51 protein-coding genes and 1 pseudogene (2 of these 52 cut by a window edge) are annotated in these 57,671 nt (G+C 39.1%); 25 read left to right on the top strand and 27 right to left on the bottom strand.

Annotation, left to right across the window (positions count from 1 at the left end):
• Nucleotides 1-261, bottom strand: partial view of a DMT family transporter gene (locus tag C0W29_RS10115; RefSeq protein ID WP_052671542.1) — the 5' portion only. Its footprint begins 651 nt before the window's first position; 261 of the gene's 912 nt are visible here — the first part of the coding sequence; the start codon lies at nt 259-261; its stop codon lies off the left edge, out of view.
• A 108-nt stretch (nt 262-369) separates the two neighbouring features.
• Between C0W29_RS10115 and C0W29_RS10110 the strand changes: the two genes are divergently transcribed.
• Together C0W29_RS10110 and pyrC are read left to right on the top strand one after the other, a co-directional pair.
• Entirely contained in the window at nt 370-1,311 is a 942-nt protein-coding gene (locus tag C0W29_RS10110; RefSeq protein ID WP_045044378.1) for a LysR family transcriptional regulator, read from the top strand.
• A 419-nt stretch (nt 1,312-1,730) separates the two neighbouring features.
• A complete protein-coding gene (gene pyrC / locus C0W29_RS10105; RefSeq protein ID WP_045044377.1) occupies nt 1,731-2,762 on the top strand; it encodes a dihydroorotase in 1,032 nt (343 codons plus the stop codon).
• An 85-nt stretch (nt 2,763-2,847) separates the two neighbouring features.
• Here pyrC and C0W29_RS10100 read toward each other — a convergent pair whose 3' ends face one another.
• Nucleotides 2,848-4,362 carry a fumarate hydratase gene (locus C0W29_RS10100; RefSeq protein ID WP_045044376.1) on the bottom strand — a complete coding sequence of 505 codons (1,515 nt, stop codon included), beginning with the start codon at nt 4,360-4,362 and terminating at the stop codon, nt 2,848-2,850.
• 176 nt (nt 4,363-4,538) lie between these two features.
• On the opposite strand from C0W29_RS10100, the gene pabB reads away from it, so the two are divergent.
• The 5 genes from pabB (at nt 4,539) to C0W29_RS10075 (ending at nt 10,873) form a co-directional block, all read left to right on the top strand.
• On the top strand, nt 4,539-5,936 hold the full coding sequence (gene pabB, locus C0W29_RS10095; protein WP_045044375.1) for an aminodeoxychorismate synthase component 1: 1,398 nt from the start codon (nt 4,539-4,541) through the stop codon (nt 5,934-5,936).
• 40 nt (nt 5,937-5,976) lie between these two features.
• Nucleotides 5,977-6,585: a CoA pyrophosphatase gene (locus C0W29_RS10090; RefSeq protein WP_045044374.1), complete on the top strand. Its 609-nt coding sequence runs from the start codon at nt 5,977-5,979 to the stop codon at nt 6,583-6,585.
• A 180-nt stretch (nt 6,586-6,765) separates the two neighbouring features.
• Complete coding sequence (locus C0W29_RS10085) at nt 6,766-8,025, top strand: aromatic amino acid transport family protein (protein WP_045044373.1); 1,260 nt, start codon at nt 6,766-6,768, stop codon at nt 8,023-8,025.
• A gap of 240 nt (nt 8,026-8,265) precedes the next feature.
• Nucleotides 8,266-9,627, top strand: coding sequence for an L-serine ammonia-lyase (locus C0W29_RS10080; protein ID WP_036795258.1), 1,362 nt, complete (start codon nt 8,266-8,268; stop codon nt 9,625-9,627).
• Between the two features lie 361 nt (nt 9,628-9,988).
• Nucleotides 9,989-10,873: a helix-turn-helix transcriptional regulator gene (locus C0W29_RS10075; protein ID WP_045044372.1), complete on the top strand. Its 885-nt coding sequence runs from the start codon at nt 9,989-9,991 to the stop codon at nt 10,871-10,873.
• A gap of 117 nt (nt 10,874-10,990) precedes the next feature.
• Here C0W29_RS10075 and C0W29_RS10070 read toward each other — a convergent pair whose 3' ends face one another.
• Together C0W29_RS10070 and C0W29_RS10065 are read right to left on the bottom strand one after the other, a co-directional pair.
• Nucleotides 10,991-11,581, bottom strand: coding sequence for an acetate uptake transporter (locus C0W29_RS10070; RefSeq protein WP_036795262.1), 591 nt, complete (start codon nt 11,579-11,581; stop codon nt 10,991-10,993).
• Nucleotides 11,582-12,083: 502 nt separating this feature from the next.
• Nucleotides 12,084-13,256, bottom strand: a complete 1,173-nt coding sequence (locus tag C0W29_RS10065) for an iron-containing alcohol dehydrogenase (protein ID WP_045041578.1) — start codon at nt 13,254-13,256, stop codon at nt 12,084-12,086.
• A 314-nt stretch (nt 13,257-13,570) separates the two neighbouring features.
• On the opposite strand from C0W29_RS10065, the pseudogene C0W29_RS10060 reads away from it, so the two are divergent.
• The 5 genes and pseudogenes from C0W29_RS10060 to C0W29_RS10040 all read left to right on the top strand — a co-directional run bounded on the left by C0W29_RS10060 (nt 13,571) and on the right by C0W29_RS10040 (nt 19,150).
• A pseudogene (locus C0W29_RS10060) lies at nt 13,571-14,477 on the top strand (porin).
• A 177-nt stretch (nt 14,478-14,654) separates the two neighbouring features.
• A complete protein-coding gene (locus tag C0W29_RS10055) occupies nt 14,655-14,918 on the top strand; it encodes a GrxA family glutaredoxin (RefSeq protein ID WP_036795265.1) in 264 nt (87 codons plus the stop codon).
• 258 nt (nt 14,919-15,176) lie between these two features.
• On the top strand, nt 15,177-16,859 hold the full coding sequence (locus C0W29_RS10050) for an aspartate:alanine antiporter (RefSeq protein ID WP_045044371.1): 1,683 nt from the start codon (nt 15,177-15,179) through the stop codon (nt 16,857-16,859).
• 276 nt (nt 16,860-17,135) lie between these two features.
• Nucleotides 17,136-17,810: a response regulator gene (locus C0W29_RS10045; protein ID WP_036795267.1), complete on the top strand. Its 675-nt coding sequence runs from the start codon at nt 17,136-17,138 to the stop codon at nt 17,808-17,810.
• Nucleotides 17,807-19,150: an ATP-binding protein gene (locus C0W29_RS10040; protein WP_036795268.1), complete on the top strand. Its 1,344-nt coding sequence runs from the start codon at nt 17,807-17,809 to the stop codon at nt 19,148-19,150. The genes C0W29_RS10045 and C0W29_RS10040 overlap by 4 nt, the downstream gene beginning before the upstream one ends.
• 47 nt (nt 19,151-19,197) lie before the next feature.
• On the opposite strand, the gene C0W29_RS10035 is transcribed toward C0W29_RS10040, so the two are convergent.
• The 5 genes from C0W29_RS10035 to C0W29_RS10015 all read right to left on the bottom strand — a co-directional run bounded on the left by C0W29_RS10035 (nt 19,198) and on the right by C0W29_RS10015 (nt 25,746).
• A complete protein-coding gene (locus tag C0W29_RS10035; RefSeq protein WP_045041580.1) occupies nt 19,198-19,608 on the bottom strand; it encodes a PACE efflux transporter in 411 nt (136 codons plus the stop codon).
• A 163-nt stretch (nt 19,609-19,771) separates the two neighbouring features.
• Entirely contained in the window at nt 19,772-20,974 is a 1,203-nt protein-coding gene (gene fabV, locus C0W29_RS10030) for an enoyl-ACP reductase FabV (RefSeq protein WP_045044370.1), read from the bottom strand.
• Between the two features lie 189 nt (nt 20,975-21,163).
• A complete protein-coding gene (locus C0W29_RS10025; protein WP_045044369.1) occupies nt 21,164-23,440 on the bottom strand; it encodes an acyl-CoA dehydrogenase in 2,277 nt (758 codons plus the stop codon).
• 63 nt (nt 23,441-23,503) lie between these two features.
• Nucleotides 23,504-24,148, bottom strand: a complete 645-nt coding sequence (locus C0W29_RS10020; RefSeq protein WP_045044368.1) for a TetR family transcriptional repressor PsrA — start codon at nt 24,146-24,148, stop codon at nt 23,504-23,506.
• Nucleotides 24,149-24,921: 773 nt separating this feature from the next.
• Nucleotides 24,922-25,746, bottom strand: coding sequence for an SDR family oxidoreductase (locus tag C0W29_RS10015; RefSeq protein ID WP_045044367.1), 825 nt, complete (start codon nt 25,744-25,746; stop codon nt 24,922-24,924).
• A gap of 342 nt (nt 25,747-26,088) precedes the next feature.
• Here C0W29_RS10015 and C0W29_RS10010 point away from each other — a divergent pair, with 342 nt between their 5' ends.
• Together C0W29_RS10010 and pyk are read left to right on the top strand one after the other, a co-directional pair.
• Complete coding sequence (locus tag C0W29_RS10010) at nt 26,089-26,946, top strand: MurR/RpiR family transcriptional regulator (protein WP_036795278.1); 858 nt, start codon at nt 26,089-26,091, stop codon at nt 26,944-26,946.
• Nucleotides 26,947-27,132: 186 nt separating this feature from the next.
• Complete coding sequence (pyk, locus tag C0W29_RS10005) at nt 27,133-28,578, top strand: pyruvate kinase (protein ID WP_045041585.1); 1,446 nt, start codon at nt 27,133-27,135, stop codon at nt 28,576-28,578.
• Nucleotides 28,579-28,653: 75 nt separating this feature from the next.
• On the opposite strand, the gene rimJ is transcribed toward pyk, so the two are convergent.
• A complete protein-coding gene (gene rimJ / locus C0W29_RS10000) occupies nt 28,654-29,238 on the bottom strand; it encodes a ribosomal protein S5-alanine N-acetyltransferase (protein WP_036795280.1) in 585 nt (194 codons plus the stop codon).
• 163 nt (nt 29,239-29,401) lie between these two features.
• Here rimJ and C0W29_RS09995 point away from each other — a divergent pair, with 163 nt between their 5' ends.
• Nucleotides 29,402-29,896 carry a methylated-DNA--[protein]-cysteine S-methyltransferase gene (locus tag C0W29_RS09995; RefSeq protein WP_036795281.1) on the top strand — a complete coding sequence of 165 codons (495 nt, stop codon included), beginning with the start codon at nt 29,402-29,404 and terminating at the stop codon, nt 29,894-29,896.
• Between the two features lie 76 nt (nt 29,897-29,972).
• On the opposite strand, the gene tyrR is transcribed toward C0W29_RS09995, so the two are convergent.
• From tyrR to pspA, 6 genes are all read right to left on the bottom strand, one after another.
• The gene (gene tyrR, locus C0W29_RS09990) at nt 29,973-31,511 is read right to left on the bottom strand and encodes a transcriptional regulator TyrR (RefSeq protein ID WP_045041586.1); all 1,539 of its coding nucleotides are present in this window, start codon (nt 31,509-31,511) and stop codon (nt 29,973-29,975) included.
• A 306-nt stretch (nt 31,512-31,817) separates the two neighbouring features.
• Nucleotides 31,818-32,852 carry a YcjF family protein gene (locus tag C0W29_RS09985; RefSeq protein WP_045044366.1) on the bottom strand — a complete coding sequence of 345 codons (1,035 nt, stop codon included), beginning with the start codon at nt 32,850-32,852 and terminating at the stop codon, nt 31,818-31,820.
• The gene (locus C0W29_RS09980; protein ID WP_045041588.1) at nt 32,849-34,246 is read right to left on the bottom strand and encodes a YcjX family GTP-binding protein; all 1,398 of its coding nucleotides are present in this window, start codon (nt 34,244-34,246) and stop codon (nt 32,849-32,851) included. The genes C0W29_RS09985 and C0W29_RS09980 overlap by 4 nt, the downstream gene beginning before the upstream one ends.
• A 139-nt stretch (nt 34,247-34,385) precedes the next feature.
• Nucleotides 34,386-34,772, bottom strand: coding sequence for an envelope stress response membrane protein PspC (pspC, locus tag C0W29_RS09975; RefSeq protein WP_045041589.1), 387 nt, complete (start codon nt 34,770-34,772; stop codon nt 34,386-34,388).
• A complete protein-coding gene (gene pspB / locus C0W29_RS09970; RefSeq protein WP_036795289.1) occupies nt 34,772-34,999 on the bottom strand; it encodes an envelope stress response membrane protein PspB in 228 nt (75 codons plus the stop codon). Before pspB ends, pspC begins: the two co-directional genes overlap by 1 nt.
• Nucleotides 35,000-35,075: 76 nt before the next feature.
• On the bottom strand, nt 35,076-35,744 hold the full coding sequence (gene pspA / locus C0W29_RS09965; protein WP_036795291.1) for a phage shock protein PspA: 669 nt from the start codon (nt 35,742-35,744) through the stop codon (nt 35,076-35,078).
• 218 nt (nt 35,745-35,962) lie between these two features.
• Here pspA and pspF point away from each other — a divergent pair, with 218 nt between their 5' ends.
• The 6 genes from pspF to C0W29_RS09935 all read left to right on the top strand — a co-directional run bounded on the left by pspF (nt 35,963) and on the right by C0W29_RS09935 (nt 42,402).
• Nucleotides 35,963-36,985, top strand: a complete 1,023-nt coding sequence (pspF, locus tag C0W29_RS09960; RefSeq protein ID WP_045044365.1) for a phage shock protein operon transcriptional activator — start codon at nt 35,963-35,965, stop codon at nt 36,983-36,985.
• A gap of 136 nt (nt 36,986-37,121) precedes the next feature.
• Nucleotides 37,122-38,741, top strand: coding sequence for an ABC transporter substrate-binding protein SapA (sapA, locus tag C0W29_RS09955; RefSeq protein WP_045044364.1), 1,620 nt, complete (start codon nt 37,122-37,124; stop codon nt 38,739-38,741).
• A gap of 3 nt (nt 38,742-38,744) precedes the next feature.
• Nucleotides 38,745-39,707 (top strand): ABC transporter permease, encoded by a 963-nt coding sequence (locus C0W29_RS09950; protein WP_045044363.1) that lies wholly within the window; start codon nt 38,745-38,747, stop codon nt 39,705-39,707.
• The gene (gene sapC, locus C0W29_RS09945; RefSeq protein WP_045041592.1) at nt 39,694-40,581 is read left to right on the top strand and encodes a putrescine export ABC transporter permease SapC; all 888 of its coding nucleotides are present in this window, start codon (nt 39,694-39,696) and stop codon (nt 40,579-40,581) included. Before C0W29_RS09950 ends, sapC begins: the two co-directional genes overlap by 14 nt.
• A gap of 1 nt (nt 40,582) precedes the next feature.
• Nucleotides 40,583-41,581, top strand: a complete 999-nt coding sequence (locus tag C0W29_RS09940) for a peptide ABC transporter ATP-binding protein (protein WP_036795296.1) — start codon at nt 40,583-40,585, stop codon at nt 41,579-41,581.
• A complete protein-coding gene (locus C0W29_RS09935; RefSeq protein WP_045044362.1) occupies nt 41,578-42,402 on the top strand; it encodes a peptide ABC transporter ATP-binding protein in 825 nt (274 codons plus the stop codon). Before C0W29_RS09940 ends, C0W29_RS09935 begins: the two co-directional genes overlap by 4 nt.
• Nucleotides 42,403-42,477: 75 nt before the next feature.
• Here C0W29_RS09935 and pyrF read toward each other — a convergent pair whose 3' ends face one another.
• From pyrF to aroA, 7 genes are all read right to left on the bottom strand, one after another.
• Nucleotides 42,478-43,188 (bottom strand): orotidine-5'-phosphate decarboxylase, encoded by a 711-nt coding sequence (gene pyrF, locus C0W29_RS09930; protein ID WP_045044361.1) that lies wholly within the window; start codon nt 43,186-43,188, stop codon nt 42,478-42,480.
• A 149-nt stretch (nt 43,189-43,337) separates the two neighbouring features.
• Nucleotides 43,338-44,507, bottom strand: coding sequence for a lipopolysaccharide assembly protein LapB (gene lapB / locus C0W29_RS09925; protein WP_036795299.1), 1,170 nt, complete (start codon nt 44,505-44,507; stop codon nt 43,338-43,340).
• A gap of 6 nt (nt 44,508-44,513) precedes the next feature.
• Entirely contained in the window at nt 44,514-44,798 is a 285-nt protein-coding gene (locus tag C0W29_RS09920; protein WP_036795300.1) for a LapA family protein, read from the bottom strand.
• Nucleotides 44,799-44,926: 128 nt separating this feature from the next.
• On the bottom strand, nt 44,927-45,217 hold the full coding sequence (gene ihfB, locus C0W29_RS09915) for an integration host factor subunit beta (protein ID WP_036795301.1): 291 nt from the start codon (nt 45,215-45,217) through the stop codon (nt 44,927-44,929).
• A gap of 80 nt (nt 45,218-45,297) precedes the next feature.
• Entirely contained in the window at nt 45,298-46,968 is a 1,671-nt protein-coding gene (gene rpsA, locus C0W29_RS09910; RefSeq protein ID WP_036795303.1) for a 30S ribosomal protein S1, read from the bottom strand.
• Nucleotides 46,969-47,092: 124 nt separating this feature from the next.
• Nucleotides 47,093-47,770: a (d)CMP kinase gene (gene cmk, locus C0W29_RS09905; RefSeq protein WP_036795304.1), complete on the bottom strand. Its 678-nt coding sequence runs from the start codon at nt 47,768-47,770 to the stop codon at nt 47,093-47,095.
• A 213-nt stretch (nt 47,771-47,983) separates the two neighbouring features.
• Nucleotides 47,984-49,264 (bottom strand): 3-phosphoshikimate 1-carboxyvinyltransferase, encoded by a 1,281-nt coding sequence (aroA, locus tag C0W29_RS09900; protein WP_045044360.1) that lies wholly within the window; start codon nt 49,262-49,264, stop codon nt 47,984-47,986.
• Nucleotides 49,265-49,437: 173 nt separating this feature from the next.
• Here aroA and C0W29_RS09895 point away from each other — a divergent pair, with 173 nt between their 5' ends.
• Nucleotides 49,438-49,866, top strand: coding sequence for a nucleotide triphosphate diphosphatase NUDT15 (locus C0W29_RS09895; protein ID WP_045041594.1), 429 nt, complete (start codon nt 49,438-49,440; stop codon nt 49,864-49,866).
• Between the two features lie 81 nt (nt 49,867-49,947).
• Here C0W29_RS09895 and C0W29_RS09890 read toward each other — a convergent pair whose 3' ends face one another.
• Nucleotides 49,948-51,087, bottom strand: a complete 1,140-nt coding sequence (locus C0W29_RS09890) for a DUF5666 domain-containing protein (RefSeq protein WP_045044359.1) — start codon at nt 51,085-51,087, stop codon at nt 49,948-49,950.
• Between the two features lie 100 nt (nt 51,088-51,187).
• Between C0W29_RS09890 and C0W29_RS09885 the strand changes: the two genes are divergently transcribed.
• The 3 genes from C0W29_RS09885 to C0W29_RS09875 are packed head-to-tail and all read left to right on the top strand — an operon-like array spanning nt 51,188 to nt 53,618.
• On the top strand, nt 51,188-51,859 hold the full coding sequence (locus C0W29_RS09885; protein WP_036795309.1) for a response regulator transcription factor: 672 nt from the start codon (nt 51,188-51,190) through the stop codon (nt 51,857-51,859).
• Entirely contained in the window at nt 51,828-53,078 is a 1,251-nt protein-coding gene (locus C0W29_RS09880) for a sensor histidine kinase (RefSeq protein WP_045044358.1), read from the top strand. The genes C0W29_RS09885 and C0W29_RS09880 overlap by 32 nt, the downstream gene beginning before the upstream one ends.
• A gap of 15 nt (nt 53,079-53,093) precedes the next feature.
• Entirely contained in the window at nt 53,094-53,618 is a 525-nt protein-coding gene (locus C0W29_RS09875) for a lipocalin family protein (protein ID WP_045044357.1), read from the top strand.
• A 52-nt stretch (nt 53,619-53,670) separates the two neighbouring features.
• Here C0W29_RS09875 and C0W29_RS09870 read toward each other — a convergent pair whose 3' ends face one another.
• The 3 genes from C0W29_RS09870 to serC all read right to left on the bottom strand — a co-directional run.
• Complete coding sequence (locus C0W29_RS09870; protein WP_036795313.1) at nt 53,671-54,396, bottom strand: sulfite exporter TauE/SafE family protein; 726 nt, start codon at nt 54,394-54,396, stop codon at nt 53,671-53,673.
• A gap of 86 nt (nt 54,397-54,482) precedes the next feature.
• The gene (locus C0W29_RS09865; protein WP_045044356.1) at nt 54,483-56,534 is read right to left on the bottom strand and encodes an EAL domain-containing protein; all 2,052 of its coding nucleotides are present in this window, start codon (nt 56,532-56,534) and stop codon (nt 54,483-54,485) included.
• A 155-nt stretch (nt 56,535-56,689) separates the two neighbouring features.
• A protein-coding gene (gene serC, locus C0W29_RS09860; RefSeq protein ID WP_045044355.1) for a 3-phosphoserine/phosphohydroxythreonine transaminase crosses the window boundary here: on the bottom strand, nt 56,690-57,671 show its 3' portion. 101 nt of this gene lie beyond the right edge of the window; the window shows 982 of its 1,083 coding nt (coding positions 102-1,083); its start codon lies beyond the right edge, outside the window; it ends in the stop codon at nt 56,690-56,692.

Raw genomic sequence — 57,671 nt, 5'->3', positions numbered from 1 at the left:
ATAAATAACACTTAAAACCCCTCCTGTAGGCGCTAATTGTCGCCAAACTTGTCTATTTAGCTTTTTGACAACGAAGGGAAATATCACTAAAAGTGTACAACAAAAACGAATAACCAAAAACATCAATACGCCAGTATAGAGCATAGATTCTTTGGCAACACCAAAACTTGTCCCCCAAAATACAGCGGCAGCCAATACGCCTGTTGTTGCTATTAACGATGTATTTAAAAATACGCTTTTATTCTGCTCAACTTGTTCCATTTACACATCCTTTCTTACACTGATTTAGTCACTTTTCTTGTAAGAATGAATGGTATATGTTTGACTTGATATTGATAATACCCCCAAGAAGCAAAGGATTTGTGACTCATGGACAAGAATAAAATTATTCAATTACTGCCTGATATCGCAGCATTTGTTACTATTGTAGAGTCAAAAACTTTCAGTTCAGCCGCTAAAAATTTAGGGGTGACTCCATCCGGTATTAGCCGTCAGCTCAGTCGATTAGAAAAAGAGTTAAACGTGCAGTTAATTAAACGTAGCACTCGTAATCAAACGATTACTGCGGCAGGTCTTGAAGTCTACCAATATGGCAAGAATATTCTGCATAATGCTCAAGAGGTAATTAACCTTTCAGGGCAGCAAGCTCAACGCGTTGATGGGCAATTAACAATCTCGGCACCAAAAGCATTTTGTCGTCAAGTTCTGCAACCGATGCTATTAGCGTTTGTGGATAAATACCCTAAGATTAAACTAAAAATCCAAGTCACAGATAAACCTATTGATCCTATTTATCACGATGTTGATATTGTGTTTACTCTGACCAATAACCCACAAAATAACTTAGTGGCAAAAAAGTTAGCGACAAACCAAATGGTATTATGCGCAACACCGCACTATTTATCGGCTAAAGGGACTCCGACTCACCCACAGCAATTACTATCACACGACTGTATTTATTTGGGTGAAACCATAACGGATAACCAGTGGCGATTTAAATCTAATAATGAACAAGTAACAGTAACGGTAAATGGTCGTTATGTTGCAAATCATACGGAAATGCGTTTAGAAGCTGCTTTGCAAAATTTAGGGATTGCGGTATTACCTGTTTTTGTCGCCAAGAAATCCTTACAATCTGGTATCTTAACGTCCGTGCTTTCTGACTGGAATATTCTTGATAACTATCAGGGAGAAGTCTTTATGCAATACCTGCCTAATCTCAATATGCCCTATCGCCAACGAATCTTTCTTGACTTTATTAGCGAGCAGTTTATCCACTTATCATGTATGACTATAGATACGGTCAATTAATTACTTGTAAGCAATTCTATTCTCACGTAAGTTAAATTTAGACATTAAAAGCAGGTTAATTATTTATTTTTAAACGACTTTTATTTGGCTCCTCAATGTGCTGCTGCCACTCGGCCGGTAGTGTTTTACTATCTGGCTGTGAGTAATGCTCAGCCAGTAATATATCGCATTTCTCGCAGCTTTTTTCTAACTTCAAGCGAGAATATCAATGACACAATCTTCCAATAATCATACTACTAGTAATAACAGTGCAACATCCCACCCCGATATCAATAAAGGGATTATTTTGCCCTTATTAATACTCTTTTGGCAAACGATTGCCTTTTAATTAAACAATCAAGCCAATTGTTTAATTAATGACCTTTACTTAGCTCACTGATACTTTTAGAATCGGACAAATTTTTTGGTAGGGAAACAAAATGACAACGTTAACGATTACTCGTCCTGATGATTGGCACACACATTTACGTGATGGCGATGTATTAAAAGATACGGTTAGAGATATTAGCCGTTACATGGGCCGTGCGATTATCATGCCTAATTTGATCCCTCCTGTTATCGATACTAAATCAGCTATTTCTTACCGAGATCGTATTTTAGCGGCGCAGCCTGCTTCTACTTTCACACCACTCATGGTTATCTACCTGACAGATAACACATCTGCTGAAGAGATTAAGAAAGCCAAAGCAACTGGTCATGTTTACGCCGCGAAGCTTTACCCTGCAGGGGCGACCACTAATTCTGATTCAGGCGTCACTTCAATTGATAATATTCGCCCAGCATTAGAAGCCATGCAACAAGTCGGTATGCCATTACTTATTCACGGTGAAGTAACACATAATGATGTTGATATTTTCGATCGTGAAAAAGCCTTTTTAGAGACCGTATTAGTACCAATTGTTGCTGAATTTACGACACTGAAAATCGTACTAGAGCATATCACTACCGCTGATGCAGTTGAGTTTGTTACTAATGCAGGTCCAAATGTTGGTGCAACCATTACCGCTCATCATTTAATGTTCAATCGTAATCATATGTTAGTGGGTGGTATTCGCCCTCATTTTTATTGCTTACCGATTTTAAAACGTAACACCCACCAGCAAGCCTTAATCACCGCAGCAACCAGTGGTAATGCGAAGTTCTTCTTAGGAACAGACAGCGCACCACATGCAAAAGGCCGTAAAGAAGCAGCTTGTGGTTGTGCTGGATCTTACACTGCTCATGCAGCAATTGAATTATATGCTGAAGTATTTGAGCAAGCAGGCGCATTAGATAAATTAGAAGCCTTTGCGAGTTTTAATGGTGCAGACTTTTATGGCCTGCCACGTAATGCAGATACGATTACACTGACTAAAGATGCGTGGAAAGTCGCTGACGAAATGCAATTTGGCAGTGATAGCGTTGTGCCAATTAAAGCAGGTGAAATGATGACTTGGAAAGTAACCGCTTAAGAGACTAACTCACTAACGCCTTTTCATTAAAAAGGCTTCCATATCGTATGATTGGAAGCCTTTTTTATACTAACAAGTTAACAAGTTATTGGGTCATTTCAGCAATATTAACTCGCCATGTATCTGGGCCAGTTTGATGGGCATTTACTCCCTCCGCATCAACCGCAACAGTCACGGGCATATCTTCAACTTCGAACTCATAAATTGCTTCCATACCTAAATCAGCAAAAGCAACTACACGTGCTTTTTTAATGGCTTTCGCAACCAGATATGCTGCACCACCAACCGCCATTAAATAAACGGCTTTGTGTTGCTTAATTGATTCAATGGTTGCCGGTCCACGTTCAGCCTTGCCGATCATGCCTGTAAGACCCGCTTCACCTAGCATCATTTCAGTAAATTTATCCATCCGGGTTGATGTCGTCGGCCCAGCAGGCCCAACAACTTCATCACGTACAGCATCAACGGGGCCAACGTAATAAATAAAGCGATTAGTGAAATCAACCCCTTCAGGAAGACCTTCACCATTACTTAGCATTTCTTGAATGCGTTTATGTGCCGCATCACGGCCCGTTAAGATCTTACCTGACAATAATACGGTTTCGCCTGAACGCCACTCTTGCACATCAGCTTTAGTAATATTATCAAGATTAACCCGACGCACATTATCACCTACTTCCCATGTTACTTGCGGCCAATCGCTTAGTTTCGGCGGAGTTAACTCAGCAGGGCCATTGCCATCAAGAGTAAAGTGAACATGACGTGTTGCTGCGCAATTAGGGATCATACATACAGGCTTAGACGCCGCATGCGTTGGCGCACTTTTAATTTTCACATCAAGCACAGTGGTTAAACCACCTAAACCTTGTGCACCAATGCCTAATTTATTGACACGATCATAAATATCTAATCGTAATGCTTCTTCTGTTGTTTTAGCACCACGTTGTTGTAATTCATGGATATCAACGGCTTCCATCAATGACTCTTTAGCAAGTACTGCTGCTTTTTCAGCGGTACCACCAATGCCTATGCCTAACATACCAGGAGGACACCAACCCGCCCCCATTAATGGCACTGTTTTTTCTACCCACTCGGCAACATCATCAGAAGGATTAAGCATTACCATTTTAGTTTTATTCTCAGAACCGCCACCTTTAGCTGCGATTTGAATTTCAACTTTATTTCCCGTAACCATCTCTACATGCACAACGGCAGGAGCATTGTCTTTTGTATTCTTACGCGTCCCAGCAGGATCAGCAACAACAGATGCACGCAATGGATTATCAGCGTTGGTGTATGCTTGACGCACCCCCTCATCAATCATTTGTTGCACTGTTAAATCACTATCCCACTGCACATTCATGCCAATTTTAACAAAGCATGTAACAATGCCCGTATCTTGACATATCGGTCGACGACCTTCAGCTGACATACGAGAATTAATTAAAATTTGGGCAATAGCATCTTTCGCAGCTTGACTCTGTTCTTTGTTATAAGCTTTTTCTAATGCTTGAATAAAGTCCAAAGGATGGTAATAAGAAATATATTGTAAAGCATCGGCGACACTACTAATTACATCTTCTTTACGGATGATGGTCATAATTACCCTCGTTAAGTATTATCATTCCATGGCGCCCGATTTAAATCTTCCAAATTGTAGGGGTCTTAAACAGCCAAATAACGCTGTTCAATCTTGGGCGTCTTTCTCTGAATATGATACTCTTGCCTATAACATTGCGCTATGCGCCAATTAAACCTCTTGTCACAAAAAAGAAAATGATTTGTAAATCACATCCAGAATTAAGCATTACCTCATTACCCTACTCAAAAGATGCCGCTCTTTCATGGTTTACACCATTATCGGGGTTGCCATGGGCAATGATATTACGTTCGGCAGCAACAACGCACCCAGATAATCGTTATGATATTTTAGTTGCCGATCCTTTAGCCACTATTGAGACACAAAATGATACAACTTATATTAAGTTTTCAAATGGTGACCAACGTACCACTACCGATGATCCTTTTAAGGTCATTAATACCCTACAAAGTGAGTTATTACCACCACTTAGCACACTCATAGATTTGCCATTTATTGGCGGAACGCTAGGGTATTTTAGCTATGATTTAGGCCGTCGAGTAGAAAAAATAGCCACCACAGCGACTCATGATATTCCATTACCTGAAATGGCTGTTGGTCTTTATGATTGGGCGTTGATTGTCGATCATCAATTACAACAATCATGGCTGATTGAACCTAAAAATAGTCACCGTCTAGCGTGGTTAACACAACAACAATCCCAAACTAAATCATCATCAACATCACAAAAAAGTAACTATAATACGACATTCCAATTAACATCTTCATGGTCATCAAATATGACTAAAGAGGATTATTGCAACAAATTTAACACTATACAGTCGTATCTATTGTCGGGAGATTGCTATCAAATCAATCTTGCACAACGATTCAGTGCCCACTATCAAGGTGATGAATGGCAAGCTTATTGCCGTTTAGAAACAGCAAATGGCGCGCCTTTTTCCAGTTTTATTCGCACCGATAACGGCGCCATACTCTCAGTATCACCAGAGCGTTTTTTACAATTAAATCAATCTGATATTGAAACAAAGCCAATCAAAGGCACTCGTCCTCGTAGTTCTGATACCATTGAAGATGCAGCGAATGCACTGGCGCTTCAGCAAGCCCCCAAAGATCGGGCTGAGAATGTGATGATTGTAGATCTACTGCGCAATGATATTGGCCGAGTAGCCGTACCTGGGAGCGTTCGTGTACCGGCACTATTTGCCATTGAAAGCTTTCCAGCAGTACACCACTTAGTCAGCACTGTTACTGGTCAACTAGCCAGTAATTATTCAGCCACGGATTTAATACGTGCTTGCTTCCCTGGCGGTTCGATTACCGGAGCGCCTAAAGTTAGAGCAATGGAAATTATAGAAGAACTAGAACCTAATCGACGCAGTATCTATTGCGGTAGTATTGGCTATATCAGTCGTTGTGGCACCATGGATACTAATATTGCAATTCGCACATTGGTCGCCTATCAGCATCGTTTATACGCATGGGCAGGCGGTGGAATTGTCGCTGATAGCAATGCCGAGAGTGAATATCAAGAAACTCTCGACAAATTGAGTAAAATTCTGCCAACCTTATAATAACGCTAAATTTAGTGAAAAAGTTGTAAATGGAGGCTTTATGGGTGAACAGCAGCAAATTCTAACTCGGTTTCTTATGGCACCAAGTCAACAGTACGACGCGAGCCATAGGCGAAGAATTGATCATCACTTTAGCGATGATATTCATTTCAAACCCGCTGCCGTTCTCATTCCACTCGTTCCTCGAGAACAAGGCTTTAATGTCGTATTAACCCGCCGTGCTGAACATCTAAAACACCATCCGGGGCAAATAGCATTCCCCGGTGGTCGTTTTGAAACATCTGATAACGATCTGATCACAACAGCATTGCGTGAAACTTATGAAGAAACAGGGATTGTTTGCCAACGTAATAATGTTATCGGTCAATTAACACCACTAGCAACGACCAGTGGCTATATTGTTACTCCCTTTATCTCAACCATTGACAGTAACTATAGTGCTAAACCTGACCCTGGCGAGGTTGATGCTATCTTTGAAGTGCCACTCAATTACCTACTTGATCCTAAAAATATTAAGTCTCATCAGTTCCACCTTCGAGGCGAATTCCACCGTGTTTATGCAATACCTTATAATAATTATTCCATATGGGGCGCAACAGCACAGATGATTAAACTATTATCCAACCAAATTTGGCAAGATAAAAAATAACCAGTTAGACGCTTTACTTTAATCTTACAAGCCAATTTATGTGATGCAGGTCTTGTTTATTTGTATCACAAAATCTTCGTATTACAGAACGAGATCTTTATCCTTGTGTTCCCCCAATAAATAGCGACAATGCGCCCGTTCCTATATTCCGTTCCGTTCCCTTTTATTGGATATCACAGCATGCAAAATACATCGACAGCATCAGCGTCAGCAACCGGTGCGACAAAAACCAGATGGACCTATAAAGATTTCACATGGGCTCTTTCTCTGTTTGGTACTGCAGTAGGTGCCGGTGTTCTATTCTTACCAATTAAAGCGGGTGCGGGCGGTTTCTGGCCGCTAGTTATTCTTGCTCTTATCGCGGCACCAATGACTTGGTTCGCACATAAAAGTTTGGCGCGTTTTGTATTATCATCAAAAAATCCAAATGCTGATATTACAGATACTGTAGAAGAGCATTACGGTAAAACAGGCGCAAACCTAATTACCTTTGCTTACTTCTTTGCTATCTACCCTATCGTATTAATTTATGGTGTCGGTATCACAAACACTGTCGACTCATTCATGGTTAACCAACTAGGTATGGAGTCAATCCCTCGCTGGTTACTATCAGGTGTATTGATTGCACTTATGACTGCAGGTGTAGTGTTTGGTAAAGAATTAATGCTGAAAGCAACATCAGCAATGGTTTACCCACTAGTAATTATTCTATTGATTCTTTCTGTATACCTTATCCCTGACTGGAACATGTCAATGATACAGACAGAAGCTGATTGGTCTGCAATGCCTAAAATTATTTGGCTAGCAATTCCAATTATTGTGTTCTCGTTTAACCACAGCCCAGTTATTAGCCAGTTTGCTAAAGAACAACGTCGTATCTACGGTGATGAAGCGGTTAAGAAAACCGACATGATCACTGGCGGTGCAGCAATGATGCTAATGGGCTTTGTTATGTTCTTTGTTTTCTCAGTAGTGCTTTCAATGACACCTGAGCAACTAAACATGGCAAAAGAGCAAAATATTTCAGTACTTTCATACTTAGCTAACGTTAAAGATTCACCAGCGATTTCTTACTTAGGTCCACTGGTTGCATTTGCTGCCATTACTTCAAGCTACTTTGGTCACTTCCTTGGTGCACATGAAGGTCTAGTTGGTCTAGCAAAATCTCGCTCTAAGATGCCAATTGCTAACATTGAAAAAATCTCACTTGCTTTCATTGTTATCACAACGTGGATTGTCGCTATCATCAACCCAAGCATCCTAGGTATGATTGAAACAATGGGCGCACCAATGATTGCTGGTATTTTGTTCTTACTACCCGTTATCGCAATGCAAACAGTACCAGCAATGGCTAAATACAAAACATCAGTATTTGCTCGTGTCTTCACTGTTTTATGTGGTATCGCAGCAATCACTTCTGTCATTTACGGTGCTTTTTAATATAACTATTAAAAATGTACCAAATGCGAATAATTAATCGCATCAAAGCAAAAATTTGTGCTAGTACTCATGGTGTTTACTAGCACAAATGACGTAAAATATACGATACTTAAGAGTAAAGGCGCTTCGAGCATCATTACTCTTTTAGTTTAAGTGCGCTCGCCAAGGAAGGAGCGAGGATATCAATGAATAACAGTCTTGCCGTAGGCAGAATCGCCTCCCCTTGACTTAGGTAATAACATGATCAGTATTTTCGATATTTTCAAAATTGGTGTAGGTCCTTCAAGTTCACACACTGTTGGCCCAATGAAAGCAGGTAAAGAGTTTATCGATGACTTGCGTGCATTAGGCAAATTACGTGACGTTACTAAAATTACTGTAGATGTTTATGGTTCTTTATCTCTAACGGGCAAGGGACACCACACTGATATCGCTATCATTATGGGTCTTGCAGGTAACTCACCTGAACATGTTGATATTGATAGTATTCCTGGATTTATTTCTCGCGTAGAAGAAACCGAACGTCTTCCTGTTGGCATGCACTGCCACACTGTTGATTTTCCACGCGATGGCGGTATGAACTTCCATACAACTAACCTATCTCTGCATGAAAATGGCATGTCAATTCACGCATGGATTGGTGACGAGGTTATTTTCTCTAAAACTTACTACTCTATTGGTGGTGGTTTTATTGTTGATGAAGAAAACTTTGGTAAAGAACAAACAAATACTGTTGAAGTTCCTTACCCATTCTCTTACGCATCTGAATTGTTAGATCAATGTAATGAACACGGTCTATCTGTGAGTGCACTTGTTATGGCTAACGAGCGTGCAATGAATGCAGAAGATGAAATTAGTACATACTTCGCTAATATTTGGAAAACCATGCGTGAATGTATGGAGCGAGGCATGAATGAAGAAGGTATTTTACCTGGACCACTACGTGTTCCTCGTCGTGCTGCGGCATTACGTCAACAACTGATCACCACTGAAAAGCTAAATAATGACCCAATGACAGTAGTTGACTGGGTTAATATGTATGCTTTTGCCGTTAATGAAGAAAACGCGGCTGGTGGCCGAGTTGTAACGGCTCCAACAAATGGTGCATGTGGCATTATTCCAGCAGTATTAGCTTACTACGACAAATTTGTGCAATCTGTTGGACCAAAAGAATACACTCGATACTTTGCTGCTTCAGGTGCTGTTGGCGGTTTATATAAGCGTAATGCGTCTATTTCTGGTGCTGAAGTCGGTTGCCAAGGCGAAGTTGGTGTTGCTTGTTCAATGGCAGCTGCTGGTTTAGCTGAGCTAATGGGTGGAAGTCCAGAACAAGTATGTATGGCTGCTGAAATTGCAATGGAACATAATCTTGGTTTAACTTGTGACCCCGTTGCAGGACAAGTACAAGTTCCTTGTATTGAACGTAATGGTATTGCAGCAGTAAAAGCAATTAATGCTACTCGTATGGCACTTCGTCGTTCATCTGCACCACGAGTATCACTGGATAAAGTGATTGAAACAATGCTTGAAACCGGTAAAGACATGAATGCAAAATACCGTGAAACATCACAAGGTGGCCTAGCCATTAAAGTAATTTGCTAAACTAAAACACATTGTTTAGTTATAACTAAAAAACTATCTTCGGATAGTTTTTTTGTTTTACGCTCAAAATATCCTTTTAAAAGCCAAATTTATATACAACATGATTCATTTATAATTACCTAGCAATACAATAGCATTAAGATATATGACTATATTATATCAATATAACTATTACTCCCCTCCTATGCTCTTTATATAACCAATTGTGTCTATTCTTTCGTTTATTTTAGTCCTATACTCACTTAAAGATACTCATTGTCCTTAATGTAGTATTAGCATGGATGCGTATATCGCCCTTTACATCATTGATGTACGATATGTAATGAAGGATTTATTCCCTTTATAGAGAAGCAATACTGCTATGAAATATAAGCGTATCCTCTCGCAGAGCCATGTTGTTCTGAAAGAGTTTTATGTCGATCATCATTTAATTGTGAAGTTATCTAATGTAGAAGGTAATATTCACATTAATGGTCACACTATAGATATAAAAAATAATAGTATTTTAGCTATACCTAAATTCAGTCATATTTCTTGTGCTATTAATCAATTAAACAGTCAAGAGAATATTGAACTGCAAATCTTAATGATTGATGAAGATGCCATAACTGAAGCTTTCAAATATATAAGTGCTCTAAAACAACCAATGTTAGCAACCTCAAATTGCTCACCTGTCTACCTCATTGATTCATCAGAAATTGTTGAGCAAAATTTCGCATTATTTAATCAACTATTGCCAAGCATTAGTGGATCAACAATGGAGCAAACTTTGCTGAGCCAGTGCTTAGTATTCATTTTAATTGCACTTAATAATACTGGTATTGATGTTTTCAATGTTTATCGTTTTAATTATGACGAACCCAAAGAGCGTACTATTGCACGTTTAATAACCCAAGATCCTCAGCGTAAATGGAGCGTTGATGATATGGCAAAAGCATTGTTTACTACCCAATCAACATTACGTCGCCACTTAGCAAAAGAAGGTGTATCGTTTAGCCAGCTATTGCTAGATGTTCGAATGGGACTTGCGCTTAACTTTTTAACTTTTTCCAATTACTCAATATCACAAATAGGTAATCGTTCTGGTTTTGGCAGCGCAGCTTATTTTTGCGACGCATTCAAACGCAAATATAATGTAACGCCATCACAATTTAGAATCAGCTCTAGAAAAGAAAATGATATGGATACTGATGGGTGCTTTACTCGTAAAGAACATACTGAACATTTACCAGAAATGTGTCATTAAAAAATAGAACATCAATATTAAAACCTCGCAATGCGAGGTTTTTTTATAGGTCAAAAACAATAGATATAAAAAAGCCCCGCCAAAACAAGCAGGGCTAGATCAAGTTACAGATTAAAATTATGCTTCAACTTGCTGTAATTCACGATCTTTAGGTGCGATACCAACAGGTAAAATCACACGGCCATATTCTGCATTTAACACTTGTGCCATTGCAAAATAGATAGCACTTAAACCACAGAAAATACCTTCAATACCAGCAATAAAACCAATCGTTGTACTACCCGTGAAATCTCGAGCCGCAAGTAAGAAGAATAGAATCGTTAAAGAACCAAAAATAACTTGCTTGGCTGGCGGGTAACGTAAAGAGCCAATAAACATAAAGGCTGTAAATACACCCCATAGTAATAAATACCACGCCATAAACGGGGCTGGGCTCGCTGCAAACCCAAACTTAGGTAGCACGATTAAGCCAACTAAGGTTAACCAAAATAAACCATAAGATGTAAACGCTGTTGTACCAAAAGTATCACCACGTTTAAAACACATCATGCCGACAAGGACTTGTCCTACACCACCATAGAAAATACCCATCGCTAGAATCATAGAGTCTAGAGGAAAAAATCCAGCATTATGGATATTTAATAAAACGGTAGTCATACCGAAGCCCATTAGACCTAATGGTGCTGGATTAGCAAGTTTCGTAGACATCTTTTTCCCCTACAGGATTTTCAACAAAAGTGATAAATTTTCAAAATGTTTTCGCATATTTATGTGCGGCGAATTTTAATGTAACCAGCGAAACAGATCAATGCCTATATCACAAAAAACAGCATCTAAATCAAAAAACACTATTAAAGTATAAAATATGTAAAGAACCTTTATGATACTAAAGGCGTAAAATTGTTAGTAATTATTAAAAAAACAAAACCCTGTTACATCATCATTAATTACTCACAAAAAAACACGCAAACCACTGATATAAAATACATTTAATTCCGTTAATATTCGCGATTTAATTTGAAATAATATTAAATATATATAATTATTTTATAACTTAAAACAGCGAATTTAAAAATGTCGTGAAAATATCGATTTTTTCCGAATGTAGAGATAAAAAAAAAGCAACCTAAGTCACCTTTTTATGTAAAACCAGTAAAACTCAACATAAACATAAACCACATCTATTCTAATAACTCTATCTATTAGCAAACTATAACACTTGATAATGACAATTCAGGCCGCACACTTGCTGTAAGATCGTGATTAACCGCTGTTGGTTTAATGGTAATGGGTTGCCCTTAATCGCACTAGTACGTAAGGCATCTTCGGCAACCTCTTCAAACATGGTATTACACAAACCATAAACAGATAATGATGGCAGCTGTAATTTTATTAGTATGTTTTCTACCCATCGCACACTGTCGTCAATATTCGCATCCTTATTCATTGTTAATATTACCGCTAATTTTTGATAACGAGCCAAAACATCACTTCTTCCTAACTCTATCGCTACTGAAATATTTTCTGTCATCACATAGGGAGATAATTGTGCCGTTATAAGCCCATGAGGAATATTCAAACGCCCACTTAATGCTGATGCTAATCCATGAGCGGCACCTAATTTAGCGTTTGAACGCGCCATCCCCCCAAGCATTGCAGCAAAAGCAATATTACTTCGAGAAGGATAATGATCATCTCGACAAGCTGGGAGTATGGACATTGCAATACGCTTTAACCCTTCTTCACAGATCATATCCGTCAATGGATTCGGTTCACTACAAACATAAGATTCCATCAGGTGAGTAAACGCATCCATAGCGCAGTATCCTGATAACACAGCATCCATACCATAAGTTAAGGTTGGATCAATAATTGCCAAATCAGGAAAAAGTTCAGCATTGCTTAAGTTAACTTTCACTTGTTCTTGTGCCGATTGTAAGACCGCACTTTTGCTCACTTCCGCCCCAGTACCTGCAGTTGTTGGAATAGCAATAAATGGCAATGATTTAACTTGTAATGGCACATTACGCCCAACAACATCAACATAATCATAGACACTACCTTGATTAGGAATTAATGCTGCCAATGATTTCGCAGCATCAAGCACACTCCCGCCACCAATACCGATAACCATATCAGGACAAAAAGTACGCCCCATTGCCGCTGACTCTTCGATCATCGCAATTAATGGTTCGCCTTTAATGACTAATCGTTGATAGCGCATATTCTGCTGTTTAAAATATTGCTCAAGCTGCTGTGAACGCTGCTGATCTTGACCTGTGACTAATAATGCACTGTAACCAAATTGATTCAGTAACGATAAAGAATCATGCAAAGCACCTTCACCAAAAATAATCCGTGTTGAAGTCATAAACTGAAACATAGGCTATTTACCTCACCCTAAATCACGTCAATTAAATAAAAGTATCAACGCTGACTATTGCCGTTATTGTTAATTGTACGTAACTAGATTCAATCAGATAAGTTAACCTAACATTGATTACAAACAATTTTTTGCTTGTTTCAATAACTACACCGTTAAGATCAATCCTCACTCGCAACAGTAGTAATAAGTCACTAACAAACAGATATCATAAAAGTGACTTTTCACTGCAATAGAAGCGCAATAACGCATTGATAGGCTGCATAGAGTTCAACGGCAATGAAGCCATATAATGATTTAACGAGGAATGAACCATGAAACAAGCAGCAGTGGTAGCCGCTATCTTTACTAGCTTATCAACAACTGCAACCGCGGCAACGGTGTATGATAATAACGACATTGTGATTGAAGTGGGTGGTAGAGCAGAAGCACGTTTTAATATCTCAAAACAAAATAAAGGTATTAATAACGACAGTAATGAATTTAAAGATAAAAGCCGTGCTCGCCTCGCTTTAAAAGGAAAGTCTGCAATTAATCAACAACTCACCGCTTTTGGTAAATATGAAGCTGAAATTTCAGATAATAAAGATAGCACTGTCACCACCCGTTACCTTTATGCCGGATTAGACTCACAATTTGGTGCCTTTTCATATGGTAAACAAGATTCTGCTCAAGTGATGATCACTGATGGTTGATGGTAATAAAGACAAGCGCGAAAATAATTTTTTATATATCGGTGAGTTTAATAATCTTGCCATTGCTACAAACTATATTGCAGAAAATAACAGTGGCACGAAAGACAGTAACAGCATTGGTTTTGCCGCCCAATATAGCTTTCCTTTTGGATTAAATTTAGGTGCAGGCTATGTTAATGGTAATGACGGAGCCGATATAGATACCAACCAATTTAACCTCGCAATAAGTTATGAACTCGATAATATCTATGCCGGTGCAACATACGCTAATGGCAAACATGGCGATGCTGACTTAAATGGTTATGAGCTGGCAGCAGCATATACATTTAATCAATTTACCGCACGAGGCGTTTACAATTTTCAGCAATCAGAAACTAACAATGCCACTACAGACGAAGTTGACTATTTTGCTTTAGAAGGCCTCTATAAATTCAACAAAAGTCTACGTACTTACATCGGTTATAAATTCCAACAGCTTGACGCAAAAGATGATGAATTACAGGCGGGTATTCGTTACGATTTTTAAATACGTTCATTAAGCATTATCACTAAGCCAGATAAAATATCTGGCTTTTAGTTTTTTGGACACAATCAATGCTTACATAAACGATATCGCTTTTATCTATTGGTTTAACAGAAAAAACCCTCTTCCGCTATTGCTACAGTCACGCTATAGTAGCTATAAATTATGCAGGAGAAATTTATGTTCGTTGTTATTTTTGGTCGTCCAGGTTGCCCTTTTTGTGTTCGCGCAAAAGAACTAGCAGAAAAAATTAAAGAAGAGCGCGACGATTTTAACTTCCGCTACGTTGATATCCATGCCGAAGGTATCAGTAAAGCTGATTTAGAAAAGACTGTAGGTAAGCCAGTTGAAACTGTGCCTCAAATTTTTGTTGATCAAGACCATATTGGCGGTTGCACTGAATTTGAAGCTTATGCAAAAGAACATAACCTTCTTTTTAAGTAAGCATGAATACTGATTAACAAAAAGGCTGACATTGTCAGCCTTTTTTATGTACAAGCATTATTGTTCATGATTAAAACACTATTTTTTAACGTATACTCCCCCTTTAAAATCCTCATCCTTACAAAAGCATAAATTATCTTAACGACTTCGTTTATAAAATACATTTTCTCTATTTATTTATAATATAAACTATAACCTCCCATCAAAATCAGCTAGAATTTATCCCACTTTATCTTTCCATTATTTCGGAAACCCGTTGTGAACATTGATGTAGCCGCTCTTCTACACCAAAATGATATTTTATTGCTATTTGTAGTCCTTGCTGTTGGTTTAAGTCTCGGTAAAATTCGCTTTGCCAAGATGACACTAGGTAACTCTATTGGCGTTCTACTGACTGCTTTATTATTTGGTAATGCTGGTTTTACGTTTGACACTGATGCACTAAATATTGGTTTTATGCTATTTATTTTTTGTGTAGGCATAGAAGCAGGACCAAACTTTTTTGGTATATTCTTCCGCGATGGTAAGCACTACTTACTATTAGCATTAGTCGTCTTACTATCATCAATTGCTATAACCATGACCATGGCGCGTTATTTGCACATGGATATAGGTTTAGCGACCGGCTTGATGGCAGGTTCACTAACTGCAACCCCGGTACTTGTGGGTGCGAAAGATGCATTGAATAATGGTCTTGCTGGTATTACCGATCCCGCGATGATTAAGCAATTAAGCGAAAGCTTAAGTGTTGGCTATGCCATGTCTTATCTTGTTGGCTTAGTTAGCTTAATTTTCCTAGCAAAACTAATGCCTAAATTGCAAAAACAAAACCTTGCTGAGTCATCACAACAAATTGCTCGTGAGCGTGGTATCGGTGAAGTTTCACAACGCAAAGTTTATTTACCTATTATTCGTGCCTACCGTGCAGGTCCAGAGCTGATCAACTGGATTGATGGACGTAACCTACGCGAACTGGGTATTTATCGTCAAACAGGCTGTTATATCGAACGTGTACGCCGTAATGGAATTTTAGCTAACCCTGATGGAGATGCTATTTTACAAGAAGGTGATGAAATAGCATTAGTTGGCTACCCTGATAGCCATGCTCGTCTTGATCCTAGTTTCCGTAATGGTAAAGAAGTATTTGATCGCGACTTACTCGATCTACGTATTGTAGAAGAAGAAATCGTGGTTAAAAACGATGGTATAGCTGGCAAACGTTTATCAGAATTAAATTTATCTGAATATGGCTGTTTCCTTAACCGCGTAGTACGTGCACAAATTGAAATGCCAATGGATCATAATATTCTGTTGAATAAAGGTGATATCCTTCAAGTCAGTGGTGAAAAAAGTCGTGTTTTAGGGCTTGCTGAACGAATTGGTTTTATCTCGATTCATAGTCAAATTGCCGATCTTCTTGCTTTTTGCTGTTTCTTTATTATTGGCCTATTAATGGGCTTAGTCACAATGAAGTTCGGTCATGTTGCCTTTGGTTTAGGTAGCGCTGCAGGATTATTGATTGCTGGTATTACCTTAGGTTTCTTACGAGCCAACCACCCAACATTTGGTTATGTGCCTCAAGGCGCACTTAACATGGCTAAAGATTTAGGCCTAATGGTATTTATGGTCGGTATAGGTTTAAGCGCCGGTTCTAATTTATTCGCTTCTATCGCACATATTGGTCTAACGGTATTTGTTACCAGCTTAATGGTGAGTGTTATCCCCGTTGTATTGGCCTACCTCTTTGGTGCTTATGTTCTGAAGATGAACAGAGCGTTATTATTTGGTGCCATCATTGGTGCACGAACATGTGCTCCTGCAATGGATATGATCAATGAGCATGCTCGTAGTACTATTCCAGCACTAGGCTATGCAGGAACTTATGCGATTGCTAACGTATTACTGACCATTGCCGGTACACTGATCTTTATTTTCCAATAACTGCGATCAATCTAGCACTTTACCTACCTTTATAGAGGGCTGACTCATAGTTTACTAATGAGTCAGCCCCTATTCAGTCTAATTCTCTACACTGACGATTAGCGTTTAAGTGTAACTAGCAAAAAAACGTTGATCTTTTATTATTCAATTTCCCGCTTTCCCGCTAGTTTGCATGTCCTATCATGAGATTATGGTAACAATAACTAATGCGCTTTATTATTAGATACCTTACCATAGCTTATTAATACCATTCGTTATCTCTCTGGTGCCCAATCTATGCGAATTCTTATTGTCGAAGACGATGCCATCCTTAGCCATCACCTTAAATCGCAACTCAGCGAATTAGGAAATCAAGTTCAATGTGCCAATAATGCCGAAGAAGGGCTGTTTTTTGCGCAAAATTACCCTAACGATATTGCAATTGTCGATATTGGTTTACCTGATAGAGATGGCATCAGCTTAATTAAAGACATGCGTAAAAAAGGCTTACGTCTACCGATAATGATCTTAACTGCGCGTTCAAATTGGCAAGATAAAGTCACAGGTCTTGAAGCTGGCGCTGATGATTATTTAGTCAAGCCGTTTCAAAAAGAAGAAATGGTGGCTCGCTTAAGTGCATTGGTTCGTCGTAGCGCTGGCTTTGTAAAACCAGAAATGACGGCTGGCGATATTCGAGTCGATTTATTAGCTAAGCAAGTTTATATTTGTGAAGAATTACTCGAATTAACGGCTTTCGAGTATGATTTATTAGAATACCTAATGCGCCATAGTCGTCAAGTTGTCTCCAAGCAACGCTTACTTGATGTCCTTTATGAAGATCAAGAAGGCGATCCTAATACTATTGAAGTAATGATCAGCCGCTTACGCAAGAAATTTACTAAAACAGGACAAAATAATCCTATCTCAACCATTCGTGGTCAGGGATATATTTTTGAACTCAATGCCCAATGAATCGATTTTTCCAACCACGATTAAGACAACGCGTATTGATCACCTCTGTGGCAATTATTGCATTAGTGACTTCAGCGCTTGCTGCGGTCATTAATAAGCTTTATTCCCAAAGTTACATGGCATCATATTCATCTGAACTTGTCGCTCAAATGCCAATGGTTGTGGCACAACTTAATCGGGCTGGATTAATTAAAGATGTCGATAAATGGATTGATTCTCTTGATCCATCCGATACTGATTATATTGCCGTTGTCTGTGATCAAAGTGACAAAACAACATGGGTTTCAGATAAATCCTCCGCTGCAAAATTACGTGATGTTTGCCGTTATTTACCAGAGAATATATCGACACCCACGCTAATTACGATGAAAAACCATCAAGGCTACATAGCCTATAACCTTAGTCGAAATAAAGAAAATGGCACTATTTATCAATTAGTTGTGCTGCGTTCAGCTGATGCTTATGAACATTCACTGGCACAATTACATAAACGAACGGCTTTCTATTTAGGCCTCTTTGTGTTGATTGCGGTCGCTTTTCTTATTGCAGCCTTTCATTGGGGTTTCCAACCATTACGAAAATTAGCTTCTCAGCTTGATCAAATGGCTGAAGCTAAACGAGATAAACTCGATGATGACTATCCAATGGAACTGCAGGAAGTCACCATGGCTGTTAACCGTTTAAGTCATATAAGTAATGATCAACAAGGTCGTTATCGACATGCTATGGATGATCTTGCCCACAGTTTAAAAACTCGCTTAGCAGCCACTAATGCTTTGCTTGATGACTCAAGTTTAGATCGTCGCGAGCTAAATCAACGTATCATGGAACAAATCAGCCAAATGGATGATTTGGTCCAATACCAGCTCAAGCGTGCGATGGTAGGTCAGCAAGGATTGCAGAAAAGCAATGTCGAGCTAAAACCTATCATCACCAGTTTGGATCGAATGTTAAGTAAGATTTACGCCGATAAACATGCGATATTGCATTACCATTTTGATGACAAGCTAAAATTACCGATAAATAAAGATGACTTAATGGAACTGTTTGGCAATATGCTTGAAAATAGTTTCCGTTTTTGCATTAGCCAAGTGAAACTGTCCGTTATTGAAAGCAATGATTATTTTACCATTGCAATTGAAGACGATGGCCCAGGGGTTAAACCTGAATTACGTGAAGCTATTTTTCAACGTGGCGTACGAGCGGACCAACTCAACCCAGGTCAAGGTATTGGTTTATCTGTTTGTAACGAAATTGTTGATAGTTATCAAGGCAAAATTCATGTGGAAAATTCGGCACTTGAAGGCGCTGCGTTTATTATTAAACTGCCTAAGAGCTAAGCGTTGACAATCAAATAAATCAGCCAGCGTGTATCGCTGGCTGATTTTTATCCGCTAATAGGATAGATACGATCATAAATAAGATTGTAGCCATAGGCATAGAATAAATAAAATACAACCATGCCAATATCTAATACAAATGCATGCCATAAGCTAACATTAAGCACCCATGCTAATACTGGAATAGTAAAGACAAGTAATCCAGCCTCAAATCCTAAACTATGCAGTAACCGTATTCTGACTGTCTTCTGCGTTGTACTATATTTTTGCTGCATAAAATTATCAAACCATTGGTTATAAACATAATTCCACAACGTCGCCACAATAGAAAAGAACACACCGACAGCACCTACATGGCCAAGTTCAAACCCAAATTGACTCAATATACCGACCATCAATAGCAAACCAATAACTTCAAAACCAATTGCATGACGAATACGATCAAATGTTGTTCTCATTTTGATATCTCTTTCACAATTACCGATAAAATATACGCTTAATATATCTATAAATAACTAGGAACAAAGTCACATACCATCCGATTTAAAGATAGATTGAAAATAGAGATATAAAAAAACCGCCATGATGGCGGTTTTGTAAAACATTAATATTTCAATACGATTAGATATCTTCTACATCAAAATCAACAACAGGATTCACATCAACATCGTAATCAATACCATCAATGCCAAAGCCAAATAGCTTTAAGAATTCATCTTTGTATTGTTGGTAATCAGCAACATCATACAAGTTGTCATTAGTTACTTTTGACCATAGATCACGACAATGCTGCTGAATATCTTCGCGCAATTCCCAGTCATCTAAACGTAAACGGTTTTCAGCGTCAACCTCAGCGACTGTGCCATCTTGTTTATAAAGACGTTGGCTGAACATGCGTAGGATCTGCTCCATGCAGCCTTCGTGTACGCCTTCTTCACGCATTTTCTTAAACACCATCGCAATGTACAATGGCATAACAGGAATTGCAGAACTTGCTTGAGTAACAACACTCTTCAATACTGCTACATTTGCAGAACCACCTGTTACACTTAGCTTAGTGTTTAGCTCTTTCGCTGCGCGATCTAAGTCCATTTTGGCTTGACCTAATGCGCCATGCCAATAAATAGGCCATGTTAGCTCAGTACCAATGTAACTATAAGCAACAGTCTTACAACCATCTGCAAGTACACCAGCGTCTGCTAACGCATCAATCCATAGTTCCCAGTCTTCGCCACCCATAACGGTAACAGTATCGGCAATTTCTTGCTCTGTTGCTGGTTCAATACTCGTTTCGATTAATACGTTTTTATTGGTATCAACAGCTGTTGTGGTATACGTTTCGCCCATCGGTTTTAGACATGAACGAACAACTTCACCAGTCTGTGGCAATTTACGCACAGGTGATGCTAATGAGTAAATAACCATATCAATTTGACCAAGGTCTTGCTTAATCAAATCAATTGTTTTTTGTTTGGCTTCGTTAGAGAAAGCGTCACCATTTAAACTTTTTGAGTAAAGACCTTCTGCTTTAGCAAACTTGTCAAATGCCGCTGAGTTATACCAACCTGCTGTACCTGGCTTTTTCTCTGTACCGGGTTTTTCAAAGAAAACACCAATTGTTGCCGCGCCACCACCGAATGCTGCTGCAATACGTGATGACAGGCCATAACCACTAGAAGAGCCGACTACCAATACACGTTTTGGTGCATTTGCAATTGGACCTTGTGCTTTAGTGTAAGCAATTTGCTGCTTTACGTTATCTTCACAACCAACAGGGTGCGTTGTTGTACAAATAAATCCACGAGTTTTAGGTTTGATGATCATTTTCAACTTCCCTTACATAATTGTGAATAGGATAAAAGGTTAAAGGCAGATACGCATTAAATTTATGCCATAAATGAACAAAAATCACAGTGGTTGGAGGTGTTACCCTAAATTTTGGTCAAAAAAAGTGCCACGTATTTACGTGGCACACGGGAGATTCCAGGTTTATATTTCACTGGCTAAGTAACCCTAAGCTGCCTTCCCTGGTTGCATGCTTACTTGTTTAAAATGGTCAGCACAAAAATGATCCACTTGAATCGCTTTTTGTCTTAGCTTCTCTGCATTTTCTATCTTTTTATATTCATCTTCTGTGATCACCCCCGCATCCAACGCTAACTGCAATTTATCTATCAATAAAGCTTTGCGCGGGATCTCACCATTACGTGTCGCTTGTAGCAATTTACGCTCTAAAGGTTTGATCTCATGCAGTGCGACAAAAGCACGCTCCACTATCGCAATCGGATCATCGGCTTGAGAACCGACATAACATAAATGAGTCCATCGATCACGATGTACACTCGGTGCCATTAACAACGTAGCGATACGAATACTTGTTTCATCTTTGGGCGCTGAATAATGTATTCCCAATGGGAAAGTGAGTAAACGTAATATCCGTCCTACACCTTGACGTGGAAAATTACTAAAGACTCCCTCAAACGCCACACCACATTGATATAAACAATACTGCAATGCGTAATGTACCAATGGTAAATCTTGCTGCTGGCAGCCATCATCCTCAAACCGTTTTAATGTTGCTGACGCTAAATATAAATGGCTTAACACATCACCTAATCGCGCAGATAACAATTCTCGCCGTTTTAGCTCACCGCCTAAACTCAGCATTGAAACATCGGCACAAACAGCAAGTGCTTTTGACATTCGCGATAAATGACGATAGTAATCGCTGAGCTCACTACCTACAGGCGTACGATTAAAACATGACCTACTAACAGCATTTAACAGTGATTTAGTTATATTCCCAGCAGTAAAACCAATATGTTTGATTAATAAACGATCAAAATCTTTCGCTGCTTGGTCTTCATCAGGGTTAGCTGCGGCAGTCATTTCGTCGAGCACATAAGGATGACAACGGGTAGCACCCTGACCAAAGATCATTAGGTTTCGAGTAAGGATATTAGCCCCTTCAACGGTTATCGCAACAGGGACACCAAAATAATGGTGACCTAAATAATTCATTGGTCCAAGTTGAATACCGCGGCCAGCATGAATGTCCATAGCATCATTAAGTACGGTACGAGACATCTCCGTCATATGATATTTAGCAATAGCCGTCACAATACCTGGAGTCTGACCCATATCTAACGCGGTTGTCGTCAATGTTCTTGTTGCTTCTAACATATAGGTAAAACCACCAATACGCCCTAGCGCTTGTGCAACGCCTTCAAAGTTACCAATAGGCATACCGAATTGTTTACGAACAACAGCATAAGCACCCGTTGTTTTTGCTGCCAAATGCCCTATCGCAGCACCTAATGCAGGCAATGAAATGCCTCGACCTGCCGATAAACATTCCACCAGCATACGCCAACCTTTGCCGGCATAATCTTGACCACCAATAATCCAATCAAGTGGGATAAAGACATCCTTACCTCGCGTTGGCCCATTCATAAATGCCATATTCAATGGATCATGACGCTCACCAATTTCAACGCCAACATGATCGGCAGGAATCAACGCACAAGTAATACCTAGATCTATTTTGTCCCCAAGTAACCCTTGTGGATCTTTCATTTTAAATGCCAAGCCAAGTACAGTTGCTACTGGAGCAAGCGTAATATAACGCTTATTCCAAGTAAGATTTAAACCTAAAACTTGCTCACCTTCATGTTCGCCATAACATACAATGCCTTCATCGGGTATTCCACCCGCATCCGATCCCGCTTCTGGTCCGGTTAATGCAAAGCACGGAATATCATCGCCATTTGCTAATCGTGGTAACCAATAGTCTTTTTGTTGTTGGGTTCCATAATGAGTCAGCAATTCACCAGGACCTAACGAGTTAGGCACCATCACACATACAGCCGCACTTAAGCTACGCGTTGCTATTTGAGCAACAATGGTCGAATTCGCATGTGCTGAAAAATCAAGTCCGCCATATTGTTTACTGATAATTAAAGCAAAAAACTTTTCACGACGTAAGTATTGCCATACCTCAGGTGGTAAATCCTTTTGTTGCTGAACAATTTGATAATCATTTAACATTGATAATAATGTTTGTAACTTGGTATCAATAAATCGTTGTTCTTCATCACTCAAACTTGGTTTAGGGTAATCAAGCAACGTTTGCCAATGCGGAGTACCACTGAATAACTCGCCATCCCACCACACACTACCTGCCTCCATGGCTTCTTTTTCAGTGTTTGATAATGGTGGTAATACTTTCTTGAACAATTTAAAAGCAGGATCACTCAAATAACGTTTACGCATGGTTAAGAACGAATTCATAATGCATATCCTTTTGTGATTCAATGACGAGTATCGGTAATGTATAAGGTGAGTTGTTCGCGACTAAACCCTTCTTAGCTCTATCGGTGCCGTAACACCTGCCGCAAGATAAGGCACTAAGCGATTAATTAAATCTTCGGTCTGGACACGGTTTGAAAAGTTGCTGTCTGCAATATCGCAAAGTACTGTACTTGAAGTCATCGTAAACACAGATGCACCAAGGGTAAAATGCAGTCGCCAAAATAATGTCTCAGGATCTAAACAAGGATAAGCACGCCGGACGGCACCAATGAACAATTGAATAACATCATCATAATGTGTCGTGATAAACCACCGCAAATGCCCTTGAACATCGGTATAACCATGGCTAATTAATGACATGAAAATTGTAGTGCCATTATTTTTAAAGCTATTTAATCGAAGTAATGGTCGTTTGGTACATAAAAACACATCATTCATGTCAAACTCATCACGTTGATGTAAGGCCAGCAATTCCATTTTAAATGCAGGAATAAATAGCTCAAGATAGCGACTCAATACTGCACGAATCAGCCCTTTCTTATCGCCATAATGATAGTTTACTGATGCCAGATTAGCACTGGCAGCAGTAGTAATCGTACGTAAAGACGTTTCTTTGAAACCATGCTCAGCAAACAGCAACTCAGCAGCATCCAGTATTCGATTTTTAGTGGCTCCTTGTTCTGCCATAATATCCACCCAATTTAAACACCCGTTTAAATGTTACACAATTGCATTAAACTTAACAATTGAACTACATCACGAATTACTATTTAAAATAAGATCCTGAAAAAATTAACGACTTGAAAATTAATAATAAAAATATTGAGAGTTATATACGAAATGATAGGGAACCAATAATGTGAATTAATGTCTTATAGATACCACTGCTTTTTTAGAAGTTTTTGCTTCAATACCCATTAACATATTTTTGTTGATGGGTTTCTTTATCTATTCTGCCCCTAATCCAATTACAAAATAATATTTTCAAATAAAATCATTTTTTTTGAACTTTCTGTGAAATCACCACTCTTACTTATGTATTCAATTTGATAAATCGTTATTCTGCTCTGCAGTGATGCCCTTTTATTAATGTTTAATTCACTACTGCTTTAAATCCTAATTGTATTTTTTTGGATAATCTCCTTCCCGTTGATATTTTCAGCGGGATTTTTTTATCTCTAAAATTTACCTATTGTGAAGCTCATCTCCCTAACCTCAGCATAAAAACCATCAACGAAAATAAATACCTCTTTTTTTGCATTAAACTGAACTTTCTCATTCAGGCGCAGTCTGACTTTATAAGAATTAAAATTATAGGTAGGTATTTTGTTTTTCTGGCCGTCAAACAGACCTGTAATTTAAATTGCTACTACTACTGCTTTAACTCCTAATTGTATTTTTTGTTTGCGCTGAAATAGTTATTTCAGCGCTTTTTTTTACCTATTTGCTTATCAATATGACTATATTTGTGGATCATCTCGTAATAAATCATCATGCTTCATAATCACACCAAGTGATTTAAGCGTTTGATTTGAATTTATTTTTTTACCATTAACCCCATCATTATCATCATTAAAATAAGGTGGTGGTAACTGTGATTTAAGCGCCATTGCAGTGTAATACTGCTCTCGACTAGGATGAGTACTCGCTGCAAGATGCATAATCAACATCGACGTTTCCTGCTGAATAATAGCGGAGATAACTTGAATACAATCATCTAAATGAACGAGATTAACCGGTTGTTTACCTGCACTAAGCTGTTGACGACCAGATAAAAATGTTACTGGATGCCGTAATGGTCCAAATAAACCCGAGAGTCGTAATACAGTTAAATTATGCTGCCACTGCTGACGTAACTGCTGTTCTAATTGATAATGTAACTGTCCAGATGCCGAACTTGGACAGACAGGCGTTGTTTCAAACACTTCACCTTGTAATGGGTCATACACTGAAGTCGTACTGATAAAAATAACCCGTTTACATCCCGCTTTCTGTGCTGCAGCAGATAATGACATCACATTTTTAATATGTGCTTGTGAATTAAGATTCTTACGACCAGGTGGGATTGCTATAACCAACACATCAGTTGCTAAAAATTGCTCAACTTGCGTATTGATATTTTCCATCAGCGGTAATGTTAATAAACAACCATGAATCCCCTGCTGTTGTAATATATTTACACCAGCCAATGTTGTTTTTGACCCCCAGACCTCAATCGCTTGAGATTTTAGTGATAATGCTAACGGTAACCCGAGCCATCCGCAGCCACAAATACTGACTTTCATCGACATTCCTTTCCATTTATCTATATCAATCTTGATTAAATATATAAATCATTTGAAAATTATAAAATAAAGATTTATTTCATAGCTTAAAATAAGTCTTTATTTAAGAAACAAATACTCAGATTTAGAAAGATAAAACAATAAATAGCAACATTCTTTGTTTTATAAGTTTCAATTCTGAAAATAAAAAGTCGATCCCGATCAAAATCTAACAAAAACCCCTAAAAAAGGCCGTGAATCACTAGAATATGTTAAGAGTTAAGTAGTATAGTTTCATTATATGGGCAACTTGTTGACAAGAATGCTACAAATGAAATTCAATAACGAAGTGCATAAATACCTATGAATACCATAGAAAAAATACAAAATAACTTAGAACACTTCAGCAAATCTGAACGTAAAGTAGCGGAAGTTATTATCGCCTCGCCACAGACAGCTATTCACTCAAGTATTGCAACATTGGCAAAAATGGCCGATGTGAGTGAGCCGACTGTTAACCGTTTTTGTCGTCGACTTGATACCAAGGGTTTTCCCGACTTTAAATTACATTTAGCACAAAGTCTGGCAAACGGTACACCTTATGTAAATCGTAATGTCGAAGAAAATGATGGACCAGATGCCTATACAGCTAAGATATTTGAATCAACAATGGCTTGTTTAGATGTTGCGAAAAACAGCATTGATCCCATGCAAATTAACCGTGCAGTTGATTTACTTACCCAGGCGAAAAAAATATCCTTCTTTGGTTTAGGCGCTTCAGCATCTGTTGCACATGATGCACAAAATAAGTTCTTTCGATTTAATATTCCTATTGTTTGCTTTGACGATATTGTTATGCAACGTATGAGTGTTATCAATTGCAGTGATGGTGATGTCGTTGTTGTGATCTCACACACGGGACGTACCAAAAGTTTGGTTGAAATCGCACAAATGGCGCGGGAAAATGGTGCAACAGTCATCGGTATTACAGCTAAATACTCACCATTAGAGCGCGAATGTTCATTATCGATTTGCCTTGATGTTCCTGAAGATACAGATATCTATATGCCAATGGCGAGCCGAGTGGTGCAAATGACGGTTATTGATGTACTAGCAACGGGCTTTACTCTACGCCGAGGATCAAGTTTTCGTGATAATTTAAAACGCGTAAAAGATTCACTCAAAGATTCACGCTTTTCTAAAGATGGTTATTCTTTATAACTCTCGACGCCAAGCGAAGTTTCGGCTTCGCTATCACAGCGAATGATGCACTCAGACTCATCCCCTCTTATTGCTTTCAAACTTACTGAGTAGCACTCATTCTTAAGGTCTTATTCTCTAATATCATACTGTTATGCTTTGATTGATATTCGTTAATCGACCTGCTTATTTCACATGGAGCTTACAATGTCTGAACGACTAAGACGTACAAAAATTGTTACGACCCTCGGCCCTGCAACTGATCGTGACAATAATCTAGAAAAAATCATTGCCGCTGGTGCTAATGTTGTTCGTATGAACTTTTCACATGGAAGTCCTGAAGATCATATCCTTCGTACCCAACAAGTACGTGAGATTGCAACTCGCTTGGGTAAACATGTTGCAATTTTAGGTGATCTACAAGGGCCTAAAATTCGCGTATCTACCTTCAAAGACGGTAAGATCCAACTAAATATCGGCGATAAATTTACTCTTGATAGTGATTTACCTAAAGGCGAAGGCCATCAAGATGCAGTTGGACTTGACTATAAAGAACTACCTAACGATGTTATTACAGGTGATGTTTTATTACTTGATGATGGTCGAGTGCAACTCCAAGTTACCGAAGTAATAGGCAATAAAGTACACACTATCGTCACTGTGGCTGGCCCATTATCAAATAATAAAGGCATCAATAAAAAAGGTGGTGGGTTATCTGCTGCTGCCTTAACAGAAAAAGATAAAGCTGACATTATTACAGCAGCGGCAATGGGCGTTGATTATCTAGCGGTTTCTTTTCCACGTAATGGCGAAGACATGCACTACGCACGTCGACTTGCAACAGAAGCAGGGTTAACAGCACAATTAGTCGCTAAAGTAGAGCGGGCAGAAACCGTTGCAACCACCGAAGCAATGGATGATATTATTCTAGCTTCTGATGTAGTAATGGTTGCTCGTGGTGATTTAGGGGTTGAAATTGGCGATCCTGAACTAGTTGGTGTTCAGAAAAAATTAATTCGCCGCGCACGAAGCTTAGATCGAACCGTAATTACAGCAACTCAAATGATGGAATCAATGATCACCAGCCCAATGCCAACCCGTGCAGAGGTAATGGACGTTGCTAATGCGGTCTTAGATGGTACTGATGCGGTAATGCTATCAGCTGAAACAGCAGCGGGTGACTTTCCAGTCGAAACAGTAACTATTATGGCTAGTGTTTGTCTGGGTGCGGAAAAAGAACCAAGTATAAATGTCTCTAATCATCGCTTAGATCGTAAATTTTCCAATCCTGAAGAAACCATTGCAATGGCAACCATGTACGCCGCCAACCATATGATTGGCATTAAAGCTATTGTGGTAATGACAGAATCAGGCCGAACACCACGCCTGATGTCACGAATATCATCTGGTTTACCTATTTTTGCGCTTTCACGTAATAAAACGACCCTCAATCGTACTGCTTTATTTCGTGGCGTAACACCGGTATTTTTTGATCGTGACAGTGACGCAGGATTAGATGCCGCAAAACATGCGCTTGATGTTCTAAAAAGTGCAGGTTATGTACAGACGGGAGATTTAACCATTATTACCCAAGGTGATAAAATGGATACCGTTGGCTCAACTAACAATATGCGTATTTTAATGGTTGATTAAATGGCATAAATACCCCAAAAGTTACCTATTACAAAGGCTAAGACCCTCTCAGCCTTTGTAATTCCAGCAAGCATATTAACTTATTGGTAGTGACCAGTTAGGATTAACCAATGATGTTAGGATATGATCTTGCCATTGGCCATTGATCAATAAATAATCTTTTGCTAACCCTTCTTGCTCAAAACCGACAGCCGTTAACACACTGCCGCTTTTGTTATTATGGGGCATATATGCCGCCATAATACGATGAAAGTGTTTATCGATAAATATCCACTCAGTCACCGCAGTTAATGCTCGCCGCATCACCGCTTGTCCCTGATGATATTGATCTAAAGAATAGCCGACATGACAAGCATAAAACGGTGACTTAACTAAGTTACTAAAATTAATCACTCCAATAATATCGCCGGTTACACGGTGTTCAATAACAAAATAAAAAGCCATTTCATGACGATGTAAAGTCGCAATTTGTTCTAGACGCTGTTGCCAACCCGCTAAACTAAAAAAAGCCTCATGCCGTAATGGCTCCCAAGGCGCAAGAAAATGACGATTACGCTGATAATATGCGGTAATTTGTTCCGCATCTTGCGCTTCAATCAAGCGAACTTTTATATCGTCAAGTACAATAGTTGATGAGCGATGTATAATTGAATGAAACAAGTACTACCTCGACACGACAATGTTAATTGATATAACGCACATTTTGTGAGTTTACATGATAATGAATACAAGCCACATTCAATATTCGATATATTAGCGTGCGGTTGTCTGTTACTCTTTGTCAGTCAATGTTATTAATTATTACGCCTTTAGTGAGTTATTGATGTATTACGATTGTATTGAAACAGAACTGGGGAATATTATGTTGCTGGCCGATCATCAAGGTCTTCGACAATTATCGATTACAAGTCCCAGCTATAGCCCGAATGAAATATGGCAACATAACCCTGAGTTTATGGCCCCTTTCATTAAACAACTCAAAGAATACCTCACCGGCTCTCGGAAAAAATTCACCTTCCCCCTCGCACCTCAAGGCACCATCTTCCAGCAGCAAATTTGGCATGCTATCGCAGATATTCCTTATGGTGAAACTGTCACCTACGAGCAAATAGCCGCAAATATTGGAAATACCAAAGCAACCCAAGCAATCGGTATGGCAAAAAATGTTAATCCAATTCCGATTGTGATCCCTTGTCACCGAGTATTAAATAGTCATAACTCATTATGTGGTTATCGTTATGGTGAAGATATCGTTGCGCTATTATTAGCGTTAGAATCTGGTGATACCATCTTGCTTGAAGCACATCAAAACGACTAATTCTAATCAATCAGCATTGCTGTTTATTATTGAAAGAGATAGCTATTTGCTATCTCTTTCTTTATGACACCTGAGATTAATTACGTTTGCTAAGCCCATATTCACGCAATTTATTCGCCACCGCAGTATGAGAAACTCCTAATCGTTTAGCTAATTTACGGGTTGATGGATAGCTCTGATACAGATTAGATAAAATGCCAGACTCATAACGCTTCATAATCTCATCCAATGATCCAGTTAACGTCTCTTCGCTAATCACTGTACTCGATTCATTTTCAGGTAACTGTACATCCGCAGAGGTCATTTCAACGCCTTCCACCTGAGTCATAGCACGAAACAATACGTTGCGTAATTGGCGAATATTACCCGGCCATGCGTATTGCTTAAGCGCTAATGCTAATTCTTCAGAAAGCGACGGTTTCGGCTGATGTAACTCTTGTGCAAATTGGGCTAAGAATAATTCAGCTAATGGCACAATATCAGCGGCACGCTCACGTAATGGCGGAACGACTAAAGCAAGCACATTAAGTCGATAATAAAGATCCTCTCGAAACTCTCCATCAGCAACTAACTCTGGTAATTTTTTCTGCGTAGAGCAAATCACTCGCACAGATACTTTTATTTCAGCTTCTTCACCCACTCGGCGAAAAGTACCATCTTGAAGAAAGCGTAATAATTTAATCTGTAGATGTTTCGACATTTCGCCAATTTCATACAGAAAAACAGTGCCACCAGCCGCTTGCTCAAAAATACCTTTTTTAGCCGGTTCATTAGCACTCGCAACACAACCAAATAACTCAGTTTCTGCTGCATTATCAGGCATTGAAATGCAGTTAACCACCAAAAATGGTTTATCTCGATGCACAGAACGCTGATGACAAGCACGCGCTAACATTTCTTTGCCAGTTCCCGTTTCACCTTGTATCAGCAAAGGAGCGTCTAATAATGCTAACTTCTTTGCTTGACCTAATAGATGCTTAAACCGAGATGACTGCCCAATCAAATGTTCAAACCCACTGTCACCATTGATCGTGCGCATAACAACAGGCATTTTAGCTTCAGAAAGTGATTTTAATAAAATTAAAGCACTTGCAAGCACAGGCTCTGGTGCTTCATCACTCACAAAAACAGGCATGATATCCATTTGGTAATCTAGCCCAGAAATAACCACAATTTCGCTGTGCTTTTGTGCCTGATTTTTATCTAGCCACCGAGTAAAATTAAATCCAAGTAAAGTTTGAATATTTTCACTGAATAAATCCTCACTACGGTGCCCTATTAATTGTTCTGCTGCTTGATTAGCAAAATCTACTTTACCGTTTAGATTAATAGTAAAGAAAGGATCGGGTAAGGTCTGTAATAAAGCAGATAATTCAGTGTGTTCACGCTCACTTGGCATAAACTGAATTTTACGTACGTCAGTAACACCATCTAACTGACGAATCTGCGACATTAATTGGCTAAACTGTTCAAATTCAACTTCAGGGCAATTTAAATAGATGATACCAATACGATCAATTTCAATGCCACGAAGATCAATTTCTTGACTGGTTAAAATATCCAATAATTCGCGGGTCATCCCCACTCTATCTTCGCAAAAGACCTGTAATCTCATGGTTTACACCTTCTTATTATTCATCTTATGTGCATTTAATTACAGTTATCCATTCGGGATAATTTCTAAAAATACGATTAATAATCACAGTGTTAAGCTTTAACTTTGAGAGGCTTAATCCACATAATTAAAAAAGTTTATAACTCTATACTGTCAACTATTCCTGACAGTGATATCAGTGTGCGACTAACCCTTTAACGAGTCAAGCCACGAGATCGCATCTGCATCGATTAAATACAAAAATAGCAATTTTCAGTAAAAAAAAGAGAACCGAGGCTCTCTTTTTAGCTATCTAAAATGACTCAACTATTCGTGTTTATTTTTATTCCCTAATTGGCTTAATAAATCACGTCGAATTTCACTTAATTTCGGCTGCTCGCCTTCCATCCAAGGTAATGGACGCATAAGATTAATCGCTTTAAGGCCTAATCGACCAGTGAGTAAACCGACACCAACCCCTTGCGCAACTCGGGTGGACATTCTTCCAGCAAGATCCATTGACAGCATGTCCATTCCTAAATCAGCAACCACTTCAGACGCACCAGCAAATGCCATATTAGCGAGAACTAATTTCACTAATTTAATCCGTGACCAATAACTAAGTTCAATACCATAGATTGTAGAAACTTGCTCAATAAGGCGGAAATTACGCCAAGCGACTAACAACATATCCGCGGCAGCTAATGGGCTCAAAGCCACCATCAATGCAGCTTCACTCGAATATTTAGCAACCAACTGGCGTGCTAATTTATCTTGCTGACTCACGACCATTTGATCGTAAAGTGCCAGTACCTCTCGATCATTATGTGTCGCAGCTAAGGCATGTAACCAACGATCATAACCATGATTATCCGTTGGGATTTGGCTCAATTTAGCTAATTTAATACAAAATGCCTTACCAGATCCTATACCGTCAGCAGCTAATAATTCATGCGCTTGTTCGCGTTCAGTTTGGCGTTGTTTTAAACGGCGTAAATTAATAAACTCACGTCCTAGTGCACCAATACCTGCAACTGCAATACCCGCAACAATGGCACTCCATCCCAGTGATAACCAATTGCCCGTTTGATAAGCAGTCGTCACATGATCCACGGTTTGCCATCCGACCATAGCCGCACCAGCCACTAATAGTCCTTTAAACCAACGATAACGACGTTTAGGTTTAGCTGCTAAAATTTGCCCTAATGTTTGCTCACTTTCCATTTCAGCAATTTCAACAGTATCTGGTAAAAACTCACTTTGTTGTTCAAAGTTCATTTTTACGGTCAAATCAGGCTGCTGTTGATTTAATGGCTGCTGTGCCTCATCAAACACCATTTTGGCCTTTAATGGCTCTGTCATTGCAATTTATCTCCCAATAAATATTCCAATGCTTTATCCATTCGAATATGCGGTAAAGGTTCATCCATCTGCTGTGGCAATGGACGTAAATTAATAAAATCAAATCCATTTTCATCCCAAAATTCTTGGTTAGGTAACCGCCGTGGAACCTCACCAGGAAAAAAGGTTTGTGCATTACCAGCCATATCGATGCCGCGCAATGCTGGGACTTGTTGGCCTTGATAATTCACAAACCCTGGCTCACTAGCTTGAATCGATGCCAAGCTCACACAATCCATGCTAATTCCTTCAAACGACGCGGTTTGCCATGCTTCATTAACGAGTTGTTGTAATAGTCCGACTAAATTAGGATGTTGCTCTGGTGTAATATGATCGGCTTTTGTGGCCGCAAATAGCACTTTATCAATTCGTGGTGAAAATAATCGACGTAACATAGAGCTACGGCCATATTTAAAACTTTGCATCAATTGATCTAAAGCTTGGCGCATATCATTAAATGATTCATGTCCAGCATTCAACGGTTGCAGGCAATCAACCAATACAATTTGGCGATCAAATTTGGAAAAATGATCATTATAAAAAGCCTTCACAACATGCTGTTGATAATACTTATAACGTTTCTTTAGCATGCCATAGTTACTGTCATCAGCCGCGGCGGCTAATTGTTGTTCGGTATACTTATTAGTCCATATCATCGGAAAAAATTGTAATACTGGTGCTCCCGCTAATTCTCCCGGTAATACAAATCGCCCTGGTTGCACCCAATGTAAACCACCTTCGGCTTTACATTGGTGTAGATAATCAGTAAAAGCCGCAGCTATCGTTTCAATTAAAGCTTCATCAGCTGGTGCAAAAGGATCAAATTGCTCCCCCATTGCCAACCATGATTGTGCTAATGCTAATCGCTGACCTTTTAATGCTTGTGCCTGTTGCTTAGACCAACTAATAAAATCCAGATCAAGCAAGGGTAAATCTAATAACCACTCACCAGGATAGTCAATAATATCGAGATACAACGTTGCGGTATCTTGAAATAATTTTAGCGCCCCTTTTTGTGGTTTAAAGCGCAATGCCAATCGAGTTTGGCTCACATCACTTGTCGGCTGAGGCCATGTTGGTGGCGTTGATAACAACGCATTCATCCCATCATCATATCCAAATTTGGGAACATGCATATCCAACTGCGGTACTCTTTTAGAACCGAGTAAATAACCTTCTCTAACCGCTGAAAACATTGGTAATCGAGGATTAGTACTGACGTGTAACAGTTGATTAATCAGTGACGTAATAAAGGCCGTTTTTCCCGCACGTGATAAACCTGTTACCGCAAGACGCACATGGCGATCAAGGCTACGGTTAACCCATTTATTCACTTCATTGCTAATTCGATTCATTACGCTTTCCTATTCATCTATATAGTCTTACAACTGACCATAAAAAAAGCAGGCCTGACCTCATCAGTACCTGCTTCATATTGATATTATTTATAGACATAATCTACACAAATAACATCAAGCACTTTAGATTTCTGCACTAAAGTTTATTAAATTCACGATCAACTTTAAAGGCAGATGACGTTACATAAGCTTCCATTTTTTGAATACTCACTTCACTACGCGCAAGTTCAGTTTCTACATTATCCAAAATCTGTTGCGGTGACTGCCCCGTTTGCCATGGTTTTTGTTTAACATTATGTTCAGTATATTGATGCTGCTGTTCTTTTCGTTGTGGTGGCATTTTATCTAAAATTAACCAAGCCGCGATATAGGCAACCGTTGCAAAAAAACCGACCCCTAATAAAAAAGCAGTAACGGCTAAAATACGCATTAGCCAAATTTCAACGCCAAAATATTCAGCCAAACCGGCACACACACCACCCAATTTACCGTTGTTAGGATCGCGATATAATGTTTTGCGCATTATTTTTGCCTCCATTGTGGTGCTTCAGCATCTAAAATTCGCTCTAGCGTAACAATCCGCTCTTGCATCACCTCTGCGCGTGCCACTAAGGTTTCTAACTTTTTATGATCCTCACCAGATAATCCCTCACCTGATTTACGCTTACTGCGGTAATGAAGAATTAACCACAATGGTGCAACAACAACCATAAACACCACTAATGGAACACTAATAAAACCCATCGACATTTGTTGTTCTCCTTTCACGCAGGGGTAATAGCAATATTATTCTTTTTATATAATGTAAAAGACAATTGTCCTGCGATTACTGTTGTTTATCATTCATGCTTGCTTTTAGACGCTCAAGCTCTTTTTCAATATCATCTTGTGCTTGAAGATCAGCAAACTCTGACTCTAAGCTTTTTCCTCGACCAAAACTATAGCTATCCGCTTCTGCTTCCATTTCATCAATACGACGCTCATATTGTTCAAACTTCGACATTGCCTCATCGACTTTACTGGTATCAAGTTGGCGACGGACATCACGACGTGTTCCAGCCGCTTTATGACGAGTAACTAACGCTTGCTGGCGAGCACGTGTCTCTTGCAATTTACGTTCAAGTTCAGCAACTTCTAACGATAATTTTTCAATCGTTTCATCTACTAATTTATATTCTTCATTTAACGTTAACGCAACATCAACTAGCTTTTGTTTTTCAATCAATGCGGCACGTGCTAGATCTTCACGGCCTTTTTGAATCGCTAAACTTGCTTTTTGTTGCCAATCTGTCGATTGCGTTTCAATCGCAGTAATACGACGGCGCAATTCTTTTTTATCTGCTAGCGCACGCGCTGATGAAGTACGCACTTCAACTAATGTATCTTCCATTTCTTGAATAATAAGACGGATCAATTTTTGCGGATCTTCTGCTTTGTCCAATAATGAATTGACGTTAGCATTTACGATGTCAGCAAAACGAGAAAAAATACCCATAATAAAACTCCTTGGTCAACCGCATTGAATCACGTTCAATTAACGGTTTATATCATCAGACTAACGTTATGTTGTCATGTGAGGTGTAATTCTTTTATATACATATCAACTTGCGTGCCAACTTTTAAGTAATTGTTTTAATTAAACTAAATAAATAACATGCGCTTTTAATAAATAATGATATAGTGAATATAACTAAATTGTAGTGAGATTTACCAATGAGAAAGACCGAAAATTTAATCGGTGAGTCAGATGCTTTTTTAGCAGTACTTGATCATGCATCACGGCTTGCAACACTTAACCGGCCGGTACTTATTTTAGGTGAACGCGGTACAGGTAAAGAACTAATAGCACAACGAATCCATTATCTATCGACACGATGGGATCAACCATTAATCAGCTTAAATTGTGCCGCATTAGCTGACGGTGTGATTGATTCGGAACTGTTTGGTCATGAAGCAGGAGCATTTACAGGAGCAAAAGGCCGTCATCAAGGGCGATTTGAACGCGCCGAAAATGGGACTCTGTTTTTAGATGAACTCGCCACAGCGCCAATGGGTGTCCAAGAAAAACTATTACGTGTGATTGAATATGGTGAATATGAACGTGTAGGCGGTAATAAAAGCTGCCAAGCCAATGTACGATTAATTTGTGCTACCAATCAAAACCTGCCACAACTCGCTGCTGACGGAAAGTTTCGCGCCGATTTACTCGATAGATTAGCCTTTGAGGTGATCCATTTACCGCCCCTAAGAGCACGGCTTGATGATATTTTACCCCTCGCTGAACACTATGCTGTAAGAATGTGTCGTGAAATGAATTTTAGCTACTTTGCTGGTTTTAGTTATCAGGCCCAACAACAGTTATTAAACTATTCATGGCCTGGTAATATTCGTGAATTAAAAAATGTGGTTGAACGTTCGGTATTTCGCCACGCAATAGAAGATGAAATTATCGATACTATTATTATTGATCCCTTTATGACCTCATGGGATAAAGTCATAACCGAGAAAGATTCTCAACCAATAACAGTTAAATCACCTGCAAATCAAGATGCTAATGCGCTGACATTTCCAATAGATCTACGTCAACAACTGCAACAACAAGAAATCATATGGATTGAACAAGCTTTGGCACTCGCTAAATTTAATCAAACAAAAGCTGCCGAGTTATTAAGTCTTAGCTACCATCAACTAAGAGGCTTAATTCGTAAATATGACCTCAATGTTAATGGTGATTAATCAACCAAATTAAGGGGAAAACTCAACATAATTGACGCTTTTTCGCTAATTTAATTCAAAACAGGCTGGATAACTTGGTGAGCGAGATGGAAAATGTTAAATTTAAAAACTTAATTTCAAATAACGCCTATTACATATGAGCGCTTACTATCGTCTTTTTATCGCTAGTTTGGTTTTATTGACCCTTAGTGGGTGTAAGCAACCAGCAAAAGATTCAATTATTCAACATCGGGGTTTTGTCTATTGTGGCCAAGATACACCGACAACACTTAATCCCCAATTAACAGACGGTGGGCTAACAGCAGAAACCCTTTCGGCACAAATTTTTGACCGTCTGCTATTACTTGATCCCGTCAGCCATAAGCCATTACCTGATCTTGCTAAAAGCTGGACAGTTAGTGACGACGGATTAGTGTATACATTTACCCTTCGCCAAGGTGTAAAGTTTCAAACCACAACCTGGTTCACACCAACGCGTACCATGAATGCTGATGATGTTGTATTTAGCTTTGAACGCGTAATAAACCCCGATAATCCTTTCCACCATATTTCAGGTGGCCGTTATCCGTGGTTTGAAAGTCTCGGCTTTGCTGATGATATTGAAAGTATTAAAGCGCTGAATCCACACACAGTACAATTTACTCTACGACGTCCTGATAACTCTTTCTTATCAAATTTAGCGACTAGCTATGCGGTTGTATATTCAGCCGAATATGGCAAACAACTGCTAAAATCAGGTCAAATAGGTAAATTGGATAGCCGTCCTATTGGTACTGGGCCATTTTATGTTGATCAGTTTATTCCTAACGATCTAATTCGTTTAAAGCACCATATTGGTTATTGGCAAGGTGCCGCACCAATGGAGCAAATTGTGTTTGATATTTCTTCACGTGGCATGGGCAATTTAACTAAATTATTAAGCGCGGAATGTGATGTATTAGCGTCCCCCGTTGCCAGTCAGTTACCGGTGATCACCGACAATGATAACTATGAATTATTGGCACAAGCAGGCATGAACGTGTCATTTTTAGCCTTAAATACCAGTATTGCTCCTTTAAATAATCTCAAAGTGCGTGAAGCTATTAGCTATGCCATTAACAAAAACACCTTATTAAATTCAGTCTATTATGGTACGGCAACCAAAGCAAAAAGCTTATTACCGCCAACATCTTGGGCTTATAACAATGACAGTAAAGCGGTTAATTATAATCCTAAAAAAGCCAAACAATTACTTAAACAAGCAGGTTATAACAGCAATCAAGTATTAACCATGTGGGTACCTTTAGAGTCTCGACCTTACAACCCAAGCCCACAAAAAACGGCAGAACTTATTCAAGCCAACCTCAAAGCAATTGGAATTAATGTTATTATTTATCATCAAGATAACGTTGGTCGTCTTGGCGTTAATGATATGAATAACTACGATATGATGCTAGCTGGTTGGATTGCAGATAATGGTGATCCTGATAATTTCTTACGCCCATTACTCTCTTGTAATGCTAAACATGCAGGGCTAAATGTTGCGAATTGGTGCAATGTTCAATTTGATAATTTACTTGAACTAGCATCACGCACGAATAAAACCCAGCAACGAGTTAACTATTATCAACATGCACAAGATATCCTCGATCAGCAAGTGCCGATCATCCCTCTTGCTCATGGCGTGCATTTTCAAGCGCATAATAAAACACTCGGCGGACTACAAATGAGTCCTTTCGGCTCGCGTTCATTTTCCAGTGTCTATCGGACTGAGTAAAGTATGTTTATCTACACTATACGTCGCTTAAATCTGTTTATTATTACGTTACTCATTCTAACTATCGTTAGTTTTAGCATTTTAAGACTTGATACCCAATTACAATGGGCCTATGAACCATTTTGGCAGGGTTGGGTCATTTATCTACAAAACTTATTCGCTGGTAACTTAGGTATTAGCCCATCAGGTATACCTATGAGTGCTGAAATACTCAAAGTTTTTCCAGCAACATTAGAGCTATGCTTTTTTGCTTTTATTTTATCTTTAGTCATTGGTATTCCTTTAGGTACCATTGCTGGCGTCCGTCGCGGCCGCCCTATTGATACAGTAATAAGTTCAATTACATTATTGGGCTACTCTATTCCGTTATTTTGGCTAGCAATGTTACTTATCTTACTGTTTTCACTTAACTTAGGCTGGTTACCTGTTTCTGGTCGTTATAGCTTATTGTATCAATTCAACCATGTGACGGGGTTTGCATTGATTGATATTTTGCTCTCCGATAAGCCTTATCGCATGGAAGCTTTCTTTGATGCTGTTAAACACCTTGTTTTGCCTACTATTGTCTTAGCGATGGCACCAACAACAGAGGTCATTCGTTTAACACGCGCATCAATTGCTGAGGTTATGACTAAAAACTATATTAAAGTCGCGCAGACCAAAGGCCTTTCAACCTTTGAAATTGTCCGTCGTCACGGTATGAAAAATGCGATTCCACCCATCATTCCCAAGCTTGGGATGCAGTTTGCAGCAATGATGACATTCGCAATGCTAACCGAATCTATTTTCAACTGGCCCGGTATTGGTCGCTGGCTACTCAATGCAATTGCGGCTCAAAACTATGTTGCAATTCAAGCAGGTGTTATTACTGTTGGTGGATTTATTTTATTAGCTAATATTTTGTCTGATATTGTTGGCGCAATTGTTAATCCGCTGGTAAGGAAGGAATGGTATGCCATCAAATAGTGTTTACCAAGAAGCCACAATCCCTACTCAATGGGAACGATCATGGCAAAATTTCCGTGCTAATTCATTAGCCATGTTTGGTTTGTGGAGCCTACTAGCACTGCTATTAATTACCATTAATGCTCGCTGGTTAGCCCCCTATTCTGCGATAGAGCAAGTCGGTGAATTACTGATGCCACCGTCATGGGATAATTCAGGCCATGTATCATTCTTTTTTGGTACTGACGATCTTGGACGCGATATTTTGTCGCGGTTATTGATTGGGAGTCAATTAACCTTCGGCTACGCTTTACTGGTCGCATTTGCATCAAGCGCAATTGGTCTATTAATTGGTATTTTAGCTGGCATGAGTAGCGGCCTTAAGTCTAGCTTTCTTAACCATATTTTAGACACCGTATTATCGATTCCATCATTGTTGCTGGCGATAATTGTTGTTGCATACATGGGGCCAGGGGAAACACATATTCTGCTTGCTATTTGGCTGGCATTAATCCCTCGTTTCATCCGTGCCGTATACACAGCCGTGCATGCTGAGGTAGAAAAAGACTACATTATTGCTGCCCGCCTTGATGGTGCTAACAACTTTTATCTCCTTTATAACTCGATATTACCCAATATCTTAACCACAATTACCACTGAAATGACTCGTGCTATCTCAGTTGCTATTATGGATATTGCGGCGCTTGGTTTTCTTGGTTTAGGCGCCCAAGCACCGTTACCTGAATGGGGTGCAATGCTTGGGGATTCAATTGATCTTATTTATCTCGCACCATGGACAGTGACACTGCCAGGGCTTGCGATTATGTTTAGTGTGTTAGTTATCAACCTTGTTGGTGATGGTATGCGCCAAGCACTTAACGCAGGAATTGATTAATATGCCATTACTCGATATACGTAACCTAACCATAGAAATCGATACCCCCCAAGGGATGGTAAAAGCAGTTGATCGCATGAGTATCACCATTAACGAAAGCGAAATTCGTGGCTTAGTAGGTGAATCAGGATCAGGTAAAAGCTTAGTTGCAAAAGCCATTGCTGGCGTATGTAAAGATAACTGGCGAGTAAACGCTGACCGTATGCGCTTAGGTGATGTTGATCTATTAGCGTTGTCGCCTCGCCAACGGCGTAAAATTGTTAGCCGCGAAATCGCGATGATTTTCCAAGAACCATCAACTTGTCTTGATCCATCAGAGCGTATTGGTGAACAACTAGAAGAAGCCATTCCGTCATCATCCTTTAATGGCCGTATTTGGCAGCGTTTTCATTGGCGCCAAAAGCAAGCAATTGCCTTGCTCCATAAAGTCGGTATTAAAGAGCATAAACGCGTAATGCGCAGTTATCCTTATGAATTAACCGATGGCGAATGTCAAAAAGTGATGATTGCGATGGCGATAGCTAACCGTCCTCGATTACTGATTGCTGATGAACCGACTAACGATCTTGATCCTATTACTCAGGCGCAAATTTTCCGACTACTAAGTCGCATGAACCAATTAGGTAACACAACGATCTTATTAGTAAGCCACGATTTAAATACCGTGACTCAATGGGCAGATAGGATCACTGTAATGTATTGTGGGCAATCAGTAGAATCTGGCACTTCTAAGCAACTACTTGAACTCCCTCATCATCCTTATACTGCGGCATTAATGCGCGCAATGCCTGACTTTTCAATGGATGTAAGCCACAAATGTAAGCTAGAAACACTACCGGGCTCTATTCCACCACTACAACATTTACCGATAGGTTGTCGTTTAGGGCCACGATGCCCTTATGCACAACGAAAATGCGTTGAGGTACCTCAGCGCCAAAAAATTAAAAGTCACAAGTTTAGCTGTCATTTTCCGCTAAATATGAAGGATGACAACAAATGAGTTCATTACTTGAAGTTGAAAACCTGAAAAAAGATTACCATTATCGCTCAGGCTTATTTCGTCGCCGTACTATTAAAGCTGTAAAGCCAGTCTCATTTCAACTAAATGCTGGCGAAACAATCGCCCTGTTAGGTGAAAATGGCTCAGGTAAATCCACATTAGCAAAAATGTTAGCTGGCGTAATCACTCCAACAGAAGGGATTGTACGAGTGAATGGTGAACAACTACATCACCATGATTACCAGACTCGTTGCAAACTAATACGGATGATTTTTCAAGACCCCAATACGTCGCTGAATCCCCGTATTCAGATTGGCCGTATTCTAGAGGGTCCGCTAAAGCGTAATACCAACATGACTCCGCAAGCCCGTGAAAAACGTATCATGGATACCCTAAAACGAGTTGGATTATTACCAGAACATGCGTATTTCTACCCACAAATGCTGGCAACAGGACAAAAACAACGTGTTTCCTTAGCGCGTGCGTTGATTTTACAACCTTGTATTATTGTCGCTGATGAAGCGTTAAATGGTTTAGACATGTCAATGCGTTCACAGATGATAAACCTGTTGCTCGAATTGCAAGAAGAGATGGGATTGTCTTATGTGTATGTATCACAACATATGGGCGTGATAAAACATTTCAGTGACAAAGTCATGGTAATGCAAGATGGCGAAGTAGTAGAAAAAGGACGTACCGCTAATGTCTTCGCAAACCCCAAGCACTCGTTAACGCAAAAACTACTTGATAGTCACTTTAGCTCACCAACACGAGAAAAAAGCGGCCGAATACTTAATAGCACTCCAAAAATTAGCTATTAATCATAAAACAAACGCCAGCATTACTACATATTAGTGTAAAAACGCTGGCGTTATCGTTTGCTTAATCGTTAAAAATTAAGCTAATGTTTTATTAATGGCAGCCAATACTGCAGCAGGATCGCTTGCTTGAGTAATTGGACGACCAATCACCAGATAATCAGATCCCGCAGCCATTGCTTCTACAGGCGTCATCACACGACGCTGATCACCAGCTTCACTACCGACAGGACGAATGCCCGGGGTGACTAATTTAAACTGTTGTCCAAGCAGAGCTTTCAACAAACTCGCTTCTTGCGCTGAACAAACCACCCCATCAAGACCACTATTTTTAGTTAATGTTGCTAAATTCAATACTTGCTGTTGTGGCTGGCATGAAATACCAATACCCGCTAAATCATTCGCTTCCATACTTGTCAGTACCGTCACACCAATTAATAGTGGTCGATCTTTACCATAGGGTTCTAGAATCTCACGCGATGCCGTCATCATCCGCTCACCACCACTGGCGTGGACATTTACCATCCATACACCTAATTCAGCAGCAGCTCTCACCGCTTTCGAACAAGTGTTTGGAATATCATGAAATTTCAAGTCTAGAAATACAGAATGACCCCGATCATGCAATTGACGCACAAAGTCAGGGCCAAAAAAAGTGAACATCTCTTTACCGACTTTTAAACGGCAGCTTCCCGGCTCAATACGATCGACAAAAGCGAGTGCCTCATTATGATTATCATAATCAAGGGCAACGATTACTTTAGGGTCTGTTACTTTAACGTCTAGCATTGAGGCTCCTATTATATCTAAATACATCCACTGTGCGGTTGTCCCAACCGCCGGCAGGATTCTACATCAATTGATTAAATTTGATAGCTACAACTACAAAAAAACCAGTACATAACTGCACTGGTTTTAGAAAAAACATTCGATGGTCATTATTCACCATCAAGCCCTCGAATTGGCTTTATTTGTCCCCAGCTCTTACAAGATGGACACTGCCAATACAATGAATGAGTAGCAAAGCCACATTGACGACAACGATAGCGAGGCTTCACCTTAAGCTGTTCACCCACTAAGTGGCGTAAACTGGTTAAACTTTCTTTAGCACGACCTTCTTCAGCTTCATCAAGATGATATTCCATCAATTGATAAAAACCTTTCATGGTCGGATTTTTTTGAAGTTGGCGGGTCATAAAAGACTGCGCCGTTACTGCACCGTCATGCTTGGCAATTTCATCAGCGAGCATTAACTCGGCACTTGCCCCTGCTTTTTGTTCGACACAATGTTGTAAAAACTTTAGCCATGCATTTTGATTGTGCATCGCTTCATAACACTCAAGTAGTAGCGGTAAAGCTTCGCCAACAAACTCAATATCTTGATCTGAGATCCTTTCTAAAATTTTTGCTGCTTGCTTATATTCTTGTTGTTTAACTTGTATTTTAGCCATTGCAATCGAGGCACGCACACAATGTTTATCCACTGACAGTGCTTTTTTTAATAACTGAATCGCTTTATCTTGATTCTGAGCACTAAGCTCAAGCATGGAGAGTTCGCACCAATAATGGGCAATATCGTGCTTTAATTTAGTTTTACCTAATTTCACCAACTGGGTTGCCATCTCAATGGCTTTTTCCCACTCACGTGTTTGTTGATAAATAGCTAATAACTGTTGTAATGCTGGCTTTCGATAATCAGGCTCATCCAGCAACTGCTCAAAAATACGCTCAGCACGATCAAAAAAACCGGCAGCCATATAATCTTTTGCTAATTGTTGTAAGGCTAAATTGCGCTGTTCAATCGATAAATTAGGTCTGGCTATCAAATTTTGGTGAATACGAATGGCGCGATCGACCTCTCCTCTGCTGCGGAATAAATTACCGAGAGCAAGATGAGTATCAATAGTTTCACTGTCAACCTGAAGCAACTCAATAAACAGGTCTACTGCTTTATCAGATTCATCTGATAACAGCATATTAAGACCTGTTACATATTGGCGAGATAAGTGGTCAGACTTTTCTTGCTTTTGGTTACTTGCGCTCCTGTTACCCATATACCAACCGTAAGCGGCAGCAATAGGTAAAAGTAGGAACAACAATTCAAGCATTAATTCTTATTCCTTAATAGGCTTAGCACGAAGTTGATCAAGTTCTTGCTGTTGCTTCGTTACTTTTTTCATTAAACGATTTTTAGCAAAACGAGCTTTAAGATATAAAGTACCACAAATCACCCAGCCAATAACAAAACCAGCACCAAATGCTGTGCCTAATAGCGTAGAAAGTTGAAATTCACCCTGAGCGATTAAATAATCAAAGCTAACCATTATTTGATTTTGCGCACCAAGAGCCAGAGTGATTAAAAAGGCAGCTACTAGAACAATAATTCCTAAAATCTTCATCGTGAATCCTCTCACTAAATCTAAATTATAATTACTGATTATGCAGTAATTTTACTGATCAAACCATGATCTATAGACATAAAAAAACGGCATACCGAGAGGATGCCGTTTTTTTGTTCTATTCGCGGTTAAGCAGCTATCGATGCATTAACACGGTCACGTAATTCTTTTCCTGGCTTGAAGTGAGGAACGTACTTGCCGTCCAACTCAACTTTATCACCTGTCTTTGGATTACGGCCAACGCGAGGAGCACGGTAATGTAAAGAGAAGCTACCAAAGCCACGGATCTCAATACGATCACCTTCAGCAAGTGTGTTCGCCATATGTTCAAGGATATCCTTGATTGCATCTTCTACCTGTTTGGCAGAAAGATGTGTTTGTTGACTACATAGTCTTTCAATTAATTCAGACTTTGTCATAAACACTCCGTTTTAGTAAGTTTCTCAATAGTATAGCCGTTTAGAGGGAAAAAGCTAAAGCGATTTCCCTCAACGCTCAATTATTCGCCTTTAGCAGCTTTGAAAGCGTCAGCCATAGCATTACCAAACGCAGCATCGTCAGCTTTGTTTAGTGTAGCCATTGCTTCTTGCTCTTCAGCAACGTCTTTAGCACGTACAGAAAGGTTGATTACGCGGTTCTTACGGTCAACGCCTGTGAATTTAGCTTCAACAGAATCGCCAACAGAAAGAACTAGAGTTGCGTCTTCAACACGGTCTACAGATGCTTCAGAAGCGCGTAGGTAACCTTCGATGCCTTCGCCTAGCTCAACAGTTGCGCCTTTAGCGTCAACAGCGATAACTTTACCAGTTACTAGAGCACCTTTCTTAGTATCAGCTACGAAGCTGTTGAATGGGTCTTCTTCGATTTGCTTAACGCCTAGAGAGATACGCTCACGCTCTGCGTCAACTGCAAGAACTACTGCAGAAATTTCGTCGCCTTTCTTGAAGTCACGAACTGCGTCTTCACCAGAAACATTCCAAGAAATGTCAGATAGGTGAACTAGACCGTCGATGCCGCCTTCAAGACCGATGAAGATACCGAAATCAGTGATTGACTTGATCTTACCAGTTACTTTGTCGCCCTTAGCTTGCATTTCTGCAAATGACTGCCATGGGTTAGCTTTACACTGCTTAAGACCTAGAGAGATACGACGACGCTCTTCGTCGATATCAAGAACCATAACTTCAACTTCATCGCCCACGTTAACAACTTTAGATGGGTGGATGTTTTTGTTAGTCCAATCCATTTCAGAAACGTGAACAAGACCTTCAACGCCTTCTTCGATTTCAACGAAGCAGCCGTAGTCAGTAAGGTTAGTTACGCGACCAGTAAGCTTAGTGCTTTCTGGGTAACGCTTAGCGATTGCAACCCATGGATCTTCGCCAAGTTGCTTAAGACCTAGTGATACGCGAGTACGCTCACGGTCGAACTTAAGAACTTTAACGTTGATTTCATCGCCAACATTAACGATTTCAGAAGGGTGCTTAACACGCTTCCAAGCCATATCAGTGATGTGTAGAAGACCGTCAACACCGCCAAGATCAACGAATGCGCCGTAGTCAGTAAGGTTCTTAACGATACCTTTAACTTCCATGCCTTCTTGTAGAGAAGCAAGTAGCTCATCACGTTCAACACTGTTCTCTGACTCGATAACAGCACGACGTGAAACAACAACGTTGTTGCGCTTCTGGTCAAGCTTGATTACTTTGAACTCAAGTTCTTTGTTTTCTAGGTGAGCAGTGTCGCGAACTGGACGTACGTCTACTAGTGAACCTGGTAGGAACGCACGGATGCCGTTAAGTTCAACTGTGAAGCCGCCCTTAACTTTACCGTTGATGATACCAACAACTGTTTCAGCATCTTCATAAGCTTTTTCAAGCTGGATCCAAGCTTCGTGACGCTTAGCTTTCTCACGAGAAAGTTTAGTTTCACCAAAACCATCTTCGATCGCGTCAAGAGCAACGTCAACCTGAGCGCCTACTTCGATTTCTAGTTCGCCAGCAGCGTTCTTGAATTCTTCAACAGGAATAGATGACTCAGATTTTAGACCAGCGTCAACTAGTACGTAACCGTTTTCGATAGCGATTACAGTACCTTTAACGATTGCACCTGGGCGAGTTTCAACTAGGTTTAGCGACTCTTCAAAGAGTTGAGCAAAAGATTCAGTCATTTAATTAATCTTCAATATGATAAACAACCATGGGTATCCTACCGCATGGGGTTGATAATAAAGTCAGTTATCATCCATGACACCGACGTTATTTAGCTGCTTACGCAACTAAATATGGATTCGTTTATTTTAGCTTAGCATCAACATATGCCAAGACTTTTTCTAATACTTGTTCAATTGACATTTCAGTTGAATCAAGTACCAAAGCGTCATCAGCAGGGCGTAAAGGCGCTACAGCACGATTACGATCGCGGTAGTCTCGCTCCTGAATTTCGCTCAAAAGGCTGCTAAAGCTAACATCTAAGCCCTTTTTTTGCAACTGATTCATGCGGCGAGTTGCACGTTCTTCAGCACTAGCATCTAAGAAGATTTTCACTTCTGCCGATGTAAACACTACTGTACCCATGTCGCGGCCATCAGCAACCAAGCCTGGCTGCTCACTAAATGCACGCTGGCGGCGCAATAATGCTTCACGCACTCGCGGTAATGCCGCGACTTTTGATGCCGCATTGCCTACTTTCTCAGTACGAAGTGTATCTGAAACATCTTCGCCTTCAAGAATGACTCGAACCAATTCACCTTCAGCAACAAACTGAACATCAAGATGTGCAGCAAGTGGTACCAAAGCCTCTTCTGATTCAGTATCTACACCATGATGAAGTGCTGCAAGTGCAAGAACACGATAAATCGCGCCAGAATCAAGCAGATTCCAGCCAAGTTTTTCTGCTAACAGCATACATAGTGTGCCTTTACCAGCACCACTTGGCCCATCAACAGTAATGACTGGAGCATGAGTAGACATAAGTTTTCTCCGAATATGGATCCGTAATAGCGGCAACTTAACCCAAATTAAGGTTAGCCATCAAACGGTGGCACATTATACGGAAAAAAATCTTAAATTTATATAGTTATTCCCTATCTGTCATACCTTTTTATACTAAATAAAAAGCCTGATGCAATCACATCAGGCTTAATACGAGTGTAAATTTATATATCAATAATCAACTACTCAAAACTACGCACTTAAGCTCTGCAGCTTAATAAAATAATCTGGGAATGTTTTTGAGGTACACTTAGGATCATTGATCGTCACCGCGGTATCACTTAATGCCACCAGCGAAAAACACATCGCCATTCGATGATCATCATAAGTATCAATCACTGCATGGTTAAGCTTTGTTGGTGGAGTAATAGTAATGTAATCACTGCCCTCTTCTACCTCCGCACCTACTTTGCGTAATTCGGTTGCCATAGCAGCAAGACGATCTGTTTCTTTTACGCGCCAGTTATAAACATTACGAATTGAAGTTGTGCCTTTAGCAAACAATGCTGTTGTTGCTATTGTCATCGCTGCATCTGGAATATGATTAAAATCCATATCAACAGCGGTTAATTTACCACAACGAGCAATGACGTAATCATCACCCCATTCAATATCAGCCCCCATAGCGGCAAGTGCGTCTGCAAATTGAATGTCACCTTGAATACTATTTTTGCCAATACCCGTTACTTTTATCGCCCCACCTTTAATGGCAGCCGCAGCTAAAAAATACGAGGCTGATGAAGCATCACCTTCAACCAAAAACTCTCCCGGTGATTGGTACTGCTGACAACCTTTAACTACAAACTGCTGGTAATCACGGTTTTCAACCTTAACCCCAAATTGCGCCATAATGTGTAGGGTAATATCAATATAAGGTTTCGAAACCAAATCACCTTTGATAGTTATCACCGTATCAGCGCTAGCAAGTGGCGCCGCCATTAAAAATGCAGTTAAAAATTGGCTTGAAATCGAACCATCAATTTCAACCTCACCGCCATTTAAGCCAGTACCAATAATCTTTAAGGGTGGGTAGTGTTCATTTTCAAGATAAGTGATCTCAGCGCCAGCACTACGTAGAGCATCAACAAGATGACCGATTGGGCGCTCTTTCATTCTTGGCTCACCAGTCAATATATATTCACCAGTGCCGAGACACAGTGCGGCCGCTAATGGCCGCATTGCGGTGCCTGCATTACCTAAATATAATTCAAGCGGTTCTGTCGCAGTAAAGGCATGCCCTAAACCATCAACTTCACACTCGGTTTTATCTGCTGATAACCGATAATTAACCCCAAGTTGCTTTAATCCATTAAGCATATGGCGAATATCATCACTATCTAATAAGTTAGTTAAGCGTGTTGTACCTTGTGCTAAAGCCGCTAATAACAACGCCCTATTTGAGACACTTTTAGATCCTGGTAAATTCACTTCGCCATTAACTTTGGCAATCGGTTGTAAGGTTAAACTTTCCATTTATTATTCTTCCAATCCTAATTTTTCTTATCTAGCAGAGTACCCAATAATGTCGCTGTTATCTAGCGACAGTTTTTTATATTTTTGATAACTCTATTAAATATAGTTCCACCATCTACTTACTAATTGCGGTAAAGTAGTTGTATATAACATGGCTAAATCTTGGAGTAATAATGAATGCTGTAACACCCATGGTTGGGATTGGGATTATTATTGTTAATCAACACGGTCAAATATTAATTGGTAAACGTAAAAATAGTCATGCACCGTATTATTCTATTCCCGGCGGACACATGGAATTAGGCGAAACATTCAGCCAATGCGCTATTCGTGAAGTTGAAGAAGAAACTGGACTCACTATTTATCAACCACAAGTGATCGCTGTAACCAATAACCTCACGACTTATCATGAATCAGGTAAGCATTATATTAGTGTCGCTCTACTCGCAACTCAATTTAGCGGCGAATTAACCTTAAAAGAACCGGATAAATGTGAGGGCTGGCAGTGGATCGATCCAACTAAGGTACCTTCACCACAATTTGATGCTAGCGAACAATCAATTCAATGTTACTTAGAACAACGTTTTTGTATCAATGAATAGTCACTATAAATAAAACCGCTCCCTTAAAATGCAAAAAGCGCCTCAATAATAGGCGCTTTTGTAGCAATGATTACGGTTTAGTTAGTCGTCTTCACGTTCGATTTCACGCGCAACGTAACGAGTACCAATAATCACACCTTCAACTTCAACTTTATGATAACTAATATTATCTTTATTTAAACCATCATCAAACTCAGTGTAAGCATCAATATGAACCACTCTACCATTGATAGTAAAAGTATTATCCTGACTCACAATTGATGGTTGACCAGTATATTCAAATTCACGCCAAGAGTCGCCAAAATCACCATCGAAATCATTTTCAAATTCAATCTCGCGCGCGATGCCGTTCACTGCTGTAACTTCAATCATTACTCCAACATTTAAGTTAGCTTTAGTGCCATCTTCAAAGCGAGTAACTCCTGTCACCATAAATCGACCACGGGCATTTAACTCAAACTGGCTTTTATCACGGCTCACCCAGGTTACGACACCTTCAATTTCATTGTCATTATCGAAATCATCATAGGTTTCAACTTCAACTTCCGCGGCATCAAAAGTATTGCCGTTCATTTGGCCTTTAACTTCAACCCACTGACCATTTAGTAATCTGGCATTATCTTCAATTACGGCACCGCTATAATCAACGTTAGTTGCAGCACCTAATACAAATGATTTAGCGTTAGAATCTAGTGCTGATAAGCGCCCTTCAACTTCATACAGACCAACAATACCCTCATGCTCAAATTTCACGACTGAAAGTACTTTATAGCCAAGACCAGCGTCAGTTGCTTGTGGTAACGATGACACCATCACCCAATCACCAACGTCAATATGTTGATTAAGCAAGAATTTTAATGTCGCGCCATTAACAACAAATGTTGACTTAGCACGATCAATACTTGTAACCCTACCTACCATGGTTGGTTCTAATTGAACTTGTGCCCCTACTTTTGATGAAGTAGAAACAGCAACCATCATGTCTTGTTGAAGATCATTAATTGTAAACTGAGTATCTGTACCATACGCTACTGACGCTACGTTATAACTGTGGCCATTAACTTCTATCGTATTGGCGCCAACATTAACGGCATTAATTGTACCTTGAACAGCTTGTGGCTTAGTCTCAACAGGAGGTTGAGGTGAAGCACTATCATCACCGCCACCACCACAACCAGTAAGAACGAGACCAATCAATGTCGCTAATGTGATTTTCTTCATGAATACAAACCTTTTTATGAACAAATTATGAATATTGTTTTATTGCCGCGTATACTATTCCCTCAAACGTGAAGTATTCGTGAAGAGCGTAATTGAACAGATGAAAATTCTTATTGTTGATGATAACCATCAGATTGTTGAAACTATTGCTGATTACTTAGAACTAGAAGGTATGACAGTTGATTGTGCCTATCATGGACAAGCGGCATTAACGTTTGTTGAAAATAACCATTATGATGTCATCATCATGGATATCATGATGCCTAAAATAGATGGTATTGCTGCAGTACAAAAAATACGTAATGAAATCTATTGCGGTACTCCGATTCTTTTCTTAACCGCTAAAGATACCCTAGAAGATAAAGTTGCAGCCTTTAAAGCAGGTGGAGACGATTATCTATTAAAACCTTTTGCGATGGAAGAACTGTGCTTACGACTATATGCCTTAGCAAATCGAGGTCCTAGACAAGATATTGGACTATTAAAATACGCTGATATTGTAATGAATAACCGTAGCGATCAAGTCAGTCGTGATGGAAAAACCATCAAGTTAAGTCGTATTCAATTTAAAATACTTAAAGTGTTATTACACCATGCACCCAATATTGTTAGTCGCCAACAAGTAATTGATACGGTCTGGGGAGAAGAGTCCCCATCTAGCGACGCTTTACGTAGCCATATTTATGGTTTACGCAACGCAATTGATAAAGATTTTGCCACTTCACGATTAGAGACAATTCATGGACAAGGTTACCGCATCAAAACCGAATAATTTTCCAAGTATTTACCGTAAGGTTGGCTTAAGTTTTGGATTAATGACATTTGGCATGTTTGTTTTATTCTGGGTCGTCATTTATGTTGCAGAAAATCAATTAGAGATTATTAGTCTTCATCATTGGCTAGATAAAGAATCAAGCCAATATATTATTGATTATAAAGAAATGGGTGAGAATGCACCCCTACCTAATAATAGTGAATTTAAAAGTTATTGGAGTGAGAAATCATTACCAAATTGGATAAAAAAATATAATAAGCCAGGTTTTTTTGAGCATTTACGTGGTACGGAAGATAAACATTTTTTAGTCTTTGATCACCCATCAGGAAGAGGACTAATGTATGTTATTTATCAAGATGATGCCGATGATTATCTTGATGACTATGAAGATAGCCTGCATTATTTCACCTTCATTTTTGGGCTACTACTATCGTTAATCATGGGTGGATACAGCTTCTATTTTGTACGTTCTTTATCACAGCCATTAGCCAAAATAGATCAGAAAATTCGCCAAATGCCGCCTGATCAACCAAACTTTGAAGTTGAAACGCAATACCGTGAAACACGAGAGATTGAACAAGCATTACTTGATAGTAAAAACAATATTGCTGGCTTTTTTCAACGTGAAAAAGAGTTTAGTCGTTTTGCATCCCATGAATTACGTACTCCAATCATGGTGATTCAAGGCTCAGCTGATTTACTCAATAAAGTACCCAACCAACCTAACGTTGCCAAAAAAGCGATAAATAGATTACATCAAGCTAGTGACGATATGCGGATCTTAACCGAGACATTTTTATTGTTAGGTAAAGAATCAATTGAAAAGCATCATTTTAGTCAGTGTGATCTTGCCGCTCAGCTTCGTCAGCAACTAATTGTAATGGAGCCTTTATTTGCTAAACAAGACGCGAGCTACTATCTTGAGATTAATCATGCAGCGACTATTAGTGCCCCTCTCAGTTTTATTACTATCATCATTAATAATCTGATAAAAAATGCATTTAGCTACAGTATTGGTGATATAGAAATAAAATTGGTACATGAGCAACTGATAATCATCAATCGCCATGATGGTAATGAAATCTATAACCAAGGCTATGGCTGCGGATTGGTTATCGTGCAACGTATTTGTGAGCGCATGCAATGGCCGTTCACGATTACAGATAATGAGGTCACTTTTACCGCTAAGATTACTTTCTCATCACCACAGCCATAGATTAAGGAATATTGGATGCTTGCTTATATTAAATGGTTTTGCAGTATCAGCTTATTAAGCATGATTAGCGGCTGTACTACAGGCAAGCCCAATAACGTTGAACCAATTACAAATTTTGATGTAAATCGTTATTTAGGCCAATGGTATGAAATAGCTAGATTGGATCATAGTTTTGAACGCGGTTTAGATCAGGTAACTGCGACTTATAGTCTAAATACAGATAAAACGATCAACGTTATTAACCGTGGTTTTAATAGTGCTAATCAACAATGGCAACAGGCACAAGGCAAAGCAAAATTTGTTAAACAACCAAACATTGGCTATCTCAAAGTGTCTTTCTTTGGACCCTTTTATGGTAGCTATATTATCTTTGCCCTTGAAAAGGATTATTCTGCAGCGCTAGTCAGTAGCTATAACTACGACTATTTATGGATTTTAGCACGCGAAAAAAACATATCACCGAAATTACTCACTCACTACCTTACCCTCGCTAAGCAAGCAGGGTTTGATACTAATAAATTTATTTATCCTCAACAATAACTAAACCTATATTATTATCATTCATAACTTATTAGCTCAGAATATTATTGTTCTAACGGAACACATGTAGCCCTTGTGATAATGAAACAACAGCAGACAACGAACATAATACTAATACTCCATATTGCATCACCTGCTTTTTGATTTTATTACGGACGCGATAAGCAATAAGACTAGCAATTATAGGGGCAGGTAACAGCCATACAATAGAGCTAAAATCAGCCATTGTGAACCGTCCTGAATAATGAAGTGCGACCAATGAAATAACACCTGTTACACAAAAAAACGCGGCTAAATTAGCGCGAATACTTTCTGGCTCTTCATCTTGCATCAGCAAAGCAATCGGTGGGCCACCAATTCCTGTCGCTGTGCCTGTTACACCCGAAATAAAACCACCAATAAACAAATTAAGTGATGTTGGTGCTAAGCGTAATTTAGCTAAACTTAATATCACTGCCGCTAATACCGTCACTCCCAGCATAATCTCTAATTGATCGGTAGAGATCACCATTAATACATAAGCAGCAACTAATGTACCTGGTAAGCGTCCTAAAAAAGCAAAGATTAAAAAACGAAGTGATACAGCATGACGATACTGATACCACACAATTGCAGACATAAACATACCGATAAAAACAACGGCACTCGGCATTAAACGCGGCTCAAGTAATAAAATAAATGGCCCAGCAAGAACTCCCATACCAAAACCGAGAGCACTTTGGATAAAACATCCACAAATAAATACCAATAAACAAGCGAAAAAGATAAGTGGATCCATAACATTCTTATACAGTGAAAGACTGTTGATAATCCTACTCTTTATTTTTACTCATAAAGTATAATCAGCGTTTAACAAATGAAATCTTAGATTGAAAAACAGCCTTGTTTCGCAATATTTTCATCCTTTAACGCTGCAGTTTTAGTCCACGCTAAAGCATTATCAAGCGGCATTGGCTTAGCAAAATAAAAACCTTGGCAAATATCAATACCGCACTGTTGCACGAAGTATTTTTCAGCCTCAGTTTCCACACCTTCAGCAACCAATACACAACCAGTTACTTCACTAATTTTAGCTAAAAGCTGATATAAACTTTTTTCACGCTCATTTTCAATATTAAACAATAATGATCGATCTAACTTCACCTTATCAAAATTGAATTTGAGTAAATGTGGAAAAGAAGCATAACCTGAGCCAAAATCATCAATAGCAATTGTTATACCTAATGCTTGTAATACTGCAATATTCTCAGAAACTTGTTTGTCATTATCAATAATCGCTTCTTCTGTGATCTCTATTTCCAGTACCTGTGGTGAAATATCATAATAACTCAAGCGTTCAACAATATATGCTACAATATGTTTATCAGAAATTGTTTCTGCTGAAACATTAATTGCCACTTTACAATTTTTCTCTAATGGCATCTTTTGAATATCAATTAACACTAAATCAATAACCATTTTATCCAACTGTTTTATGGCGCCTAATTGCTGAAAATCTTGAATAAAGACTGGTGGCCATAATTTTCCTTTAGGATCTTTATAGCGAATAAGAGATTCAAAAGATAAACAATGATCATTATTCAAGTGTACCTGTGGTTGATAATGCATAATAAACTCGCCACGACTAAGCATTCGACTCACACGGCGACTGATATCATGTTTATTGATATAGCTACTCATTACTTGGTTAACGTCACCTAAAAATGATTTTAATGTGCTGCGGTCAAGCTCATGCTGCCGACTTATCGTCATATTATTACTTTGACTTCTTCCCGCATAATGAAGGTAAAATGGTCGATAAATAACAATACCAATTATGACCACCACAACCTGCAATACCACACCAGATAAACTGTGCTGAGTTGCAATATAGCCACTAATAAAAGGCGGTGTCATCCAATCAACAATAGTACTGACCGGATTCACTAATCCAAATGTGATTGCGCCATATACAACCACAAAACTAACCAATGGTACCAACACAAAAGGCATAATTAATGTAGGATTAAAAATAATGGGTAAACCAAAGAGTAATAGTTCATTTATATTAAATATCACTAACGGTAAGGCTGATAAAGCTAAGGTAATATGCCGTCTATCTTTTGAAAATAATAAAATACATAACAACAGACTAATGCTATTTCCAGAACCGCCCATTGATAAGAAAGCATCATAGAAACCCTGTCCTAACACATTTAAAGAAGCTTCCCCCGCTTGCCAATCGGCAATATTTTTTTGAGTATTTTCGAATAATTGTTGTTTGGCTCTAAAAAGGAAATTATGGCCATTAATACCAATAGCACCTAATAATCCTAAAATAAATTGATACGATAAACCGCCATAAAATGTTAATGGATTAAGAGAAAGGTCATGTCGCACGTATTCACTTAAGGCCATAATAATTTTAGTTAGTTTTGCCAAAGCCACAGTTAAAAGCAGGAAACAAAAAAAGTGTAATACATGCTTATAAAGCGTGTTTACAAAATCAATTCGTGAAGGATCTAATGGAAAGAGACGAAATGAGATACAACATATTGCAGAGATCATTGCAGCAAGTAACGCTATCAATGGATTATTAGGCAACCCACTCTGTACTGAAACTAATTCGTTAGGGACAGATACTGCAATAAATAGCAATAATGAATATGGCACTACCACCATTGCATTCACGCCATGTTTAGTTGCTATATAATAGCTAGTGATTAAACACAGTGCTATAGGATAAATACCAATTAATAAATTAGAAAAATAAAAAAATTTATTGGCTAAATCACTCAACTGAGCCAAATTTAATCCATGGCCAACAAATAGCGTAATCGCATTACAAATAATTAGAGGCAGTAATAATAAGAAAACAATCGAAATATCACGGATATAATCGTTGTAATATGATTTTAATACTGAGCTTTTGTACATACGTTCACATAGCAATAGAAATTAGCCTTGGATTATATATAGCAATGTTAAAGGCTCAATCAAAAACATTGTAACTAGGTATTACTTATTATTGCTTATTAAAAAAATACACACTTTAGGTGTGTATTTTTATCAATGCTGTACATTTAAATTAATTAAGCGTTATTTTTTTCAAACATTCGCATAAAATCAACCAATGCCTGTACGCCTTCTAATGGCATCGCATTATAAATAGAGGCGCGCATACCACCTACCACACGATGCCCTTTCAATGCTTTTAATCCTGCTTTTTCTGCTTGGGTTAAAAATACATCATCGAGCTCAGAATTTTTCAATTGGAATGGTACATTCATCACTGAACGATTATCTGCATGGACGTCATTAATGTAGAAATCAGAATGATCGATAAAATCATATAATAATTTAGCTTTCGCAAGGTTACGTTGTTCCATTACCGCAATGCCGCCGACACTTTTTAGCCATTTAAACACTTCACCCGCTAAATACCATGCAAATGTCGGTGGTGTATTAAACATTGACTCTTTATCAACTAAAACTGTGTAGTCTAAAATACTCGGTAAAATTGATTTTGCTTTACCTAGTAAATCATCATGAACAATAACAATCGTTAATCCAGCAGGACCAATATTTTTTTGGGCTCCAGCATAAATGACTCCATATTTAGACACATCGATTTGACGCGATAAAATAGTTGATGACATATCTGCGACAATCGGTTTGTCTGTAATAGGTAAGTCACGAATCTCAATGCCATCAATAGTTTCATTTGGACAAAAATGCACAAATGCAGCGTCATCGGAAAGCGGCCATTCTACTGCTGGTAAAATGGCTTTTTTACCCTCTTTAATACAAGTGATATCGACACTGTTTGGCTGACAATACTTAGATGCTTCTTCAATCGCACTGTGCGCCCAAAAACCACCATCCATATAATCAGCGGTTGCTGCTTCACCCAATAAATTTAACGGTACAGCGGCAAACTGGCCACGAGCACCACCATGACAAAATAACACATGGTAATTAGCTGGAATATTCAGTAATTCGCGTAAATCTTGTTCTGACTGAGCAGCAACCGCAAGAAACTCTTTACTACGGTGGCTGATTTCCATAACGGAA

The sequence above is a fragment of the Photobacterium kishitanii genome, assembly GCF_003026355.1.
GTDB classification, from domain to species: Bacteria; Pseudomonadota; Gammaproteobacteria; order Enterobacterales; family Vibrionaceae; genus Photobacterium; species Photobacterium kishitanii.
This window is presented reverse-complemented; position numbering and strand designations above follow the sequence as displayed.

Excerpts from the sequence above, each read along its gene's own strand:
- C0W29_RS10100 (WP_045044376.1), bottom strand. The coding sequence starts at position 4,362 with ATGACCATCATCCGTAAAGAAGATGTAATTAGTAGTGTCGCCGATGCT.
- C0W29_RS09870 (WP_036795313.1), bottom strand. The coding sequence starts at position 54,396 with ATGGATCCACTTATCTTTTTCGCTTGTTTATTGGTATTTATTTGTGGA.
- C0W29_RS10025 (WP_045044369.1), bottom strand. The coding sequence starts at position 23,440 with ATGAATTCGTTCTTAACCATGCGTAAACGTTATTTGAGTGATCCTGCT.
- C0W29_RS10080 (WP_036795258.1), top strand. The coding sequence starts at position 8,266 with ATGATCAGTATTTTCGATATTTTCAAAATTGGTGTAGGTCCTTCAAGT.
- ihfB (WP_036795301.1), bottom strand. The coding sequence starts at position 45,217 with ATGACAAAGTCTGAATTAATTGAAAGACTATGTAGTCAACAAACACAT.
- C0W29_RS09950 (WP_045044363.1), top strand. The coding sequence starts at position 38,745 with ATGTTTATCTACACTATACGTCGCTTAAATCTGTTTATTATTACGTTA.
- C0W29_RS10075 (WP_045044372.1), top strand. The coding sequence starts at position 9,989 with ATGAAATATAAGCGTATCCTCTCGCAGAGCCATGTTGTTCTGAAAGAG.
- sapA (WP_045044364.1), top strand. The coding sequence starts at position 37,122 with ATGAGCGCTTACTATCGTCTTTTTATCGCTAGTTTGGTTTTATTGACC.
- C0W29_RS09935 (WP_045044362.1), top strand. The coding sequence starts at position 41,578 with ATGAGTTCATTACTTGAAGTTGAAAACCTGAAAAAAGATTACCATTAT.
- pspB (WP_036795289.1), bottom strand. The coding sequence starts at position 34,999 with ATGTCGATGGGTTTTATTAGTGTTCCATTAGTGGTGTTTATGGTTGTT.
- pabB (WP_045044375.1), top strand. The coding sequence starts at position 4,539 with ATGATTTGTAAATCACATCCAGAATTAAGCATTACCTCATTACCCTAC.
- C0W29_RS10055 (WP_036795265.1), top strand. The coding sequence starts at position 14,655 with ATGTTCGTTGTTATTTTTGGTCGTCCAGGTTGCCCTTTTTGTGTTCGC.
- sapC (WP_045041592.1), top strand. The coding sequence starts at position 39,694 with ATGCCATCAAATAGTGTTTACCAAGAAGCCACAATCCCTACTCAATGG.
- C0W29_RS09895 (WP_045041594.1), top strand. The coding sequence starts at position 49,438 with ATGAATGCTGTAACACCCATGGTTGGGATTGGGATTATTATTGTTAAT.
- C0W29_RS10070 (WP_036795262.1), bottom strand. The coding sequence starts at position 11,581 with ATGTCTACGAAACTTGCTAATCCAGCACCATTAGGTCTAATGGGCTTC.
- C0W29_RS09980 (WP_045041588.1), bottom strand. The coding sequence starts at position 34,246 with ATGAATCGAATTAGCAATGAAGTGAATAAATGGGTTAACCGTAGCCTT.
- C0W29_RS10020 (WP_045044368.1), bottom strand. The coding sequence starts at position 24,148 with ATGGCAGAACAAGGAGCCACTAAAAATCGAATACTGGATGCTGCTGAG.
- C0W29_RS09880 (WP_045044358.1), top strand. The coding sequence starts at position 51,828 with ATGGACAAGGTTACCGCATCAAAACCGAATAATTTTCCAAGTATTTAC.
- C0W29_RS09940 (WP_036795296.1), top strand. The coding sequence starts at position 40,583 with ATGCCATTACTCGATATACGTAACCTAACCATAGAAATCGATACCCCC.
- C0W29_RS09885 (WP_036795309.1), top strand. The coding sequence starts at position 51,188 with ATGAAAATTCTTATTGTTGATGATAACCATCAGATTGTTGAAACTATT.
- C0W29_RS10065 (WP_045041578.1), bottom strand. The coding sequence starts at position 13,256 with ATGTTTCAGTTTATGACTTCAACACGGATTATTTTTGGTGAAGGTGCT.
- C0W29_RS10035 (WP_045041580.1), bottom strand. The coding sequence starts at position 19,608 with ATGAGAACAACATTTGATCGTATTCGTCATGCAATTGGTTTTGAAGTT.
- pyk (WP_045041585.1), top strand. The coding sequence starts at position 27,133 with ATGTCTGAACGACTAAGACGTACAAAAATTGTTACGACCCTCGGCCCT.
- C0W29_RS10110 (WP_045044378.1), top strand. The coding sequence starts at position 370 with ATGGACAAGAATAAAATTATTCAATTACTGCCTGATATCGCAGCATTT.
- tyrR (WP_045041586.1), bottom strand. The coding sequence starts at position 31,511 with ATGAGATTACAGGTCTTTTGCGAAGATAGAGTGGGGATGACCCGCGAA.
- C0W29_RS10085 (WP_045044373.1), top strand. The coding sequence starts at position 6,766 with ATGCAAAATACATCGACAGCATCAGCGTCAGCAACCGGTGCGACAAAA.
- fabV (WP_045044370.1), bottom strand. The coding sequence starts at position 20,974 with ATGATCATCAAACCTAAAACTCGTGGATTTATTTGTACAACAACGCAC.
- pspA (WP_036795291.1), bottom strand. The coding sequence starts at position 35,744 with ATGGGTATTTTTTCTCGTTTTGCTGACATCGTAAATGCTAACGTCAAT.
- C0W29_RS10010 (WP_036795278.1), top strand. The coding sequence starts at position 26,089 with ATGAATACCATAGAAAAAATACAAAATAACTTAGAACACTTCAGCAAA.
- rpsA (WP_036795303.1), bottom strand. The coding sequence starts at position 46,968 with ATGACTGAATCTTTTGCTCAACTCTTTGAAGAGTCGCTAAACCTAGTT.
- C0W29_RS10015 (WP_045044367.1), bottom strand. The coding sequence starts at position 25,746 with ATGAAAGTCAGTATTTGTGGCTGCGGATGGCTCGGGTTACCGTTAGCA.
- C0W29_RS09865 (WP_045044356.1), bottom strand. The coding sequence starts at position 56,534 with ATGTACAAAAGCTCAGTATTAAAATCATATTACAACGATTATATCCGT.
- lapB (WP_036795299.1), bottom strand. The coding sequence starts at position 44,507 with ATGCTTGAATTGTTGTTCCTACTTTTACCTATTGCTGCCGCTTACGGT.
- C0W29_RS10090 (WP_045044374.1), top strand. The coding sequence starts at position 5,977 with ATGGGTGAACAGCAGCAAATTCTAACTCGGTTTCTTATGGCACCAAGT.
- C0W29_RS09985 (WP_045044366.1), bottom strand. The coding sequence starts at position 32,852 with ATGACAGAGCCATTAAAGGCCAAAATGGTGTTTGATGAGGCACAGCAG.
- C0W29_RS09875 (WP_045044357.1), top strand. The coding sequence starts at position 53,094 with ATGCTTGCTTATATTAAATGGTTTTGCAGTATCAGCTTATTAAGCATG.
- C0W29_RS10040 (WP_036795268.1), top strand. The coding sequence starts at position 17,807 with ATGAATCGATTTTTCCAACCACGATTAAGACAACGCGTATTGATCACC.
- pyrF (WP_045044361.1), bottom strand. The coding sequence starts at position 43,188 with ATGCTAGACGTTAAAGTAACAGACCCTAAAGTAATCGTTGCCCTTGAT.
- pyrC (WP_045044377.1), top strand. The coding sequence starts at position 1,731 with ATGACAACGTTAACGATTACTCGTCCTGATGATTGGCACACACATTTA.
- C0W29_RS10045 (WP_036795267.1), top strand. The coding sequence starts at position 17,136 with ATGCGAATTCTTATTGTCGAAGACGATGCCATCCTTAGCCATCACCTT.
- aroA (WP_045044360.1), bottom strand. The coding sequence starts at position 49,264 with ATGGAAAGTTTAACCTTACAACCGATTGCCAAAGTTAATGGCGAAGTG.
- C0W29_RS09995 (WP_036795281.1), top strand. The coding sequence starts at position 29,402 with ATGTATTACGATTGTATTGAAACAGAACTGGGGAATATTATGTTGCTG.
- pspF (WP_045044365.1), top strand. The coding sequence starts at position 35,963 with ATGAGAAAGACCGAAAATTTAATCGGTGAGTCAGATGCTTTTTTAGCA.
- C0W29_RS09890 (WP_045044359.1), bottom strand. The coding sequence starts at position 51,087 with ATGAAGAAAATCACATTAGCGACATTGATTGGTCTCGTTCTTACTGGT.
- C0W29_RS09920 (WP_036795300.1), bottom strand. The coding sequence starts at position 44,798 with ATGAAGATTTTAGGAATTATTGTTCTAGTAGCTGCCTTTTTAATCACT.
- cmk (WP_036795304.1), bottom strand. The coding sequence starts at position 47,770 with ATGTCTACTCATGCTCCAGTCATTACTGTTGATGGGCCAAGTGGTGCT.
- pspC (WP_045041589.1), bottom strand. The coding sequence starts at position 34,772 with ATGCGCAAAACATTATATCGCGATCCTAACAACGGTAAATTGGGTGGT.